This window comes from Polynucleobacter sp. MG-5-Ahmo-C2, assembly GCF_018687735.1.
Classification (GTDB): Bacteria; Pseudomonadota; Gammaproteobacteria; order Burkholderiales; family Burkholderiaceae; genus Polynucleobacter.
On record NZ_CP061304.1, the window covers coordinates 852906 to 907941 of the forward strand.

65 protein-coding genes and 6 tRNA genes (2 of these 71 only partly in view) are annotated in these 55036 nt (G+C 44.5%); 34 read left to right on the plus strand and 37 right to left on the minus strand.

Going from position 1 to position 55036, the window contains the following annotated elements; translation table 11 throughout:
* From C2740_RS04390 to C2740_RS04400, 3 genes are all read right to left on the minus strand, one after another.
* On the minus strand, positions 1-1186 hold the 5' end (the start) of the coding sequence (locus C2740_RS04390; protein WP_215294174.1) for a bifunctional aconitate hydratase 2/2-methylisocitrate dehydratase. The gene continues 1400 nt to the left of window position 1, outside the view; the window shows 1186 of its 2586 coding nt (coding positions 1-1186); it begins with the start codon at positions 1184-1186; its stop codon lies beyond the left edge, outside the window.
* A 166-nt stretch (positions 1187-1352) separates the two neighbouring features.
* Positions 1353-1541, minus strand: coding sequence for a superinfection immunity protein (locus tag C2740_RS04395; RefSeq protein WP_215294175.1), 189 nt, complete (start codon positions 1539-1541; stop codon positions 1353-1355).
* Between the two features lie 5 nt (positions 1542-1546).
* Positions 1547-1993, minus strand: coding sequence for a DUF2147 domain-containing protein (locus C2740_RS04400; RefSeq protein ID WP_215294176.1), 447 nt, complete (start codon positions 1991-1993; stop codon positions 1547-1549).
* 84 nt (positions 1994-2077) lie between these two features.
* Here C2740_RS04400 and C2740_RS04405 point away from each other — a divergent pair, with 84 nt between their 5' ends.
* Genes C2740_RS04405 through ftsB form a run of 4 tightly spaced genes read left to right on the plus strand, consistent with a single transcriptional unit; the run spans position 2078 to position 6278 of the window.
* Positions 2078-3739, plus strand: a complete 1662-nt coding sequence (locus C2740_RS04405; protein ID WP_215294177.1) for a CTP synthase — start codon at positions 2078-2080, stop codon at positions 3737-3739.
* A 9-nt stretch (positions 3740-3748) separates the two neighbouring features.
* The gene (gene kdsA / locus C2740_RS04410) at positions 3749-4612 is read left to right on the plus strand and encodes a 3-deoxy-8-phosphooctulonate synthase (protein WP_215294178.1); all 864 of its coding nucleotides are present in this window, start codon (positions 3749-3751) and stop codon (positions 4610-4612) included.
* Between the two features lie 52 nt (positions 4613-4664).
* Positions 4665-5951 carry a phosphopyruvate hydratase gene (gene eno / locus C2740_RS04415; protein WP_215294179.1) on the plus strand — a complete coding sequence of 429 codons (1287 nt, stop codon included), beginning with the start codon at positions 4665-4667 and terminating at the stop codon, positions 5949-5951.
* Positions 5952-5972: 21 nt separating this feature from the next.
* Complete coding sequence (ftsB, locus tag C2740_RS04420) at positions 5973-6278, plus strand: cell division protein FtsB (RefSeq protein ID WP_215294180.1); 306 nt, start codon at positions 5973-5975, stop codon at positions 6276-6278.
* 3 nt (positions 6279-6281) lie between these two features.
* On the opposite strand, the gene C2740_RS04425 is transcribed toward ftsB, so the two are convergent.
* Positions 6282-7247, minus strand: a complete 966-nt coding sequence (locus tag C2740_RS04425; protein ID WP_215294181.1) for an Hsp33 family molecular chaperone HslO — start codon at positions 7245-7247, stop codon at positions 6282-6284.
* Positions 7248-7302: 55 nt separating this feature from the next.
* On the opposite strand from C2740_RS04425, the gene gltX reads away from it, so the two are divergent.
* From gltX to C2740_RS04445, 4 genes are all read left to right on the plus strand, one after another.
* Positions 7303-8709, plus strand: a complete 1407-nt coding sequence (gltX, locus tag C2740_RS04430; RefSeq protein WP_215294182.1) for a glutamate--tRNA ligase — start codon at positions 7303-7305, stop codon at positions 8707-8709.
* 78 nt (positions 8710-8787) lie between these two features.
* Positions 8788-8863: transfer RNA gene (locus C2740_RS04435), tRNA-Ala, on the plus strand.
* 34 nt (positions 8864-8897) lie between these two features.
* A tRNA-Glu gene (locus C2740_RS04440) sits at positions 8898-8973 on the plus strand.
* Positions 8974-9026: 53 nt separating this feature from the next.
* Positions 9027-9103: transfer RNA gene (locus C2740_RS04445), tRNA-Asp, on the plus strand.
* Between the two features lie 49 nt (positions 9104-9152).
* Here the strand turns inward: C2740_RS04445 and C2740_RS04450 are convergent.
* Entirely contained in the window at positions 9153-10004 is an 852-nt protein-coding gene (locus C2740_RS04450) for a carboxylesterase (protein WP_215294183.1), read from the minus strand.
* A 30-nt stretch (positions 10005-10034) separates the two neighbouring features.
* Here C2740_RS04450 and C2740_RS04455 point away from each other — a divergent pair, with 30 nt between their 5' ends.
* On the plus strand, positions 10035-10523 hold the full coding sequence (locus C2740_RS04455) for a DUF4118 domain-containing protein (RefSeq protein WP_215294184.1): 489 nt from the start codon (positions 10035-10037) through the stop codon (positions 10521-10523).
* A gap of 213 nt (positions 10524-10736) precedes the next feature.
* On the opposite strand, the gene C2740_RS04460 is transcribed toward C2740_RS04455, so the two are convergent.
* Positions 10737-11345, minus strand: a complete 609-nt coding sequence (locus C2740_RS04460; RefSeq protein ID WP_215294185.1) for a hypothetical protein — start codon at positions 11343-11345, stop codon at positions 10737-10739.
* Between the two features lie 150 nt (positions 11346-11495).
* Here C2740_RS04460 and hyi point away from each other — a divergent pair, with 150 nt between their 5' ends.
* The 5 genes from hyi (at position 11496) to C2740_RS04485 (ending at position 15459) form a co-directional block, all read left to right on the plus strand.
* Positions 11496-12275, plus strand: a complete 780-nt coding sequence (gene hyi / locus C2740_RS04465; protein ID WP_215294186.1) for a hydroxypyruvate isomerase — start codon at positions 11496-11498, stop codon at positions 12273-12275.
* Positions 12276-12303: 28 nt separating this feature from the next.
* The gene (gene glxR / locus C2740_RS04470) at positions 12304-13203 is read left to right on the plus strand and encodes a 2-hydroxy-3-oxopropionate reductase (RefSeq protein WP_215294187.1); all 900 of its coding nucleotides are present in this window, start codon (positions 12304-12306) and stop codon (positions 13201-13203) included.
* A gap of 9 nt (positions 13204-13212) precedes the next feature.
* Positions 13213-13800 (plus strand): YqiA/YcfP family alpha/beta fold hydrolase, encoded by a 588-nt coding sequence (locus C2740_RS04475; RefSeq protein WP_215294188.1) that lies wholly within the window; start codon positions 13213-13215, stop codon positions 13798-13800.
* 79 nt (positions 13801-13879) lie between these two features.
* Positions 13880-14449, plus strand: a complete 570-nt coding sequence (locus C2740_RS04480) for an HNH endonuclease (protein WP_215294189.1) — start codon at positions 13880-13882, stop codon at positions 14447-14449.
* A 44-nt stretch (positions 14450-14493) separates the two neighbouring features.
* Entirely contained in the window at positions 14494-15459 is a 966-nt protein-coding gene (locus C2740_RS04485; protein WP_215294190.1) for a DUF3108 domain-containing protein, read from the plus strand.
* Here the strand turns inward: C2740_RS04485 and C2740_RS04490 are convergent.
* From C2740_RS04490 to mltG, 6 genes are all read right to left on the minus strand, one after another.
* Positions 15456-15983, minus strand: a complete 528-nt coding sequence (locus tag C2740_RS04490) for an ion channel (protein ID WP_215294191.1) — start codon at positions 15981-15983, stop codon at positions 15456-15458. The genes C2740_RS04485 and C2740_RS04490 overlap by 4 nt on opposite strands.
* Positions 15984-16049: 66 nt before the next feature.
* Entirely contained in the window at positions 16050-16760 is a 711-nt protein-coding gene (locus C2740_RS04495; RefSeq protein ID WP_215294192.1) for an ankyrin repeat domain-containing protein, read from the minus strand.
* Entirely contained in the window at positions 16757-17548 is a 792-nt protein-coding gene (locus tag C2740_RS04500) for a TatD family hydrolase (RefSeq protein ID WP_215294193.1), read from the minus strand. The genes C2740_RS04495 and C2740_RS04500 overlap by 4 nt, the downstream gene beginning before the upstream one ends.
* A gap of 31 nt (positions 17549-17579) precedes the next feature.
* Entirely contained in the window at positions 17580-18653 is a 1074-nt protein-coding gene (locus tag C2740_RS04505) for a DNA polymerase III subunit delta' (protein WP_251369701.1), read from the minus strand.
* Between the two features lie 69 nt (positions 18654-18722).
* Complete coding sequence (gene tmk / locus C2740_RS04510) at positions 18723-19361, minus strand: dTMP kinase (protein WP_371818582.1); 639 nt, start codon at positions 19359-19361, stop codon at positions 18723-18725.
* A gap of 22 nt (positions 19362-19383) precedes the next feature.
* Positions 19384-20451 (minus strand): endolytic transglycosylase MltG, encoded by a 1068-nt coding sequence (mltG, locus tag C2740_RS04515; protein WP_215294195.1) that lies wholly within the window; start codon positions 20449-20451, stop codon positions 19384-19386.
* Positions 20452-20471: 20 nt separating this feature from the next.
* Here mltG and C2740_RS04520 point away from each other — a divergent pair, with 20 nt between their 5' ends.
* Positions 20472-21449, plus strand: a complete 978-nt coding sequence (locus tag C2740_RS04520) for a folate-binding protein YgfZ (protein ID WP_215294196.1) — start codon at positions 20472-20474, stop codon at positions 21447-21449.
* Between the two features lie 12 nt (positions 21450-21461).
* Positions 21462-22319: an NRDE family protein gene (locus tag C2740_RS04525; protein ID WP_215294197.1), complete on the plus strand. Its 858-nt coding sequence runs from the start codon at positions 21462-21464 to the stop codon at positions 22317-22319.
* 3 nt (positions 22320-22322) lie between these two features.
* Here the strand turns inward: C2740_RS04525 and C2740_RS04530 are convergent, their stop codons facing one another.
* Positions 22323-22814, minus strand: a complete 492-nt coding sequence (locus tag C2740_RS04530) for a PaaI family thioesterase (RefSeq protein WP_215294198.1) — start codon at positions 22812-22814, stop codon at positions 22323-22325.
* A 55-nt stretch (positions 22815-22869) separates the two neighbouring features.
* Between C2740_RS04530 and C2740_RS04535 the strand changes: the two genes are divergently transcribed.
* From C2740_RS04535 to C2740_RS04555, 5 genes are read left to right on the plus strand one after another with little or no spacing between them, the layout of a single operon-like run.
* Complete coding sequence (locus tag C2740_RS04535) at positions 22870-24336, plus strand: YdiU family protein (RefSeq protein WP_215294199.1); 1467 nt, start codon at positions 22870-22872, stop codon at positions 24334-24336.
* A gap of 34 nt (positions 24337-24370) precedes the next feature.
* On the plus strand, positions 24371-24781 hold the full coding sequence (gene msrB / locus C2740_RS04540; RefSeq protein WP_215294200.1) for a peptide-methionine (R)-S-oxide reductase MsrB: 411 nt from the start codon (positions 24371-24373) through the stop codon (positions 24779-24781).
* A gap of 38 nt (positions 24782-24819) precedes the next feature.
* Entirely contained in the window at positions 24820-25368 is a 549-nt protein-coding gene (locus C2740_RS04545; RefSeq protein ID WP_215294201.1) for a septation protein A, read from the plus strand.
* Complete coding sequence (locus C2740_RS04550; protein WP_215294202.1) at positions 25365-25649, plus strand: BolA family transcriptional regulator; 285 nt, start codon at positions 25365-25367, stop codon at positions 25647-25649. The genes C2740_RS04545 and C2740_RS04550 overlap by 4 nt, the downstream gene beginning before the upstream one ends.
* A 55-nt stretch (positions 25650-25704) precedes the next feature.
* Entirely contained in the window at positions 25705-26496 is a 792-nt protein-coding gene (locus C2740_RS04555) for a peptidylprolyl isomerase (RefSeq protein WP_215294203.1), read from the plus strand.
* 21 nt (positions 26497-26517) lie between these two features.
* Here the strand turns inward: C2740_RS04555 and C2740_RS04560 are convergent, their stop codons facing one another.
* The 4 genes from C2740_RS04560 to C2740_RS04575 form a co-directional block, all read right to left on the minus strand.
* Entirely contained in the window at positions 26518-27675 is a 1158-nt protein-coding gene (locus C2740_RS04560) for an MFS transporter (RefSeq protein WP_215294204.1), read from the minus strand.
* Between the two features lie 13 nt (positions 27676-27688).
* Complete coding sequence (gene aroC / locus C2740_RS04565; RefSeq protein WP_215294205.1) at positions 27689-28804, minus strand: chorismate synthase; 1116 nt, start codon at positions 28802-28804, stop codon at positions 27689-27691.
* A 53-nt stretch (positions 28805-28857) separates the two neighbouring features.
* Positions 28858-29313, minus strand: a complete 456-nt coding sequence (locus C2740_RS04570) for a CBS domain-containing protein (protein WP_215294206.1) — start codon at positions 29311-29313, stop codon at positions 28858-28860.
* A gap of 87 nt (positions 29314-29400) precedes the next feature.
* Positions 29401-30249 carry a YhjD/YihY/BrkB family envelope integrity protein gene (locus tag C2740_RS04575; RefSeq protein WP_215294207.1) on the minus strand — a complete coding sequence of 283 codons (849 nt, stop codon included), beginning with the start codon at positions 30247-30249 and terminating at the stop codon, positions 29401-29403.
* 22 nt (positions 30250-30271) lie between these two features.
* On the opposite strand from C2740_RS04575, the gene wrbA reads away from it, so the two are divergent.
* The 4 genes from wrbA to C2740_RS04595 all read left to right on the plus strand — a co-directional run bounded on the left by wrbA (position 30272) and on the right by C2740_RS04595 (position 32968).
* Positions 30272-30877: an NAD(P)H:quinone oxidoreductase gene (wrbA, locus tag C2740_RS04580; protein WP_215294208.1), complete on the plus strand. Its 606-nt coding sequence runs from the start codon at positions 30272-30274 to the stop codon at positions 30875-30877.
* A 5-nt stretch (positions 30878-30882) separates the two neighbouring features.
* A complete protein-coding gene (locus C2740_RS04585) occupies positions 30883-31272 on the plus strand; it encodes a DUF2069 domain-containing protein (protein ID WP_215294209.1) in 390 nt (129 codons plus the stop codon).
* Positions 31273-31274: 2 nt separating this feature from the next.
* Positions 31275-32690, plus strand: coding sequence for an FAD-binding oxidoreductase (locus C2740_RS04590; protein ID WP_215294210.1), 1416 nt, complete (start codon positions 31275-31277; stop codon positions 32688-32690).
* A gap of 92 nt (positions 32691-32782) precedes the next feature.
* Entirely contained in the window at positions 32783-32968 is a 186-nt protein-coding gene (locus tag C2740_RS04595; RefSeq protein WP_215294211.1) for a hypothetical protein, read from the plus strand.
* 49 nt (positions 32969-33017) lie between these two features.
* Here the strand turns inward: C2740_RS04595 and C2740_RS04600 are convergent, their stop codons facing one another.
* On the minus strand, positions 33018-34211 hold the full coding sequence (locus tag C2740_RS04600) for an MFS transporter (RefSeq protein ID WP_215294212.1): 1194 nt from the start codon (positions 34209-34211) through the stop codon (positions 33018-33020).
* A 130-nt stretch (positions 34212-34341) separates the two neighbouring features.
* On the opposite strand from C2740_RS04600, the gene C2740_RS04605 reads away from it, so the two are divergent.
* Together C2740_RS04605 and ppk2 (C2740_RS04610) are read left to right on the plus strand one after the other, a co-directional pair.
* The gene (locus C2740_RS04605) at positions 34342-34647 is read left to right on the plus strand and encodes a serine/threonine protein kinase (RefSeq protein WP_215294213.1); all 306 of its coding nucleotides are present in this window, start codon (positions 34342-34344) and stop codon (positions 34645-34647) included.
* Between the two features lie 3 nt (positions 34648-34650).
* Positions 34651-35433: a polyphosphate kinase 2 gene (gene ppk2 / locus C2740_RS04610; protein WP_215294214.1), complete on the plus strand. Its 783-nt coding sequence runs from the start codon at positions 34651-34653 to the stop codon at positions 35431-35433.
* Positions 35434-35463: 30 nt separating this feature from the next.
* On the opposite strand, the gene C2740_RS04615 is transcribed toward ppk2 (C2740_RS04610), so the two are convergent.
* The 12 genes from C2740_RS04615 to C2740_RS04670 all read right to left on the minus strand — a co-directional run bounded on the left by C2740_RS04615 (position 35464) and on the right by C2740_RS04670 (position 47062).
* Complete coding sequence (locus C2740_RS04615; RefSeq protein WP_215294215.1) at positions 35464-36465, minus strand: sulfurtransferase; 1002 nt, start codon at positions 36463-36465, stop codon at positions 35464-35466.
* Positions 36466-36532: 67 nt separating this feature from the next.
* Positions 36533-37426, minus strand: a complete 894-nt coding sequence (locus C2740_RS04620) for an alpha/beta fold hydrolase (protein ID WP_215294216.1) — start codon at positions 37424-37426, stop codon at positions 36533-36535.
* Between the two features lie 53 nt (positions 37427-37479).
* On the minus strand, positions 37480-37743 hold the full coding sequence (locus C2740_RS04625; protein ID WP_215294217.1) for an EF-hand domain-containing protein: 264 nt from the start codon (positions 37741-37743) through the stop codon (positions 37480-37482).
* Positions 37744-37752: 9 nt separating this feature from the next.
* Entirely contained in the window at positions 37753-38436 is a 684-nt protein-coding gene (locus tag C2740_RS04630; protein WP_215294218.1) for a DUF3313 domain-containing protein, read from the minus strand.
* A 69-nt stretch (positions 38437-38505) separates the two neighbouring features.
* Positions 38506-38907, minus strand: coding sequence for a hypothetical protein (locus tag C2740_RS04635; protein WP_215294219.1), 402 nt, complete (start codon positions 38905-38907; stop codon positions 38506-38508).
* A gap of 331 nt (positions 38908-39238) precedes the next feature.
* Positions 39239-40348 carry a formylglycine-generating enzyme family protein gene (locus C2740_RS04640; RefSeq protein ID WP_215294220.1) on the minus strand — a complete coding sequence of 370 codons (1110 nt, stop codon included), beginning with the start codon at positions 40346-40348 and terminating at the stop codon, positions 39239-39241.
* Between the two features lie 4 nt (positions 40349-40352).
* On the minus strand, positions 40353-41270 hold the full coding sequence (locus C2740_RS04645) for a transporter (RefSeq protein ID WP_215294221.1): 918 nt from the start codon (positions 41268-41270) through the stop codon (positions 40353-40355).
* 64 nt (positions 41271-41334) lie between these two features.
* Positions 41335-42816 carry an arylsulfatase gene (locus C2740_RS04650; RefSeq protein ID WP_215294222.1) on the minus strand — a complete coding sequence of 494 codons (1482 nt, stop codon included), beginning with the start codon at positions 42814-42816 and terminating at the stop codon, positions 41335-41337.
* Positions 42817-42878: 62 nt separating this feature from the next.
* Positions 42879-44342: an arylsulfatase gene (locus tag C2740_RS04655; protein ID WP_215294223.1), complete on the minus strand. Its 1464-nt coding sequence runs from the start codon at positions 44340-44342 to the stop codon at positions 42879-42881.
* Between the two features lie 407 nt (positions 44343-44749).
* Positions 44750-45973: a glycerophosphodiester phosphodiesterase family protein gene (locus C2740_RS04660; protein ID WP_215294224.1), complete on the minus strand. Its 1224-nt coding sequence runs from the start codon at positions 45971-45973 to the stop codon at positions 44750-44752.
* Between the two features lie 19 nt (positions 45974-45992).
* The gene (locus C2740_RS04665) at positions 45993-46784 is read right to left on the minus strand and encodes a class II glutamine amidotransferase (protein WP_215294225.1); all 792 of its coding nucleotides are present in this window, start codon (positions 46782-46784) and stop codon (positions 45993-45995) included.
* Between the two features lie 62 nt (positions 46785-46846).
* The gene (locus C2740_RS04670; RefSeq protein ID WP_215294226.1) at positions 46847-47062 is read right to left on the minus strand and encodes a hypothetical protein; all 216 of its coding nucleotides are present in this window, start codon (positions 47060-47062) and stop codon (positions 46847-46849) included.
* A 246-nt stretch (positions 47063-47308) separates the two neighbouring features.
* On the opposite strand from C2740_RS04670, the gene C2740_RS04675 reads away from it, so the two are divergent.
* Together C2740_RS04675 and C2740_RS04680 are read left to right on the plus strand one after the other, a co-directional pair.
* On the plus strand, positions 47309-47494 hold the full coding sequence (locus C2740_RS04675) for a hypothetical protein (protein WP_215294227.1): 186 nt from the start codon (positions 47309-47311) through the stop codon (positions 47492-47494).
* A 146-nt stretch (positions 47495-47640) separates the two neighbouring features.
* Positions 47641-47715 (plus strand) — tRNA-Cys (locus tag C2740_RS04680).
* Positions 47716-47720: 5 nt separating this feature from the next.
* Here the strand turns inward: C2740_RS04680 and C2740_RS04685 are convergent.
* Positions 47721-47897, minus strand: a complete 177-nt coding sequence (locus tag C2740_RS04685) for a hypothetical protein (protein ID WP_215294228.1) — start codon at positions 47895-47897, stop codon at positions 47721-47723.
* Between the two features lie 252 nt (positions 47898-48149).
* Here C2740_RS04685 and C2740_RS04690 point away from each other — a divergent pair, with 252 nt between their 5' ends.
* The 3 genes from C2740_RS04690 to C2740_RS04700 all read left to right on the plus strand — a co-directional run bounded on the left by C2740_RS04690 (position 48150) and on the right by C2740_RS04700 (position 49256).
* On the plus strand, positions 48150-48311 hold the full coding sequence (locus C2740_RS04690; RefSeq protein WP_215294229.1) for a hypothetical protein: 162 nt from the start codon (positions 48150-48152) through the stop codon (positions 48309-48311).
* Between the two features lie 127 nt (positions 48312-48438).
* Positions 48439-48633: a hypothetical protein gene (locus C2740_RS04695; RefSeq protein ID WP_215294230.1), complete on the plus strand. Its 195-nt coding sequence runs from the start codon at positions 48439-48441 to the stop codon at positions 48631-48633.
* A gap of 176 nt (positions 48634-48809) precedes the next feature.
* Positions 48810-49256: a hypothetical protein gene (locus C2740_RS04700; RefSeq protein ID WP_215294231.1), complete on the plus strand. Its 447-nt coding sequence runs from the start codon at positions 48810-48812 to the stop codon at positions 49254-49256.
* A 121-nt stretch (positions 49257-49377) separates the two neighbouring features.
* Here C2740_RS04700 and C2740_RS04705 read toward each other — a convergent pair.
* Together C2740_RS04705 and C2740_RS04710 are read right to left on the minus strand one after the other, a co-directional pair.
* Positions 49378-49454, minus strand: a tRNA-Arg gene (locus tag C2740_RS04705).
* 36 nt (positions 49455-49490) lie between these two features.
* Positions 49491-49567 (minus strand) — tRNA-Pro (locus tag C2740_RS04710).
* Between the two features lie 60 nt (positions 49568-49627).
* Here C2740_RS04710 and C2740_RS04715 point away from each other — a divergent pair.
* Together C2740_RS04715 and C2740_RS04720 are read left to right on the plus strand one after the other, a co-directional pair.
* Positions 49628-49996, plus strand: coding sequence for a hypothetical protein (locus tag C2740_RS04715; protein ID WP_215294232.1), 369 nt, complete (start codon positions 49628-49630; stop codon positions 49994-49996).
* Between the two features lie 33 nt (positions 49997-50029).
* A complete protein-coding gene (locus C2740_RS04720; RefSeq protein ID WP_251369702.1) occupies positions 50030-52177 on the plus strand; it encodes a TonB-dependent receptor in 2148 nt (715 codons plus the stop codon).
* Between the two features lie 6 nt (positions 52178-52183).
* On the opposite strand, the gene C2740_RS04725 is transcribed toward C2740_RS04720, so the two are convergent.
* The 4 genes in view from C2740_RS04725 to ppk2 (C2740_RS04740) are tightly spaced (at most 47 nt apart) and all read right to left on the minus strand, a layout consistent with a single transcriptional unit that may run on beyond the window.
* Positions 52184-52708 (minus strand): chromate transporter, encoded by a 525-nt coding sequence (locus tag C2740_RS04725; RefSeq protein WP_215294233.1) that lies wholly within the window; start codon positions 52706-52708, stop codon positions 52184-52186.
* Positions 52709-52711: 3 nt separating this feature from the next.
* Positions 52712-53275, minus strand: a complete 564-nt coding sequence (locus C2740_RS04730; RefSeq protein ID WP_215294234.1) for a chromate transporter — start codon at positions 53273-53275, stop codon at positions 52712-52714.
* Positions 53272-54099 carry a hypothetical protein gene (locus C2740_RS04735; protein WP_215294235.1) on the minus strand — a complete coding sequence of 276 codons (828 nt, stop codon included), beginning with the start codon at positions 54097-54099 and terminating at the stop codon, positions 53272-53274. The genes C2740_RS04730 and C2740_RS04735 overlap by 4 nt, the downstream gene beginning before the upstream one ends.
* A 47-nt stretch (positions 54100-54146) precedes the next feature.
* On the minus strand, positions 54147-55036 hold the 3' portion of the coding sequence (gene ppk2 / locus C2740_RS04740; protein WP_215294236.1) for a polyphosphate kinase 2. It continues 16 nt past the right edge of the window; the window shows 890 of its 906 coding nt (coding positions 17-906); its start codon lies beyond the right edge, outside the window; it ends in the stop codon at positions 54147-54149.

A 55036-nucleotide genomic window follows, 5' to 3' on the forward strand; every position in this document is an offset into this window, starting at 1 on the left:
CCTCTGGCAATCCACAGGCACGACCAACCATCTTCTGCGCCAAGCTAAAACCTTTTTTGTTATCAGGTGGACTCACCGGCAGGCGGAATTCGGTAGAGGCAGGTAAGCCCAGTGCTAAACGGGCTTTAGCGGTCAAGCCACGTCCCACGATCAAGGGGATGCGACCGCCAGCGCGTACTTCATCCAAAATAACAGGGGACTTGAGTGCGAAGGAGGTAATTTCTTTGCCATCTTTCAGAGCTTTACCTTCGTATGGACGCAATTCAATAACGTCACCCATATTCATTTTGGACACATCTAATTCGATTGGTAGTGCACCAGAATCTTCCATGGTGTTAAAGAAGATAGGCGCAATATTGCCACCAAGACAGACGCCGCCGAAGCGCTTGTTTGGAACAAATGGAATATCTTGACCAGTCCACCACAAGACAGAATTGGTTGCGGACTTGCGTGAGGAACCCGTACCAACTACATCGCCTACATAAGCAATTTGATTGCCTTTTTTCTGCAGTTCAGCAATTTGCTTCATTGGGCCACGAACACCAGACTCATCTGGTTCGATACCAGGGCGTGGGTTTTTCAGCATAATCGTTGCATGCAAAGGAATGTCGGGACGGCTCCAAGCGTCGGGTGCTGGAGAGAGGTCATCAGTATTCGTCTCGCCAGTGACTTTAAATACCGTGAGCTTCATGCTTTGAGGAACTGCGGGGCGGCTAGTAAACCATTCTGCATCTGCCCAACTTTTCATCACAGCCTTTGCATTTGCATTACCTTTTTCAGCAAGCTCATGCACGTCATTGAAGTAATCAAACATCAAGAGTGTTTTCTTGAGCGCATCAGCGGCAACGGCGCCACATTCTGCGTCCGTCAAAAGCTCAACCAATGGTTTGATGTTGTATCCGCCAAGCATGGTTCCCAACAATTCAGTTGCCTGAACTCGTGAAATCAATGGTGATTTTTCAGTGCCTTTTGCTACTGCGTCTAAAAATTCTGCTTTCACCTTTGCCGCATCATCTACGCCGGCAGGTACGCGATTCGTAATTAGCTCTACAAGCTCAGCTTCTTTCCCTGTAGGTGGATTCTTTAGCAACTTCACCAATTCTGCAGTTTGATCTTTGCTTAATGGGAGGGCTGGAATACCGAGTGCTGCGCGTTCAGCAACTTGGGCGTTGTAGGCTTCTAACATTGTGTTTCCTATGCGGTAAATGTGATCTATAGAAAGACTAAACGGGAATTTTCACCCGAATTTCGACATTATAGTTACTAATTTAAGTCTTATATAAGAGTTTAAACCCTATAAATCCACCTAAGAGGGCTTTGGAGTGTCAATTAAAGGGGGTTTCAGGCAAAGATTAGATAACCTTCTCATCCTTGAGAGCCCAAACCAAGGCTACCACCCATCCAATCAGGGACCAGCCCAGAAAGAGATTTAGTGCAAAAATCGCACCAGTATTAGCCCTCTTTCTATGGAAAGCGATGGCAAAAGGCAGGAAGTAAAAGAGCGATAAAACAGTAATAAGAATGGCAAACAGAAGGCGCATGGCGTTTATTTCTCACGTATCCAGGTTTGTGTTCTTCCCAGCAAAGGGATTCCAATATAGGCCCTTAAATCCAATTTACCACCCTGGTCCTTGAGTTTCATCTCTGCTCGATAGATTTCACCATCATCAGGGTCCAAGATTTGACCGCCTGAATAAGAGTCCCCAGTCCTTTTGAGGCCAGTTAGGATTTCCATGCCCAGAACAGGTTTGCCTTTGCGGTTATCGGTACATTTTTCACAGTTTGGCAGTGCGCTCAGATCAAGTATTTTTGTAATTACCCCAGAAAAAACACCATTTTTCTCAGTAATTTGCACAATTGCAGCCGGTAGGTTGGTGTCGTCGTCAAAAGTCTTCCAGGTGCCCACAATGGAGTCCGATGTTTGGGCTGACAGTTGGGTGGCTTCAAAGGCCAGAATGCAGCCAAGGACGATGAAAAGCAGTGGTTTTTTCATAGATTTCTGGATTATTACCTTTTTACAATTCAGTCATTAGACATTGCTATCGTTATAATTACTTTTTCCAACAGAGCTTAAGCGATGACCAAATACGTTTTTGTCACTGGTGGTGTGGTTTCTTCTTTAGGGAAAGGAATCGCAGCTGCCTCGCTTGCCGCGATTCTTGAATCCCGCGGCCTGAAAGTCACCCTCCTAAAATTAGACCCTTATATTAACGTTGACCCGGGCACCATGAGTCCACTGCAGCACGGTGAAGTTTTTGTCACTGAAGATGGGGCTGAAACAGATTTAGATTTAGGGCACTATGAGCGCTTCGTATCCGCAAAGATGCGCAAGAGCAATAACTTCACCACTGGCCAAATTTATGAGTCCGTCATTAGCAAAGAGCGTCGCGGTGAATACTTAGGAAAAACCGTTCAGGTTATTCCCCATATTACAAATGAGATTCAAGCTTTTGTAGAACGGGGAGCTAATGCAAGTCATGATGGTAAGGCTGATATCGCTATTTGTGAGATCGGCGGTACGGTGGGTGATATCGAATCCCTACCATTTTTAGAGGCGGCACGGCAGATGAGCCTTCGCCTCCCCATGCATAGCTGCGCATTTGTGCATCTAACCTTAGTTCCTTATATTCAAAGTGCTGGCGAGTTGAAAACGAAACCCACCCAACACTCTGTGCAAAAGTTGCGTGAGATAGGCATCATGCCAACTGTCTTGTTATGCCGTGCTGATCGACCAATTCCGGAAGACGAGCGCGCTAAGATCTCTTTGTTTTCTAACGTCCGTGATGAAGCAGTCATTTCTGTATGGGATGTTGATACGATTTATAAGATTCCAGAAATGCTTCATGCGCAAGGCATGGATGACTTGATTTGTCGAGAGTTACAAATCGATGCCAAACCAGCGGATCTTTCTGTATGGGCGCATTTGGTTTATGAGATGGCCAATCCTCAACACGAAGTTACCATTGGTATGGTTGGCAAGTATGTTGAATTGACTGAGTCTTATAAGTCACTAATTGAAGCGCTACGTCATGCTGGTATTCATACGCATACCAAGGTGAATATCAACTATATCGATTCAGAAGTGATCGAAAAAGACGGCGTTGATTGCTTGAGGAAGCTTGACGCCATATTGGTTCCCGGCGGCTTTGGTAAGCGCGGTACAGAAGGCAAGATCTCTGCGATCCGTTATGCCCGTGAAAACAATATTCCTTATCTTGGTATCTGCCTTGGCATGCAGTTGGCTGTGATTGAGTTTGCGCGCCATGTCGCCAATATCGCAAAGGCAAACAGTACTGAATTTGATCCGCAAGCTGAAAATCCTGTAGTTGCTCTCATTACTGAGTGGATGGACAGGGAGGGAAATGTTGAAAAACGTAGCAATGCTTCTGACCTTGGTGGCACGATGCGCCTAGGATCACAACGTTGCCCCGTTAAAGCAGGCACTTTGGCCCATCGGATTTATGGCGCAGAAGTAAATGAACGCCATCGCCATCGCTATGAAGTGAATAACACTTATGTTCCAAGACTGGAGGAGTCTGGCTTAATTATTTCTGCCAGAACCCCAAATGAGTCATTGCCTGAAATGATGGAGTTGCCAGAGTCGATGCATCCATGGTTCTTTGGTGTGCAGTTTCATCCGGAATTCACCTCAACACCACGAGATGGGCACCCCTTGTTCTCTGCATTCATTAGTGCCGCACTGATCCATCAAAATACTGCATTAAAACAAGTTGCTTAAGAGGATGCTATGAGTCCATTCAAACTATGCGGTTTTAATGTTGGTTTAGATCAGCGTTTTTTCTTAATCGCGGGTACCTGCGTCATTGAGTCCGAACAGTCGGCCATTGATGTTGCTGGGCATTTGAAAGAAATCACCAGCGCTTTGAACATCCCGTTTATCTATAAATCTTCCTTTGATAAGGCTAACCGTTCTTCTGGAACTTCGTTTCGTGGTTTAGGTATGGAGAAGGGCCTAGAAATATTGGCTAAGGTTAAAAAAGAAGTGGGTGTTCCGATTTTGACTGATGTTCACGATATTAACGAGATCGAAGTAGTGTCTAAGGTTGTTGATGTGATTCAGACCCCTGCCTTTTTATGCAGACAGACCGATTTCATTCGTGCTTGCGCTCAAAGTGGTAAGCCAGTCAATTTTAAAAAGGGGCAGTTCCTATCCCCACATGAAATGCTCAATGTTATTGAGAAGGCGCGAGCAGCAGCCAAAGAAGTAAATGTTCCGGATCAATTTATGGTTTGTGAGCGTGGTGCCTCATTCGGCTATAACAATCTAGTTTCTGATATGCGCAGCTTGGCCATATTGCGCGAGGCGAATGCACCCGTTGTTTTTGATGCTACCCATTCTGTTCAACTACCGGGTGGCCAAGGGACAGCAAGCGGTGGGCAACGTGAGTTTGTGCCAGTATTGGCGCGTGCCGCGGTTGCTGTTGGTATTAGTGGTCTTTTTATGGAAACTCACCCAGATCCATCTAAAGCCTTATCTGACGGCCCTAATGCAGTTCCGTTACATCGCATGAGGGAGTTGCTAGAGTCATTGCTTGCGATTGATACAGTAGTCAAATCTAACGGTCCATTTTTAGAAAATAGCTTTCAGTAATTTTTAAAGAAGTTATTAATCCCAATTTCATATTGTTTTAAGGAGAAGGTGCATGAGCGCCATTGTTGACATCATCGGTAGAGAAGTTTTAGATTCACGCGGCAACCCAACAGTAGAGTGCGATGTATTACTGGAGTCTGGCGTCATGGGGCGTGCTGCCGTTCCATCTGGAGCTTCCACGGGTTCACGTGAAGCAATCGAATTGCGTGATGGTGATCAGTCTCGTTATTTGGGTAAAGGCGTTTTGAATGCTGTTCAAAACATTAATGTTGAAATTGCAGAAACTATTCTCGGTTTAGATGCAACAGAGCAAGCTTTCTTGGACCGCACCCTGATCGAATTAGATGGCACTCATAACAAAGCGCGTCTTGGCGCAAACGCAACCTTAGCTGTTTCTATGGCTGTTGCAAGAGCGGCCGCTGAAGAAGCTGGCTTACCTTTGTACCGTTATTTTGGTGGCTCAGGTGGCATGCAATTACCGGTGCCCATGATGAATATCGTCAATGGTGGCGCACATGCCAATAACAGTTTAGACATTCAAGAATTCATGATCATGCCGGTTGGTGCGGAAAATTTCCGTGACGCCTTGCGTTGTGGAGCTGAAATTTTCCATGAACTTAAGAAAATCATTGGCGCTCAAGGCATGCCGACTACTGTAGGTGACGAAGGTGGCTTTGCCCCGAACTTCAAAAGTAACCATGAGTGCTTGCAAACCATCATGAAAGCAATTGAGGGTGCTGGCTACCAAGCGGGTGATGATGTTTTATTGGCCCTAGATTGCGCTGCTAGTGAGTTTTACAAAGACGGCAAATACCATCTTTCAGGCGAAGGCTTACAGCTCACCTCTAGTGAGTTCTCTGATTATCTTGGTAACTTGGCAGATCAATTTCCGATCGTATCGATTGAAGACGGTATGCATGAGGGCGACTGGGATGGTTGGGCTGATATCACCAAGAAGCTTGGTAAGAAGATTCAATTGGTGGGCGATGATCTCTTCGTTACCAATACTCGCATCCTGAAAGAAGGCATTGAGAAAGGTATTGCCAACTCCATCTTGATTAAGATTAACCAGATTGGCACCTTGACAGAAACGTTTGCCGCGATTGAGATGGCCAAACGCGCTAATTACACTGCGGTCATTTCTCATCGCTCTGGTGAAACTGAAGATAGCACTATTGCTGATATCGCTGTTGGCACAAATGCTGGCCAGATTAAGACAGGCTCCTTATCTCGCTCTGATCGCATTGCCAAATACAACCAACTCTTGCGAATCGAGGAAGACTTGGGTGATGTCGCAACCTATCCAGGCAAATCTGTTTTCTATAACTTGAAACGCTAAGTCACAAAAGATATACTTAATATGCGGATTGTCATCTACTCGATGCTGGTATTGCTCATCGCAATTCAGTACCCCCTGTGGCTAGGAAAGGGTGGATGGCTAAAGGTTTACGAGATGGAGAGACAGGTAGAGCTTCAGGAGGCTAAAAATAGTCTCATGGCTCTTCGTAATGCAAAGTTAGCGGGCGACGTTAAGGATTTAAAGGATGGTACGCGCGCTATTGAGGAGCGCGCTAGAGCTGAGCATGGTTTGATTAAAGAGGGTGAGTTTTTTGTGCAAATCTTGCCTGCAGATAAAGCGAACACACCCGCTGCTATGAAACAATAAATTCTAATGGCCGCTAGATGGCGGTCTTGTGGCATCGCTGAGTAAATCCGTTTTGAATACTTGCAAACAGTCCACGGCATCGAACCGATAGGGCTTGGCGCAAAACTCACAAATTGTCTCTACTATCCCTTGCTCTTCCAGTATCCCTTGTACCTCTTCCTCCCCAAGCATTCTCAAGACATCGGCAACTTTGTTGCGCGAGCAACGACAAGAAAAGCGAATCTTTCTTGGGGGGAAGCTGCGAACGCCATTCTCAGTGGATTCCTCTAAAAACAAGCGCCTCAAGATAGTTTCAGGTGGAAGCGTTATCAACTCCTCGTCGGTGATCGTTTCACCCAAAGTCTGTATACGAGTCCAGCCCTCGGCAGCTGTTTGTGGATCAAGGTGTGTATGGCCACCAGAATCTGGCATGCGTTGCAACAAGAGTCCGCCTATATTTGAATCATTTGAAGTTAGCCAAATTCTGGTTTCTAGCTGTTCAGAATTTTGCATGTATAGACCGATAGCCTCTGCCGCGCTAGCTACTGGCGTGAGCTGACCACCGCGATGCTGTTGGAGCGCAACAATGCCTTGGTAGGGTGGTTGGCCGGGCTCTCGCTCCGAAGGGTCTAGGGTAATCACAAGCCTGCCAGAGTTCCTTGCATCGAGCAGATCTCCAAGAGTCGCATTTGGAGATATTTCTGAGGGATCGACTGATAGCTTGACGGTGGCTCTCATCGATAGATCGGACTTACATTCGACAACGAGTAGCTGAATCGGGCCTTTACTTTGTGCCTGAATAATCAATGTGCCATCAAACTTGAGGCTAGCGCTCAGAAGGGTGGCTGCACCAACAAAATCACCTAGAATGCGTCGTACTACCGGCGGATCATTACGACGCTCTAAAACAGCCTGCCACGCAGTGCTGATGGACACAATTTCCCCGCGAACTGGGGCCCCATCACAGACAAATACAAGTAATTCATTCATGAGGCAAAGTATCCACGTTTTTTAATTTTGCCGCCAATTTGACTGACCTGAGATAATGCGCTTTATGCATATTCGTACACGTTTCGCCCCCAGTCCAACGGGCTTTATTCATTTGGGCAATCTACGCAGCGCTCTCTACCCTTGGGCATTTGCACGTCACAATAAAGGTGATTTCATTCTTCGGATTGAAGATACCGATTTGGAGCGCTCTACTCAGGAAGCGGTAGATGTGATCATTGAAGGGATGTCCTGGTTAGGGCTTGATTTAGATGAGGGTCCAATCTATCAGATGCAGCGGATTGATCGCTATCGTGCAGTCGTCAAACAAATGCTGGATGCAGGACTGGCCTATCCCTGCTATATGTCGGAAGAGGAGTTAAATAAACTCCGTGACCAACAAATGGCCAATAAAGAAAAGCCGCGTTACAACGGTTTGTGGAGACCGGAACCCGGAAAAACTTTGCCGACGATTCCTGAAGCTGTGCAGCCAGTCATTCGCTTTAAGAATCCTATTGGCGGATCTGTCATCTGGGATGATGCCGTGAAGGGCAAGATTGAAATTAGCAATGATGAGCTTGATGATCTTGTAATTGCTCGCCCAGACGGCACACCAACGTACAACTTTTGCGTCGTAGTAGATGACTTGGATATGAAGATTACTCATGTCATTCGTGGTGATGATCATGTAAATAACACCCCTCGTCAGATTAATATCATGACGGCCTTAGGTGGCATTCCTCCGATCTATGCTCATCTACCCACGGTTCTAAATGATTCTGGTGAGAAGATGAGCAAGCGTAATGGCGCCATGAGTGTGCGCGATTATCAAAAGGCAGGGTATTTGCCGGAGGCAATTCTGAATTATCTGGCGCGCTTAGGTTGGTCACACGGTGATGCAGAAATATTTACAAAAGAACAATTTGTAGATTGGTTTGATTTAGAGAGCTTGGGTCGCTCACCAGCACAACACAATCCTGAAAAATTACTCTGGTTAAATCATCAATATATTCAGAATGCAGATCCCACTCAATTGGCTGAAGTGACTAAACCCTTTGCACATCAGCTTGGTATCGATACTGAAAATGGACCAAACTTTATTCAAGTTGTTGGACTATTAAAAGATCGTGCTAATACCTTGATTGAGATTGCGGAAGGGGCTAAGCTGTTTTACTTGCCAGCACCGATGCATAGTGCAGAACAGATAGCCGCAAATATTCCGGAATCGATTGTCCCTGCACTAAAAGATTTAATTGAAGCAATCAAGAATGCGGAACCTACAAAAGAAGCTTACGGAGCGGCATTTAAGCAAGTTCTAGCCGTGCATCAACTTAAGATGCCAGCCTTAGCTATGCCCGTTCGTTATGCCTTATTTGCTACAACTCAGACTCCAGCAATAGATTCTGTATTGGTGGTATTGGGTAAGGATGAAGCTCTCAAGAGGCTCTCCAAGGTGGTCCAGTAGGCAATTTGCGCAATCGCACAAAAATAGGATAAAATCTTGGATTGTTTTGAGTGTCTTGCGGTTTTATTGTGGGATTTCGGGGGTATAGCTCAGCTGGGAGAGCGCTTGCATGGCATGCAAGAGGTCAGCGGTTCGATCCCGCTTATCTCCACCAAGCATTCAAATTGCTGTATTTTGAAGTAGTCCAGGTCCCCATCGTCTAGAGGCCTAGGACATCACCCTTTCACGGTGAGTACGGGGGTTCGAATCCCCCTGGGGACGCCAGAAATTTTGGTGGCAGTAAAATGTAGTTTGTGATGTTTCACTCGATGTATTTTGGAGCGGTAGTTCAGTTGGTTAGAATATCGGCCTGTCACGCCGAGGGTCGCGGGTTCGAGTCCCGTCCGTTCCGCCAAGACAATTAAAAGCCCCCTGAGTCAGGGGGCTTTTTTATTTCTAAGGCATTACAGTGTGCGCGTGCGAAGTGCCTTGGGGCTCATGTCTAAATAGTAATTATCTATACCAAGATTTCCACCCTTAACTCTAGCTAAGAATCGTAAAGTCTCGTTCAATACGATTTCTCTCTCGTTATCAATGGTGACTATGTGATAGCTATTGCCCAGCCAAATTGTTCTACGAAGATCTGATTTGACTTTAGATAATATCTTTTCTGCAGACCATACCGAACATGTGTCATCCTCAACGGACTGTATTAATAGGAGTCTAGAGTTAATTAAATTCAGATTTTTTGTGGTGTAAGCCATGAGCTTATTGGCTTCATACAAATGCCTTGCGGTGATCAGTGGTGCGCCTACCTCAGATAATTCATGGGACTTAAATTTGTCACGAATGCGGCGTCGTAGCTCGAGATTTTTGATGCCAAAAGGCTCTCTCTCCGAATACTCCCAATTTCGGATTCCCAGGCTGTATGCAATATTGAGTAGAAATCGATACCACGGCACAGACCAACCGTCATAACGCAATACCGGTGAATAGAGCGCAATTGAAGAAATATCAGACCTTTGTGTGGCAATCGCAAGTGCGAAGGTAGCGCCCATACTGATGCCTGCTAAATTGATGGTTTTATATTGAAGCTTGTGATCGTCTATGCAATTGTGAACTTGGCTAAGCCACTCTTCGTAGTTATCTGCAGGACTTCCATAAAGGTAACCCTTGATTTCAGGAACCACGGTATTAAATCCGTTAGTACTTAGAAAGCTGGGAAGTTGGCCTAATTCAAGTCCACCACCATTCAAACCTGGAAGTAAAATGGTGATGCTGTCGCTTGTGGCGCCTATTTCATTTCTATGGGGCATGTCTTACACTGTCGTCAATATAGTTATGCCATGAAGCATACACCGTCCAAGGAATCCATGAAACACAATCTTAATGCTTATCGGTGGTGTCCCAATAAGGGGCAGGGCTACTTAAATGCGTGCGTCGGTGTATTTTTTGCTTTTTGCATTCGCTTAAGCCTTCAGCCACATATCGAGGAGGCGCTACCTTTGTTTTTCTTTCAGATCAATACGATTGTGATTGCCTTCTTTTTTGGGGTTGGTCCAGCATTACTCACTTTGGTGTTAAGCATCCCATTAATTTCCTATTTTTTTATGGCACCTTATATGAGCTTTAGTGTTGTTGATTCCAGGGATATAACAACACTAATTGTTTATATAACCTACACATTACTTGTAAGCTTTTTGGTTGAGTGGTTGCGTCGCGAACAGTACAACGCAAAGATGGCTATTTTAGTAAGCGAATCTCGTTTCAAGCTGATGGTCGAAGGTGACACCAAAATACGAGAGCTGCTTAAAAATTCCCCCCCACAAACCTGAATAACTAAGGCCTTTTAAACCTTCCGATTCTGCCCCTTATTGCTGATAGCTGAGAGCCGGTTAAGTTCAGCAGAGGGGGTCACCATAAATTGAGATTGAGTGATCTCATCTGAACCTCACCTTGTGGTGTTAGCACAATGTGAGGTGTAAGGAGTCAAAATAATGCTAATAAGCAGTTGTTAATCAAATAGCTTGTGCAGCATTCACTACAGCTTACTTTTTTGGAGTTGTTATAGAGGCCGCCATTGCATCGTAATAAATGACCTTAACTTGTTCGCCAACATTAACATCAGCCAAGAGAGCTGGGTTTTTAACGGTTACAGTGGTAACTTTGCCGCTAGGACCCTTAACAGAGACAAGTTTCTTATCGCGGTCTACGGCAACGATATCGGCAATGATGGTTGTTTGATTGGCAATGGTTTCAGAAGGCTTTTCATTTGCCTTTGATTTGGTGACCGTATTAGTTTCTACCTTGCTACGAATGCCATCACTCTTGGTTTTAATCAGTTCAATTGCAACGGCCAATTCATAAGTCACGTTAACTCGATCACCTTTCTTAATTTGATCGAAATTGGTGATTTCTGGACCTGCGACAAATTTAGATTCACCTTCTTTATTTTTGAAGGTAATGGTACGAGTCTTTTTATCAATCTTGACTACGTTACCTTCATATAGCTGGTAGCGGTTGTCCACTACAGCCGCATCGATCACCATTGGCTTGGCGGAACCGGTATCAGCAGGTTTCGTTTGCGCCACTACTGAAAATGAAGTGGCCAATATAGTTGCTATAGCTAGCGAAATGGTGGTGGATTTAAGATTCATTATTTTCCTTATGAATAATTAACGCTGATTAAGATATTAGCTCACTTTTATCATTTTTTAGTCTTTAGAGTGCTAATGCGGTATTCGGACCAATGCCCTCATCTTTGTTAAGATTATTGTCTTATTCCGGAAACTCAAGAAGGGCCTTAAATGCCTCAATTTGCTGCAAATTTGACAATGTTATTTACAGAAGCGCCTTTCTTGGAGCGCTTTGAGCGCGCCTCTCAAGCGGGATTTAAGGCGGTTGAATTTCTGTTCCCATATCCATATTCAGCTGCTGAAATTAAACAGAAGTTAGATCAGCACAACTTAAGGCTAGTCCTTCATAATTTGCCGGCTGGTGATTGGGATGCCGGGGAGCGTGGAATAGCTTGTCATCCAGACCGAGCTGAAGAGTTCCGTTTGGGGGTTGCAAAAGCGATCGAATATGCCAAGGTTCTAGGCGTTGCGCAATTGAATTGTTTGGCAGGCAAAGTTCCTGCAGGTGCAGATCAAAAATTATTTCATGACACTTTTGTGGCTAATTTGAAATATGCGTCCGCTGAGTTAAAAAAATCCAATTTAAAGCTACTTATTGAGCCAATTAATACATTTGATATTCCTGGATTCTTTTTAAATACAACACAGCAGGCGCTAGATATTATTAAAGAGGTTTCCTCTGATAATCTCTTTGTGCAATACGATATCTACCATGCCCAGCGTATGGAGGGTGAATTGTCCAATACTATCGAAAAGAATCTCAAGCAGATCGCCCATATTCAGCTAGCTGATAATCCCGGCCGCAATGAGCCTGGCACTGGTGAAATTAACTATGCCTATCTTTTCAAATTCCTTGACAAGATTGGCTACTCAGGTTGGATTGGTTGTGAATATAAACCTGCGACTACGACAGAAGCAGGTTTAGCTTGGATTCAGAAATTAAATTCATAAAATTAAAGCAAATATAAAAGGAGATGAAATGAGTGCGAAATTAAAATTAGGTTTTGTTGGTCTCGGTATTATGGGCGCCCCTATGGCGGGCCAACTTATTAAAGCAGGACATGAGGTTTTTATTCATACTAGAAGTAAGGTTCCACAGGAGCTAGCCTCATCTTCAGCTATTCAGTGTTCTAGTCCCAGCGAGGTCGCTGAAAAGGCAGACATTATTTTTACGATGGTGCCAGATACGCCCGACGTTGAAAAAGTCTTGTTCGGTGAGAAGGGCGTCGCATCTGGCTTATCGAAGGGCAAGGTTGTTGTTGATATGAGCTCAATCTCACCCATTGCCACCAAAGAATATGCCAAGAAAATAAATGCTTTGGGTTGCGACTACTTGGATGCCCCAGTTTCTGGCGGAGAGGTTGGAGCTAAAAATGCCACGCTATCGATCATGGTCGGTGGTGATGAAGGAGTATTTAATAAGGTGAAGCCCGTTTTAGATTTGATGGGTAAGAATATCAATTTAGTGGGTGGTAATGGGGATGGTCAAACTGCCAAAGTCGCAAACCAAATCATCGTAGCCTTAAATATTGAAGCTGTTGCTGAGGCGCTTTTATTTGCAGCCAAAGCAGGCGCTGATCCCGCCAAAGTCCGTCAAGCATTAATGGGCGGCTTTGCGAGCTCAAAAATTCTTGAGGTGCATGGTGAACGCATGGTGAAGCGCACATTTGACCCGGGCTTTAGGATTGAGTTGCATCAGAAAGATTTAAACCTCGCACTCAATAGCGCTCGTGCTTTAGGCGTTTCACTGCCGAACACCGCCACTGCTCAAGAGCTTTTCAACTCTTGCTCGGCTCATGGTGGCAAAGCCTGGGATCATTCGGCGATGGTGAAGGCTTTAGAAAAATTAGCCAACTTTGAAATTGGTCAAAAAGCCTAAGATCTAAATATGGCATCAACCCTCTTGGTGTATTTGCATGGCTTTCGCTCTTCCCCTAGATCCAGTAAGGCTGTGATGACCGGTGAGGCCATCAAGGCCTTATCGACAGTCAATAACCCTATTGAATGGTATTGCCCGCAGTTATTGGCTTCACCGCAGAACAGTATGGATATGGTTACAGAGCATATTCATCTGTCTAAGGCCGATCATATTGTTGTCATCGGTTCATCGCTGGGCGGATTTTATGCAAACTATTTGGCAGAAAAGTATGGCTGCAAAGCGGTTGTCTTAAATCCGGCCGTTCGTGCTGCCAGGGAGCTTGCCCCCCATGTGGGAATGATGACGTCCTATGACAATGACGAGCCATTTGATTTTCGCCCTGAATATATTGATGAGCTAAAAGCCTTACAAGTTGAAAGGATTTCTAATCCTAGCCGTTACTTTTTGATTGCAGCAAAAGGAGATGAATTGCTTGATTGGCAAGAAATGACGGAGTTCTATCAAGGCGCCAAGCAGCTTGTCCTTGAGGGCAGTGATCATGGCATTGCCGACTATGCAGACCATCTCCCAGCAGTTTTGGAGTTTATATCTCCCTAGATGATTGATTGACACATATTTCTTCTGTAAGATAAGTTAAACGATTGATGGCATCGCCTAGGTCGAGAAAGGAGAGTTTGTGCTGAGCATCTTGAAATTAGACGCTGGTGGAATTCCCCAGGGTTGGGTTAACGCTGAAGAAGCAACCAAACACTACGCTGATAATAGTGTCTTATGGACACTGGGCGACCCCATCATGAAAATGCGGGGCGGCATTTCTAGGGCTAGCGGCTTGCAGTCCGTCATTGAACTTCATTCGATTATTGCTATCAAAGGTAGTGCGAAGATTAATTTATTCGATGTTGTCCCGGTGATCACAAAACATAAACTCTTTAAACGTGACCGCGGTCTTTGCGCTTATTGTGGAGATGTAATTCATGAGAATCAGGCTGAGGCAGAGCACATTATTCCCAATAGTCGTGGCGGAAAATATTCCTGGATGAATTTAGTGATTTCTTGCAGGCCCTGCAATCAACACAAGGGTAATCGCACTCCCGAACAAGCTGGCATGGCTCTGTTGTACACCCCTTATCTGCCAAGTTTGTACGAAGATATGATTCTTAAAGGGCGCAATATTCTAGCTGACCAGATGGATTTCCTGGCGGCTAATTTGCCCAAGAATAGTCGTTTACTTGAGAGTGCTCTCTGAGCTCAGAGTCAGAGCAAGTTACGCAGTCTTACTCTAGTAGTTTGATGCACTCAAAATCGTTGCGGATGATTGTGGTAGCGCTGGTTTTATCGCTGCTTGGGCATCTCATTTTATTTGTTGGCCTACCTTTTCTTTCCCTTGGCTCTGCTCCAGAAATTGCAGATGACCTCATTATTAGAACTGAGTTGAAACTTGAGCCGCCTAAGAAAATTCAAATGGCGAAGACTCCCAAAAAGAAATTAAACAAAGAAGATTCTAGTGCGAAGTTAGAAGATCCAAAAAGCCTGGTAGCGGGAGCACAGGGTGGGGCCTTTAATCAATCGGGAGTGGCCTTCAAACTACCAGAGTCGGGAATCATTTATTACGACTCTTACGTCGATGGCCAAAAGTATCAGACTGGAGAAATCGACTGGATTGTTGATGGAAATAGCTATCGCCTATATGTCAATATCCCCTATGCTTTCGTCGGCCCATTTGTATTTGAATCGAGGGGAACCATTGATGCATACGGTATGGCCCCCTCTATTTATTGGTCGCAGCGTGGCACAAGGCCACCACGTTATTCTCGATTTGATCGACATTCAACTGGAGGAGGACAGATGTTCTTCTCAGAAAAGCCAGAGTTCACGCCAGCCATTCCCCCTGGAACTCAAGACCGATTCAGCCTCATGTTCCAGATTGCTTCATTGCTAAACGGGGATAGCAAAATTGATGAGGCTGGAAGTATTCGTGCATTGCCGGTAGTTGATTACAACACGGTTGAAATGTGGCAATTTAAAAGTTATGGTGAGGCTATCTCCGAGGATATTCCGACCCTGGGAAGGTCTGTTAACCGTCATTACGCTTTGATGCAGCGTGAAAATGACCCCTATAAGCGCCAGGTGGACATTTGGTTAGCTAAAGATCTCGAGTGGCTGCCGGGCAGAATTCGCTCCCAGGAGGCTAGTGGCAGGGTTCTTGAGCTTGTTTTTAAGCAAAAGAGCCCCATACCGCCGACAGCATTGCCCTAAAAACCCGATCCTGATTTGGGGTTTTGATTTGAGTGTCCGAGCAGAGCCACCATCATTGAATATAGGGCCGCTCCAGACATGGATACTGCAAAGATTCCTGTAAACGAGATAATAATGGGCAAAATTCTCCAGTGCTCGGTCAGGGTGTAATCGCCATATCCTACAGTTGTATACATTTCGCCTGCGAAGTAAAAGGTCTGTGGATTTGTTGGAAATACCTTAAGGGCCACGCAAATATAGGCCCAAGCGATGATTTCTACGAAATGGGTTGCAATAATGAGCAAAATCGCGATAAAGTAAGAAACAAAATTGGCGCCATAGATCCGTTTATTTTCTAGCTGCTGATCAAGCCAATGAAAAGCGCCAGCAATCGACAAAACGATCATGCCGTGAACCGTAAGCATGAAGCAAGCCAGAAGCAACACAAACCAAATTTGCCCATTGCCCATATCCATATTAATTTCGCTGAAGAGTGTTGCAAAGCTGGGAAGGTCTGCATTACGGAAAAGGTCTATTAGGAACATGGAAATTCTGAGTGAAGATTACAAAAATATCTTATTTGACATAATAATGATTATACGCAAATATACCTATGGGGATTTCGCTGGTGAGGACTTCATGGCCCGTTGATATGGCGTCTTGTAAAGCTTAAGCCATCGAGATCTTAAGCCATCTCCTATCCAAGGTTTATCGTAAATATCTGCAATATCAATAGCGCTTAATCCCAGCGCATTACGAAGTTGTAAGTCTGCTCCTTGATCTAAGAGCAGCTTAACCAGTTGCTCATTCCCAGACTGCACTGCCATCATCAGAGGCGTTGTATTGTTTAAGCTTAAGGAGTCTACCGTAGCGCCATTAGCTATCAAAAACTGGGCAACTTCCAGGTGTCCTTTGGTGCAGGCGTAATGCAGCGGAGTCCAGCCTATGTGGTCAACCATCGCTTTTTTCTTGAGCACAAGAGTTTTCACCAGAGGCAAATTACCTTGAATAGATGCAATCATCAACGGAGTTTCACCGCTTTTATTGGATAAATCTACGTCAATTTTTGGGTCATTTATCAGTAAATCAATCACATTCGCCGAATTGTCTTTGATAGCCAAAATCAGCATAGGATTGCCATTTGCATCTACGGAATTGGGGTTTGCACCCTTAGAGAGTAAGTTTTTAACCTCAGCAACATCATCAAATTTTGCCGCTTTTGCAAAATCAGCTATTTGACTAGTGGTCTGTGCTTGAGCATGTTGGTTTAAGGCGCCCACGCAAGCAAAAATAAAAAGTAATTGGTTAAACTTTATTCTCATGAATAAGTTCTATCTATATGAAAACATTGGTAAAAATTAGATGAAGTTTGATTTGCAAGCTCCTCAAGCTCTAGCCCTTTGAGGTCGGCAATGAATTCGCCAACTTTCGCTACCCAGGCTGGTTCATTAATCTTGCCGCGGTAGGGAATGGGCGCCAAATAGGGAGAATCTGTTTCAATGAGCATCCTCTCTAATGGTACAGCCTTGCAGGTTGCCTGCAGGTCTTTAGCGCTTTTAAAGGTCACAATCCCTGAAAAGGAGATGTAAAAACCTAAGTCCATAGCTGCTTGCGCTACCTCTAGGCTTTCAGTAAAGCAATGCATTACACCGCCAATTTTTTCAGCGCCCTCTTCTTTTAGTATCTTGATCGTATCCTCTGATGCAGAGCGAGTGTGGATGATCAGGGGCTTTTTAGAGGCTATGGCTGCTCTGATGTGGGTCCTAAATCGATCGCGCTGCCACTGCATTGATTCATAACTGCGATCACCCATACGGTAGTAATCAAGACCAGTTTCGCCAATGGCAACAATTTTGGGGTGCTTTAGCGCAGTCTCGACCAGGAAATCATAACTGGGCTCAGGCGTGTCTTCGTAGTCTGGATGAACCCCTACAGAAGCGTACAAATGAGGGTGCTCCTCGGCCAGCTTGAGGACATTGGGAAAGTCAGGCAAGTCTACGGAAACGCACAAGGCATTGCTAACCTTTGCGGACTCCATGTTTGCCAATACCTCTGGCAAGCGAGACTGAAATTCTGGGAAATCGAGATGGCAATGGGAGTCTATGAACATGACTGGCTATTTTAGACTGCCTAAGCCTAATTTAAGTCTCAAATACCTGTTGGTATTGGGAAAGTAAGGCCTCTAATTGAACGCGGTTCGCCAAGGGGTGATTCTCATGGCGACGGGCTTGAACCAGGGATTTCCAAAATTGATGAAGTTTTGGGATCTTTGCTGTTTGAGATAGACCCCTCAAGGTGGAGAGATGCTTGGGGTAATAACGAGGGTTGCCGCCTTGTGAAACGGCTTGCAAATCTGAAGTCCAACGTTGCATTGCCGCTAATAAATAACTGTATTGAGCTTTGTGGATCTTTTCTGCAGCATCTAACCAATTTATCCGCAAACCCTGGGACATTGATTGGAGCAAATAGCGCGAAGCCTGAATAGAAATCGTTAACTCATCTTTCTCATCCTGATTATTTCTGGCAACCAGGAAATCCAGGACAGAGTATGGCGCCCCACCCTGTTCATCGTAAATGGTTTCTATATCAGCGTCATTGACTTTAAGACCGCCAACTTTCGGCAATTCTGTACGTAACCAGGCCAAACCTTGCTCCCGATCAGGTCGTGGTGCAGTAAGCAAGCGACAACGAGAGCGAATGGTTGGCAAAACACGATCCACGCGATCAGCCAACAAGATAAAGATGGTATTTGCTGGCGGCTCTTCCAAGGTTTTCAGCAAAGTGTTCGCTGAATCTGAGCGTAACATTTCTAAAGGGTAAATCAATATCACGCGATTACCACCTCGGTGCGAGCCAATAGAGAGGCTTTCAATGGCGCTGCGAGTCTCTTCAATAGAAATATTTTTCTTTTCCTTTTTTTCGCTAGACTCACCATCGGAATCGTCACGAGAGGATTTACCTTTTTTTGGCGCCTCATCGCTGTCATAGTTTGCATGCGGCAAGAGTTTTCGATGGGTTTCAGGCAAAAGGGCAATAAAATCGGGATGGTTGCCAGTGTTAAACCAATGGCAGGCCTCACATTGATTACAAGGGCATGAGGCTTCGAGAGCGCCTTCGCACAAAAGAGACTTTGCAAGCTCAATGGCAAATGCGAACTTACCAATACCCGATTGACCATGTAACAGAATCGCATTTGGGCAATTGGCAAAATCCATGCTATCCCATAATGGTTGCAACCATGGGGCCACACACCTTTCATGCACTAGAGACATCGAGTCATTCATTTAGATGTTGAAACCCAAATTCTTTAAGCCATTCCAAATGGCATCCGGGGTTTGAGTGGCATCTACTAGGTGAAAACGCTTGGGATCTTCCTTGGCCCGACGGAGGTATTCTTGGCGAACCTTTTCAAAGAAGTTCAAATCCATTTTTTCAAACTTATCTGGAGCACGCACTTTAGACCTGCGGGCTTCAGCAACCTCGCCTGGTAAATCAAAAAGGATCGTTAAATTAGGCTGCAACAAAGACCCATTTGCTCGGCCTTGAACCCAATGCTCAAGTTCATTTAATTTATGTAGGCTTAAGCCCCGGCCCCCACCCTGATAGGCAAAGCTGGCATCAGTAAAGCGATCAGAGATCACAATTTTCCCAAGCTCCAAGGCAGGCTCTATTACCTGAGCGATATGTTCGCGACGCGCAGCAAACATTAATAAGGCTTCCGTTTCAAGATTCATCGGCGCATCTAATAAAAGCGCCCTGAGTTGTTCGCCTAAGGCTGTTCCACCAGGTTCGCGTGTCATCACTACTTCACGATCGGGGTAGCGTGCTTGCATCAGCTTTTGAAATGACTCAATATGCGTGCTTTTACCGGCGCCATCAATACCTTCAAAGCTGATGAAATATCCTGGATACATTGATGTCATATGGGTAAGAAATTCAATCTTATTAATGGGATGTTGCTTTTGATTTACGCTGATACTTATCTACTGCTGCCTCATGTTCATTTAAGCTCTGCGAAAAATGACTGGATCCATCCCCTTTGGCCACAAAAAATAGAGCATTGCTTAAAGCTGGATGTGCTGCTGCCTGTATAGAATCTTTGCTAGGCATGGCAATGGGTGTCGGTGGCAATCCCTTACGCATATAAGTATTGTAGGCACTATCCCTGCGAAGGTCTGCTTTACGCAAATCACCGTCGAATTTTGGCCCAATACCGTAGATCACTGTCGGATCAGTTTGAAGTATCATGCCCTTATTTAATCTATTGGTAAAGACAGCCGCAATCAAACCTCGATCGCTAGAGCGCCCTGTTTCCTTTTCTACAATCGAAGCCAGTATCAAGAGCTCATATGGTGTTTTTATGGGTGAACGGCTTTCTTTCTGAGACCAAGTTTGGCTCAATTGCTTTTGCATAGCCTGGGAAGCTTGGCGATAAATGCTGATATCAGGCTCATCTGGATCGAAGACATAAGTATCCGGTAGAAAAATACCCTCTAAGCCCGGGTAATTGAGATTAAGAGTTTGCATTAGTTCATTGGCACTCATCCCCTTGGTTTGATGAATCAATGCGGGGTGTGAATCAATCAAATTTCTTAATTGCCAAATCGTCATACCAGGAATGATGGCAATACTCTCCTTGACCCTATCGCCTCTGGAAAATTGAAGAAGAATCGCTCCTAAGCTGGCGTTATTTGGTAAAAGGTAGGTGCCTGGTTTTAACTTGGATGCAACAAATAAGGCTCTAGCAGCAATCTGAAATGGTATTGAGGGCGTTGATATCCCCTGTTCTTGTAGTTGCTGAGAGATGCTAGCGAGTCCAGATTGCGGTTTGATTTTGATTTTATATGCCGGCAAATCACCAACATTTGGCTTGGACGGCACTACAGGCCAAAAAAATAAGGCACCGTAGACAAGCCCAATCATCGTAAGAATTCCATATAGCAAAGCCCTAAAGCCTTGACTATGTGTTTTTTGATTAGGAAAACGACCTCTTCCCTGAATTTTTCTGCTCATCAGGCTATGATAAAAGGGTCATGATGAATAAGCCCAAAAACCCACCAAATCAAGCAACTTTGCCCCAGTGGGGACTAATTTTTATTGAAGGTGAAGATGCTGCTAGTTTTTTACAGGGCCAGCTCAGTAATTCAGTTTTGGGCTTGAATCGCAGCTTTCCACCGCAACTCGCACAGGCTTATGGCTCAGTAAGGTTGACCGGTTACTGCAGCCCTAAAGGGAGATTGTTGGCAAGTGCCTGGCTGGGGCTTTTTCCAAGCGATGAGCATTCCGCAGATCGTTTTGCGCTATTCATTTCAAGAGATATTGCGGCAACAACAGCTAAGCGTTTGTCCATGTTTGTTCTGCGCTCGAAAGTTAAAGTAGTTGATGCTTCATCCGAATGGGATATTTTTGGATATTGTGCTAACCCTGAAGATCTTCAACATCTGACTGCAGAGCTTGGTCAGATTGGAATGCGTTTGCCTGATGTCTTCACTCAAGACCAAATCTATGCGCGTGCCTTGATCGCACAAAAAAATAAAGATCTAGATAAATCCCTAAATAATGATTCTACGCAATGGGATCATCTTGAAGTAATGAGCGCCATTCCAAGAATCGTTCAAGCAACGCAGGAACAGTTTGTACCGCAAATGATCAATTTCGAATCGGTTGCAGGTGTCGATTTCAAAAAAGGTTGCTACCCTGGACAAGAAATCGTAGCTCGCAGTCAATATCGTGGCGCCATTAAAAGACGTCTGCAATTGGCTCATACTGCAAAAAATTCCTTAGGCGAGCAATCGATCGCCCCAGGCGTAGAGCTTTTTCACAGCGGTGACCCAGACCAACCAACCGGCATGGTAGTTTTATCCTCTTACGCTCCTCAGGACCTTAATAGAATCGATTTTCAGATTGAATGCAAACTAGAGGCGCTCGAAAGTGGGGAAATTCATCTAGGAAGCACAGCAGGACCTGTGTTAAAAATAGATACATTGCCTTATCCATTGATCGAAATCTAAACTTTTACCGATATGTGCCTCATTCTCTTCGCCTGGAAATCACATCCCGACTATCCATTGGTAGTTGCGGCTAATCGTGATGAGTTTTATGAGCGCGATACCGAAGGAATCTCTTGGTGGCCAGAACACCCTCATATATTGGCTGGCAGGGATCGTGCAGATGTATTGGGAAGTCCAGGCACATGGTTAGGTTTTAGTAAAGCCGGTAAATTTGCAGCCCTCACCAATGTGAGAGCGCCAAGTGAAAAAAATCCTGATTCAAGAACGCGTGGCGAACTTTCTTTGATGTATCTTGCCGGAAAAGATGGCCCTGCTGGCTTTATTCAAGAGAATGTGAAGCGCTTTCAAAACTACAACGGCTTCAATCTCTTGATGGCTGACCTGAGTAATCCTGAGAATGCTGAGATGCATTGGGTGAGCAACCGGATGATGATGGGGCAAAATATTCGCCCACGCAAGGTCTTTCCTCATCAACCTTTGGAAGCTGGTGTTTATGGGCTTTCTAACGCTATGCTAGATACCCCATGGCCCAAGGTAAATCATCGTGTAGCTGCATTCGCACAAACGCTGGCTATGGATAGCGGAAGACTTAAGAATGCAGATCAATATCTAAAACTGTTGTCTGACACTCACTGCGCAAGTGATCATGAGTTACCGAATACAGGGGTGAGTCGCGAGTGGGAAAAAGCCCTTTCACCCGCTTTTATTAAAACGGATACTTATGGCACCCGCTCAAGTACTGTCTTAAGGGTTCGCAAAGATGGTCAGTTTGAAATGGTGGAGCGTCGATTCGATGCTACTGGCACAGTTGGTCACGACGTCATTACAGGCGCTTTGAGTGTTGCGCCAGGCTCCAACCTTTCGGTTTAATACTTAATCGTTTATCTCACCACGCAGGTCGTCGTTTACAACTCGACTCCCATCAGCATTGCGAGTGGCTAGGCGCTTTAGGTATTTAAATGTCCCCGTAGCCATGCAACAAATTTCACCCTGATCGTTATAAAGCTTTGCCTCACAGAAAGCCATCGTCGCTGTACTACGCACGGTATCAGCCTTAACACGCAGTATTCCGTTAGCAGCCTGCATAAAATTATTTTTCAATTCAATCGTGACGACACTGCGATCAGCTGGATCACCTGATCTGGCTGCCACAGCCATGGCAACATCCATGAGCGTTAGAAGAACGCCACCATGAGCAACCGCCCAGGTATTGGTATGTTCGGGCTTTAGGGCGAGGAGAATCTCGCCTTTGCCCATTTCAGCGCTGAGGCACCGAACCCCTAGCAATTTTAAAAATGGGACATTTAATTCCTCGCCTAAATTGGCAAGCTGGGTTTGTGGGTTGGTTTGGACTTGTTTGTTCATAGTGGGATTTTAGTAGCTCAAACGCCGTTTGGGAATTGCACCTAGAATAGTTCTTATGGCCTTTACTTTAAGCGGCGATGACGCCATTCAAACTCTACAACCAAGTCCAATACCAGAGCCTTACTGGGTGGCTTTTTCCGCCTCAGCGGCAAAATTAGTCAATATAGCGCTGAAGGATGATGGTTACCCACAAGATGATGCGTGGCTAGACGCATTGGCGGGCAATGCATTAGAGACCCAATCTTTGAAGTTTTCTAACCCGATTGCCACTGTTTATAGCGGACATCAATTTGGCGTCTGGGCTGGACAACTTGGTGATGGGCGCGCCATTCTTTTGGGCGATATCAACGGTCAAGAGTTGCAATTAAAGGGGGCAGGTAAAACGCGTTATTCCCGCATGGGCGACGGCAGAGCCGTCCTTCGCTCCTCCATTCGAGAATTTCTATGTAGTGAAGCGATGCACGCCTTGGGCATCCCAACAAGTAGAGCCCTTGCGGTAGTCGGATCCGACTTACCGGTACGACGGGAAACGATGGAAACAGCTGCAGTGTGCGCCCGTTTGGCGCCAAGCTTTATCCGCATCGGTCATTTTGAACACTTTGCATCAACCCAAAATATTGTTCAATTAAAAGAATTGGCCGATCTTTTGATAGACCAGCACTACCCCGATTGTCGTGACAGCAAAAATCCTTATTTGAACTTGTTCCAAAAAATCTGCGAACGGAACGCTAAGTTGGTTGCCCGGTGGCAAGCTGTCGGCTTTTGTCATGGTGTCCTCAATAGCGACAACATTAGTGTCTTGGGACTCACCATCGACTATGGCCCTTTCGGCTTCTTAGATCAGTTTCAAGTCGACCACATTTGCAATCATAGTGATCAAGGTGGGCGCTATGCCTACCATCGCCAACCTCAAATCATGCATTGGAATATGGCTTGTTTAGCCAGTGCCTTTATTCCGCTACTGGAATTAGCTCATTCTGAAGCGGAGTCCCAGGAGCTTTTGAGCAATGCCCTCAGTGAATTTCCAGTGATCTATGGGCAGTCTTGGCAGGCGTTATTTAGGCAGAAACTGGGTCTGGAGTCGACACGCGATAATGATATCGAGTTGATTGAAAGACTGCTCAAGGCCATGCATGACTCAAGGGTGGATTTTACGAATCTATTTCGAAAGCTTGCTAACATTAATACCAACGCCCCTGTGAGCGAAATCAAATTGCGTCATGACTTCATTGATCGAGACTCGATTGATCAATGGTTTAACGATTACATTGCACGCTTGAAGGTGGAATCGACTGTTGACGCTGATCGTAAATCTAAAATGAATGGTATCAACCCGAAATACCTATTGCGCAATCATCTTGCTCAGGTAGCTATTGAAAAAGCCCAGCAAAAAGATTTTTCTGAAGTGGCTAGGTTGCTGCAAATTTTGGAGAATCCTTTTGATGAGCAAGAGGAATATGAGGAATATGCAGTTCCACCATCCCCAGATTTAGCAGCCATTGAAGTGAGCTGCTCTTCTTAAAGCTATATTGCGCATTCAACTTATCGGAGTTTTTATGAAAAAGACAGATCCAGAATACAAAGAAATGCTTAGCGATATTGAATATCGAGTAACAAGAGAAGCCGCCACCGAAAGACCTTTCTCTGGCAAATATTGGGATCATTGGGATAAAGGTAGATATACCTGTATTTGTTGTGCAACCCCCCTTTTTCTATCTGAAACGAAATTCGATGCTGGCTGTGGATGGCCCAGCTACAACAAACCAGAAGAGGAATCTGCTATTAAGGAAATTAAAGATACCAGCCACGGGATGATTCGTACCGAAGTGCGTTGCGCCCATTGCGATGCCCATCTTGGCCATGTCTTTGAAGACGGACCCCACCCTACCGGTTTACGCTATTGCATTAACTCTGCATCCCTTGGTTTTGAACCAAGCGCTAATGCAAAACAGACAAACGAGTCTTAAATACGGTCTAAAAACCAAATAGCTGGATAATCTCTTTTATGAAATTTTTATTCGACCTATTCCCCATCATTCTGTTCTTTATTGCCTTCAAATTTGGCGATATCTACACCGCAACAATTGTTGCTATGGTTGCGACCATTGGACAAATTTTGTGGGTTTACTATCGCCACCGCAAGATTGATGCCATGCAATGGATCAGCCTGGCAATGATTTTGGTATTTGGCAGTCTGACCATCTTTTTGCATGACAAGACCTTTATTCAGCTAAAGCCAACTGCCCTTTATTGGTTATTTGCGGCGGCCCTATTTATTAGCGCTCAATTCTTTGCAAAAAATTGGATACAGGTCCTCATGGGCAAGCAGGTAACACTCAAGGCAGAAAGTGCACATTCTGTTTGGCACCGCCTGAATATGGCTTGGGCTGCATTCTTCTTTCTGATGGGTGTGCTGAATCTCTATATCGCCTTTGAATATTCTGAAGAAACTTGGGTCAATTTCAAATTATTTGGTAGCACAGGCTTACTAGTAGTCTTTGTCATTATTCAAGGTGTTTGGTTATCTCGCCATATGGAGCATCCATCTGAATGAGTATGAATAAGGCACGCATTGCGTTGTTTGAGCAAGATTTACATCAATCCTTTGCAATTCTGCATCTTGCGATTGAAGATGAAAGCCATTTGCATGCTGGGCATGCTGGTGCTGCCAGTGGCGGAGGTCACTTTAAGCTCACGATTGTGGCTCCAGAATTTAAGGGCTTAGGTCTATTGGCAAGACATCGCGCTGTCTACGCTGCCTTAAATCGGCACATACCACAAGAAATTCATGCTTTAACTATTAACGCCTTATCCCCGGAAGAGTCCAGTAACTAGCACTGCTTTACAGTAGCATTTATCCTTTGAACATTTATTAAATTATTTGCACACCATGTTGAAATTCCAGTCCTTACTCACTATCAGCTTTTTAGCAAGCCTACTCTCGACTAATGCGATCGCCCAGAACGCTGTCATTGTGAATGGCAAATCGATTCCAAAATCCCAATTGGACAAATTGGTTCAAAAAACAGGAAGACCTGACAGCCCCCAAGTGCGCGATCAAGCGCGTGAGATGCTAGTAACCCGTGAGTTGATATTGCAAGAGGCTGACAAGCGCGGAGTGATTCAAAAAGAATCAGTACGCGATCAATTGGAGCAAGCTCGTGTTGGTGTTTTAGTAGCGGCTGTTTTTGAGGACTACGTCGAAAAGGAAGGCGTTGCCGAATCAGACCTAAAGGCTGCCTATGAAAGCGTTAAGGATCAATATACCGGCAAGGAATACCACGTGGAGCACATACTGGTTGAGAAAGAATCAGATGCCAATGCGATCATTGCTCAGCTTAAGGCCGGTGCGAATTTTGAAGAATTAGCCAAGGCGAAATCCAAAGATCCCGGATCGGCTAAAAATGGTGGTGATCTTGGCTGGGTCTCTGATAAATCTTTGGTCCCTGAGTTCTCAAAGGCTATGGTTCAGCTCAAAAATGGCCAAACTAGCGATAAGCCCGTGAAATCTCAATTTGGATATCACATCATCAAAATGGTGGATGCTCGTGATGTGAAGGTGCCCAGTTTTGAAGAATTGAAAGATCAACTGAAGCAAATGATTGCATCGGACCAAAACTGGCAAAAAACCAAGTTCACTGAAATGATGCAAAAACTTCGTGCTAAGGCAAAGATTCAATAAGGCAAAAAAGCTTTAGTTACTTTATTTGCTTGGCTTGCTGCGTGGCCTGAGTTTCTGAATTGCCATGCCTGCCAAGCCACAGGCAAAAGCAGACATCACAAACACATCACGCGGTTGGGATGCTTCCCAAATCCAGCCCGCGCACAACCCGCCCAATGTTCCGCCTAGACCATAAGATACGGTAGCCATCAAAGCCTGACCTCTAGCTTGCAAGGGTCCCGTAAACCAGCGTTGTAGTAATTTAGTGGCAGCACTGTGGTGGGCTGCAAAAGTACCGGCATGCATTATTTGCGCAAAAATAAGTACCGATGTGATGGGAAGAAATGCAATCAGAATAAAGCGCACTACCCCAATACCAAACGCTGCTTGAAGTACAACTTCAGCATCTAAACGACTGAGCACTTTACTTTGGAGGTAAAAGAAAATCACCTCAGCAAATACTCCTAAGGCCCAGAACAATCCAATTTGGAATTTATCGTAACCAAGATCAGCTAGATAAAGTGAATAAAAAACATAGAGTGCCGCATGTGCAAAAACCATAAAAAAGCCAGATAGCAAAAACCAGCGGACATCTGGATTAAAAAGTATTGTTAGTAATTCACCCTTCACCATTTTGCGACGTTCCACTTTGGGTTCATGCAACAGGAAAGTCACTAGGGCTAGGGCTAACAACACAATAGTGCCAACAATAGGATAAAGCTCTATCGACTTACGCTGAAAGAGTTCGCCAGCCGCCAGTACCATGAAGATGAAACCTAGAGATCCCCATAAGCGCAAACGTCCGTAGCGTTTGTCGAAAGAATTGTCTTTGAACAGAGCATGAACAGTAGCTGACTCTCCCAGCGGCATGAGGCTACTAAGGATGGTGTGAAGTACAAACATCCAGATGAAGAAGCTGACATAGCTATGCAGAAAGTAAATAGATAAAAAAACAATTGCCGCACAACAGGCGCAGACACGAATAATGCCAATGCGATTTGACAGAAAATCAGAGAGCCAACCCCATGAGAATGGACCAACAATACGGGTAATTTGGAGCATCGACATTAAGACGGATATTTCGATGACGCTAAATCCTCGATCCAAAAAGAACAGGCTGGCATACGGGGAAACCAAGCCAACATAAGCAAAATACAAAAAGAAAAAGGACCCGAAGGCCCAACGAAGTGAAGGCGTCATGTCAAAACAGTCATCAGTCTGTTTGCGATCCCGGCCGAGCTGCGGGAATAGGTTTGGTAATCACTTGAACGTCAGAACACTGAGCGCGATGACGTAATGCATGATCCATGATGACTAGGGCCAGCATTGCCTCAGCGATTGGCGTGGCACGAATACCAACGCAAGGATCATGGCGGCCTTTGGTCTGAACGGTGATCGGCTTGCCATCCAAGTCAATGGATTGCTTTGGACTCATGATGCTAGATGTGGGCTTAATTGCAATAGAAACCCGCAAATCTTGGCCACTACTAATGCCGCCCAAGGTGCCGCCTGCATTATTGCTAGCGAAGCCATCGGCATACATTTCATCTCCATGGGCACTCCCACGTTGGGCAACGGATTTAAAGCCTGCCCCAATTTCAACACCCTTGACGGCATTGATACCCATCATGGCATGCGCAATATCTGCATCCAATTTATCAAAAAGAGGTTCACCTAAGCCAATCGGCACATTACGCGCGCGCACCTCAATGCGTGCTCCGCAGGAGTCCCCTGCTTTACGCAGTTCATCCATATAGGTTTCAAGCTGAGGAATGATCTCAGCATTGGCAGCGAAAAATGGATTCTTCTCAACTTGAGATAAATCTTTAAGTGGAATTTCAACTTCGCCCAGTTGACTCATATAGCCATAGAATTCGGTGCCATATTGTTCATGCAACCATTTTTTGGCGATAGCTGCCGCCGCAACAACGGGTGCAGTTAAACGTGCAGAAGATCTGCCACCACCACGCGGATCACGAAAGCCATATTTATAGTGATAAGCATAGTCAGCATGACCAGGACGGAATGTTTGTAAGATATCCCCGTAATCTTGGCTGCGTTGATCTGTATTGCGTATCAAAAGCCCAATAGGCGCACCCGTTGTCTTGCCTTCGAAAACGCCAGACAGTATCTCTACCTTATCTTCTTCTTTGCGTTGGGTGACATGACGTGAGGTCCCTGGCTTACGACGATCAAGGTCTAACTGGAGATCAGCCTCCGATAAACTCATGCCCGGAGGGCAGCCATCAACTACTGCCCCAATAGCGGGACCGTGAGATTCACCAAAAGTGGTAACGGTAAAGAGGAGGCCTAATGTGTTTCCTGACATAGCTACATTATGTCATTTGTCAGGAATGTGGACTCAACACAAGCCCTTAAAGACTAGTTAGCAGCCTTTTCTGTGTCTTCTGGCCAGTCTCGAATGTATGCCTTTAGCATGGTGTTTTCAAAGTCTTGAGCTTCAACTACCGACCTGGCAACATCGTAAAAAGAGATGACGCCCATCAGCATTTTTTGGTCAACCACAGGTAAATAACGTGCGTGGTCAACTAACATCATGCGACGCACTTCATCTATTTCGGTTTCCATATTGCATGTCAAGGGCTTTTGATTCATGACATGGCGCACTTGAAGATCATCAATTTTTCCATGGTGTTTTGCTAAAGCGGCAATCACTTCGCGGAAAGTCAAAATACCCACAAGCTTGTCGTACTCCATCACTACCAAGGAGCCAATATCATGTTCGCTCATCACCAATACAGCAGTCTGCAGTGCAGTCTCGGGAGCCACAGTAAATAATGTGCTGCCCTTTACGCGCAATATGTCACGAACTTTCATCTGGTCTCCAAAAACAGTGCAATGTGTTTGCTGATAGCTTCAATATATCCCCAAGACCTCTTTCAATCAAGGTCTAGAGAACATCTTTTAGTAACGAATAACCCTAATGACCCCACTACGAATATCGGGTAAATTTGCCACTAATACTGCTCCAGCAAGCGTTATCCACCAAGTCATATAGATCCACAATAGTCCCAATGGGAAGATGGCGAAGGCTCCATAAACTGTCTTATAGAAGGCGGTATGACTTAGGAAAATAGCATAGCCAAACTTCATCACTTCAAAACTGAGGGCGGCGAACAATGCTCCTGAAAAAGCATCTGACCAGAGTATCTTGCTGTATGGCAAGGCTTTGTACACCACGGTATAAACAACAATTGCTAAAAAAATCGGAGCAATTGCAGCCATCAGGCGAAAACCAAATGAGATTGCCTTAATCCAACCTTCTGAGGCGCTAAATAATATTCCGCTCAAATAAATACCCAAGCCTAATAGTACTGGCCCTAAAAAAGTAGCCGCAGCGTAGATGACGACCTTATTAAAAATGGGGCGGCGCTCTTGTACTTTAAAAATTTGATTAAATGCAGCTTCAATCACAGCCAAAGTCATGATGGTGGTGATAACCAAACCAATCAAACCAACAAAAGTTAATCCCCGTGCCTTAGAGGAAAATTGGTCTAGGTAGATAAAGACCTGCTGGTTTAAGCCACCGGGCATATAGGTATCCAGCAACCAGGTTCTAAATGCATTTTTAATCTGAATGACGCTTGGAAGATAACCAATCAAGATGGTCGCAATGGTGAGCATTGGCACCAAAGATAAGGTGGTTGTAAATGCCAGACTAGCGGCAATTTGGTTTAGATTAAGGTCGCGATTGCGCTCCCAGAGCTGTTTACCCAGAGCAAGCCATAATTGGGGGTTACGAATAAGGCGCATCGCCGTATCATAAGAGAAGAATATGAGCCAACCCGAAATTTTAGTTTTGTACTACTCCCGTTATGGTGCAACCAAGGATTTAGCACGCCTGATAGCTGAGGGCATCGAAAGCGTTCCTGGAGTGAGCGCCCGACTGAGGACGGTTCCAGCAGTCTCTGCAGTTTGTGAAGCCATAGAAGCTCCCGTGCCAAATGAAGGCGCACCTTACGTTGAATATTCAGACCTAGAAGAATGTATTGGATTGGCATTAGGCTCCCCCACACGATTTGGTAATATGGCCGCCCCCATGAAATATTTTTGGGATGGCAGCTCCTCCGAATGGCTTAACGGCGCTCTGATTGGCAAACCCGCTTGTGTCTTTACCAGCACAGGCAGCATGCATGGTGGGCAAGAAAGTACCTTACTCACCATGATGATTCCTCTTCTGCATCACGGCATGATGATTGTTGGTTTACCCTACAGTGAGCCTGATTTAATGTCTTCCAATACCGGAGGCAGTCCTTATGGAGTTACTCATCTAGCACACGCAGATGGTAGAGCCCCCATTAGCCCAGAAGAGCAGCGTTTAGCAAAGGCGCAAGGTAAGCGTTTGGCAGAAACCGCACTAAAACTCATGCAGAACAAATAACGCAGATGCTAAAGAAGCTCCTCGAAAAGAATCCCTACCAACTGCTGGCAACTGCAGCCTTTGTGGATTTATTTATTCTGTGTATTTGTTGGGAGTGGTTTATCTCTCCCCTTCGCCCTGGCGGTTCTTGGCTCATATTGAAAGGCGTTCCATTGCTCTTTGCTATTCCTGGCCTATGGAAAGGCAAGGTCTACACCATGCAATGGGCTTCCATGTTAATTCTGCTCTACATCACTGAAGGTTTGGTGCGTATTCTCGAAACGGGTACAAACTTTTGGATGGCTGTTTTAGAGACGGTCTTAGCCACAACCGGCTTTGTTTGTTTGCTGATTTACATAAAACCGATTAAGCAAAAGGCAAAAAGTTTGGCCATGAAAAAAGCGCAGGCTGATTAAAAATGCAAAGCTTGTTAGATCAATTTGCTGCGGCATTGGGCAAGCAATATGTTCTTACTGATCAGCGGGATAAAGCGCCTTACCTCACCGATTGGCGTAAGCGTTACACCGGCAAGGCCCTAGCAGTTCTTTTGCCGAAAACGACCGATGAAGTCTCTCATATTGTGAAGCTGTGTGCTGCTAGCAATGTTGCGATTGTTCCTCAGGGTGGTCATACTGGATTTTGTGGTGGCGCCACCCCCGACAGCAGCGGTCAGCAAATCATTCTCAACCTCAAGCGGATGAATCAAATTCGGGAGATTGATGTTGCCAACCAAACTATTACCCTTGAAGCAGGTTGCATCTTGCAAACTATTCAGGAAAGCGCTGCAGCGCAAGATTTTCTATTTCCCCTGAGTCTTGGTGCAGAAGGCAGCTGCATGATTGGCGGTAATTTAGCGACCAATGCTGGCGGCACAAATGTTCTACGCTATGGCAATACAAGAGATCTATGTCTCGGGCTTGAGGTTGTTACCGCTCAAGGTGAAATCTGGAATGGCATGAAGGGGTTGCGCAAGGATAATACTGGCTACGATTTGCGCGATCTTTTCATTGGCTCCGAAGGCACGCTAGGAATTATTACTGCTGCCGTCATGAAGCTCTATCCATTGCCGATCTCTCAATGGACAACTCTGGTTGCCACAAAGGATATTGCATCCACCATTGCCCTTCTCAATCTCTTTCAGAAACGAGCCACCTCATTGCTCACCGGTTTCGAAATGATGACCCAAGAATCTCTAGCCTTAAATGAAAAGCACTTCCCGCAAATGGCTAACCCATTACCCGGTCACCCACCCTTGACTGTACTTATTGAACTTTCTGATCATGAGAGTGAGGAGCATGTACGAAAGCTCTTAGAAACAGTTCTAGAGGAAGCCTTTTCAGCGAACCTCATTAACGATGCCATCATCGCCAGTAATTTGAGTCAGGCAAACGCTTTTTGGCAGATGCGCGAGCACATCACTCTGGCGCAAGCTGAAGAAGGTGCCAACCTGAAACACGACATTACTATTCCCCTGTCATTATTAGATACCTTTATTCAGGAAACTGATGCACTCATTAGGGCAAGCTACCCCGGTGTACGGATCATCAATTTTGGCCATTTAGGCGATGGCAATCTTCACTACAACATCGCCCCACCCCCCGGCTCTGACCCTAACTCCTTTAATTTGGCTAATGAGAAAGCCATTCATGAGCTGGTTTACGCACAAGTTGAGCGTTGCCAGGGTTCAATATCGGCGGAACATGGGGTTGGACAGCTCAAACTGGATGGTCTAAGGGCACATAAAGGCGCTGTGGCACACGACCTGATGAAGACCCTGAAAAGGGCTCTAGACCCGCAAAATATCCTGAATCCTCATAAAGTGGTCTCAATTTAGGGTCTATTACTCAAAATATTTGTTCATTATTCGACTATCTATGTCATCTCTACTGAATTCTGGTGCGTTGTATGACCATGGAGGTGACAAATATGTCAACAAGACTCAAACGTTGGGCCCGCACTATTCAACAAATCGACTTGTCCAATAGGACGCCTGAAGTGGCTATCGGCTACTTGGATAGCAAGTATCGTGATATCGCATGGCGTTACATCCGCATCTTAGGCTTTGAACGCACTATCAGCTTCATGGCTAGCAACAATTTCCACCCAGAGTAAGGGTGAAGATTAAACCCTAAATACTTGAATTATTTAGGGTTTTTTGCTTTTATAGAGTTTCACTTGCCACTATTTTGGGTTTGAAGACCCAAAATACCAAGAGCAATACCGCTAGACCAGAACATAGCCCTGAAAACAGGAATGCCGATGTCGGGCCGGTAGATTCATATAGCCAGCCAAATATTAGCGATGCTGGCAAAAGCATGATTCCCGAGCATAAGTTAAACCACCCAAAAGCAGTGCCCGTTAAGCCCTTGGGCGCCAAATCCGCTACTAGAGCTTTTTCTACACCCTCAGTGGCGGCTTTAAACAGGCCGTATAGGGCAAATATTCCAAAGAGCCATGCGATGGTGAGGTCTGAATAACTCATTGCGGTGTAAATCAGGGCATAAGCTCCCCAAGCAATTGCAATAAAGTACTTGCGACTAAACCGATCTGATAAAGCCGATAATGGTGTCCCAAAGACCGTTGTAATCAAGGAAATGCAGGCCCACAAGAGAGGTATTTGTTCTTGAGGAACACCCAGCTCTCTTGCCCTTAGCAACAGAAACATGTCCGAAGAATTGCTTAGTGCAAACAACCCCACAGCAACTAGATAACGCTTAAATTCAACTGGCATCCCGTTTAGTGACCAGGTGAACCTCGTAGGTCCTGATGTGAGTTTTTCTCGTGGCGGGTCTTTAAGACAAAGCGCCAGACCAACGGTAATTGCCCCGGGTATAACAGCCCAAAGAAATATCTCTTTTAAAGGGACATTGATGGCTAGTAAATATGCAGCCAGTAAAGGACCTATTACTGCACCTGCGTTATCCATGGATCGATGCAGGCCATAAGTAATGCCACGATGGGATGCGGGCACACTTTCAGCCAATAAGGCATCACGCGGAGAGCTTCTTAAGCCTTTGCCGAGTCGGTCTGTAAAGCGAATCAGCAATACCCCGAGCCATGAACTAGCAAAGGCAATGAGTGGCCTACCCATACCTGCAAGCAAATAACCAAACACAATCCATACCTTGGTATTTTTAGTTCTATCAACGATGACGCCGGAAACAAGCTTGAATAAGCTGGATGTAGCTTCAGCAACGCCCTCAATAATGCCAATCGCCTTTGGTCCCGCCATTAAGACTGATGCTAAATAGAGTGGCATTAACGGATACAGCATCTCACTTGCTGAATCGTTTACAAGACTAATAAACCCGATTAACCAAACAGTTTTAGGGAGGGAAGAGAGAGTCTTAAACATGCTCTTTGAATGTAGCATTAATTTAAGTGTGGGCATAAAAAGGTTTAATTGTCATAATTGCTTGAATCTATGGCCAATAATCCGTACGATGGAGTATGAATTAGCCATTTTTTAGAGCATAGGAAAAATCATGAGTCAGAAAAAATTAGTAAAACAGTTAATGAAAAAACTGGATAAGTTGGAATTAGATCGCGAGAAACTAATAGACAAGCTAGCCAAGGCTCTTGATAAGCTTGAGAAAAAAGAGGCAGCCGTCAAAAAGCCTGCTGCTAAAAAGACTCCAGTCAAGAAGGCGCCCACAAAGAAAGTTGCTGCTAAAAAGACTCCTGCCAAGAAGGCGCCCACAAAGAAAGTTGCTGCTAAGAAGGCTCCAGCCAAAAAGGCAGCAACTAAAAAAGTTGCCGCTACCCCACCCGCTTCCAGTAACCAAGCCTAATTAGTGGGCAAGGATTTAAAAGAAGGTAATCACGAGGCGGATTACGAAGCCCAGCTTCGCCTGCTACAAATTGAATTAGTAAAGCTACAGCGTCAGATCATTTCTGATGGCTTACGCTTGCTCGTCATTCTGGAGGGGCGTGATACTGCCGGTAAAGACGGCACTATTAAATGCATTACAGAAAATCTCAGCCCTCGTGATACCCATGTTGTAGCACTAAGCAAGCCCTCCTCTCGCGAGGAAGGTGAATGGTATTTTCAGAGATACGTTGCTGAACTACCGTCTGCTGGTGAGTTCACCATCTTCAATCGCAGTTGGTACAACCGAGCTGGCGTTGAAAAGGTAATGGGTTTTTGTACAGATACACAATACAAACAGTTCATGGGCTCAGTCAATCAATTTGAGGGCTTGCTGGTAGATTCAGGCATTCAGATCATGAAGTACTACCTAGATATTGATAAAAAAGAGCAGGCCGCGCGCTTGGAGAGTAGAAAAATAGATCCATTAAAGCAGTGGAAAATAAGCCCTATTGATGAACAGGCACAACACCATTGGGATGCCTATAGCGTTGCTCGCGATCTGATGTTGCTGCAGACTAGCTCTGAAAAAGCGCCATGGACCGTTGTCAATGCTAATAGCAAAAAGCATACCCACTTAAATCTTATTCGAGATCTTTTATCTAGAGTCAGTTACCCAGACAAAGATGAAAAGATTTTGACAGTTGATCCTGAGATTGTGATGCCCTGCCCGCCTCTGGGAAAAAACCCACCCAAGCTAGCGTCATAGAATTATGAAGCAGGGCCCACTCAATATTACCTAGTTGCTTTTAGCCTTGAGGGCCTCTTCTAACTGGTTGATTTTATTTTGCATCGCACTTAACTTAGCGTTTAAAGCCCCAACGTTAAGGAAGGTCTCATCAGCAACTGGCGCCTTTAAGTTATTGCCCCACCCAAGCCATGCCGAGTCATAAACCTTTACTTTTTTGAAGCCCAGGTTTTTTAAGACAACTGCAGTTTCTGCAGCGCGCACTCCGCTTTGACAATAAACGACGGTTTCTTTATCTGGATCCAAGTTGGCATAAAGTTTTTTCAGATCAGCATCACTCTTCAGAGTCATACCAGAGTTGTCTGCCACTTGCTTCTTGCCTAATTTAATTGCTGTAGCCGGATCCTGCCAGTTATCTTCAAAAGGAATATTGACTGAATTTGGAATATGGCCACCTCGAATAGCGCGAATATCTTTACCGGAATACTCATCAGGAGTCCTTACATCCAAAATCTGGACAGATTTAGACTGTGCGAGTTTAAGCATTTCCGCATTGGAAACTACTAGCTGGGCTTGGGGCACGAGGGTTACAGAAACGGGGGCTGATGTTTGGCGCTCTTTTTGAATTGGTAAGCCTGCTGATTTCCAGCCATCAAAGCCATCGTGATATACCTGGGCTTGCTTACCGCCAAAATAATTGATGGTGTAAAGACCGAAATAAGCATACGGGTTACCACGTGTACCATAGACGATAAGGTCGCGATTGATATCTAGGCCGGCATCATTAAAGATCTTTTGGATTTTGTCGGTCGCAATATAGTCTTCTTTATTAGGATCTCTCAGCGTATTTCCAGCGTCGCCAATATTAATTGCACCAGGGATATGTCCTTCTAAGAAACTTTTTTCATCTCGCACATCCCAAACAATAGCCCCGCGAGCAATCCCTTGCTGTACTTGCTCAGTATTGATAATGGCATCATTCTTTTGAGCGTATGCGGTAATGGAAAGTAAGGCGGTAACTGTTAAAAGAGCTTTTTTGATAGATTGATTCATGTGAGATGCTTTCAACTAGATGGGAACAATAAGGAATGAGCTTAACACCAAGCAATTTGACAGAGCTTTATGCAAAAAAGGCTTTGGCTTCAGTAATGAGCTGCTCTGGGCATTCTTCCGGGATGTAATGACCGCAGGGAATGGACTTCCCCGTAACCACGTCAGCAACGACCCGCCAATCCTCGATAGGTTTAAAGCACTGATTCACTAGGCCGTGCTCGCCCCACAACACCCTTAATGGCATCTTGAGTTTTTTGCCGGCCGCCCTATCACTGCGATCATGAGCTAAATCAATGCTCGCAGCAGCTCGATAGTCTTCGCACATAGAGTGCATACTTTCCGGATTGCTTGCCCCAGCCAGGTACTCAGCCCAGCGCTCTGGAGTGAATATTTCTGTGCCAGCATGCCGGCCCATATGATTCTTGAGCCAAAACTCAGGATTAGCACCGATGAGAGTTTCGGGTATAGGTTCGCGCTGTATTAAGAAGAACCAATGCCAATACCCTTTGGCAAATTCCATTGTTGTGTTCTCGTACATCGTTAGGGTTGGAGAAATATCCAGCACCATCAAACGTAATACGCTTTCCGGAAAATCCATTGCTAATCGATGCGAGACTCTGCCACCACGATCATGTCCCAATAAGAAAAACTGCTCATGTCCTAAAGCCTTCATCAATGCATGTTGATCCGCTGCCATTGATCGTTTTGAATAAGTAGAGTGATCAGCCTTACCGTGTGGTTTAGACGATTGGCCATAGCCACGAAGATCAGAAGCCACAACTGTAAAACTATCGGCCAATACGGGAGCAACTATCTCCCAAATCGCCTTGGTCTGAGGAAAACCATGAAGCAGAAGAATGGGCGGGCCATTACCGCCAACTTGGCAGGCAATTTCTATAGGGCCATCTTCAGATGGAACAGTAATGTTCTTTTGTTCAAAACCTGGAAATACTACAGACATAGGAAGCCCAATAAAAAGCCTCCTAAGAGACTCTGTATATAAATAAATCGAAATTAATTATCAGCAATAGCCTGAATTTCTGCAATAGTTACATAGCCATTGCCATCAGAATCAATGTAACTGAAGTGATCATAAATACGCGGCATACAGTCTTTAGCTTCTTCTCTGGTGAGCTTGCCATCGTGATTGGTATCGCACTTTGCGAAGCGCTCTGATATCTCTCGATTTTTGGAAGCGTTATCCGCTATTGCGCTAAGTGGTAGGGTAAGGAAAGTACAAGTAGCAAATAAAGAGATCTGTTTTAGGCATATTCTCATTCTGATCTCTTATTTAGTGGTTGGGCTAGGGTTTGCAGAAGCTTCCATCGCCACTTTAACCACGGCTTTAGCCATCGCAATAAATGAATCTACTGATCCACCAGCAGTCCTAAAGGACTCTCCTTGGATGGTGACTAAGCCCTCCCCCAACAACTTGTTAGACTGGCTATCGGTAATTTTGCTTTCCACTAGAAGTGCTGGTGTTTTGGCATTGACACCACCAGCATATGCCGCAGCATTCAGGGCTAGACCAATGGGTGTGAAATTCCAAGGCTGCAAACTATCAGCCGAACTTTCTGCACCAGTAATGCCAACGGATAAGCGGGCTACACCAGGGCCGGGCATAGTAACGATCTTTATATTGCCACGAGTATTCACGGCCTCAATCATGGAAGCTTGTAATGCTGTTTTGGCCTTAGCAATAGATTCAGCACTGACATCTTTTGTTGCCCCTTGATTCAGATAAATAGGATCTAAGATAACAGCGGTATAGGAGTCTGGATTAACGCCGGAGATTCTATACCTCCAAATGCGAGCATCAGGAACGCTAGTGGCCATTGGCACCAAGATTGAATAGTCAGGCAAATAGCCGGATTTAGGCATTGATTCAGTAGCAAGTTTTGGAGCATTACTGCAGGCGGCTAGTAAAACAACCACTGAGATGGATGCAGCAAAAATATGTAGATTCTTCATTGAATTCCTATAGGGGTGCCACAAATCGATTAGAGACAGATGATGCAAAGGCATCATCACTAAGAATACTCAATCCAATGGCGGACATGGCAACATTCCACCAGTCTTTTTATGAATCGTAGGTTTGCAGTCAGACTGGGCTGCTGGGGAAGTCTGAGATGCTGATACAGGGCTTGCAGATGCTGGCATACCTGCTCCAGCGTTGATAAGTGGAGAATTTGAAGATACGGGGCTTTGCGCTGGATTTGAGGCAACTGTTGGCTTAGCTTGTCTTGGTATCTCAAGGCCTGCTGCAACGTAGAAGGATCTATCTGAACCTGGACAAGGCATTAAGGCGCCGGTCTTAGCGTTATAGACATCCTTGCATTGAGGATTGGCTTCGAGTCGTGATTCTAGTTTCGCAGTGCTACAGGCAGATAAAGCAAGGCTAGCAACAATAGTGAAATTTAATAAATAGATCGTTCTTCTCATCAGACCATTCTAAGCCAAAGCAAATCAGAGACAAATATCAATCAATTTTTAATTCAAGCGGGGAAATAGAGGGGAAATATTGGCCTGCCCAGCACGATTCGAACGTGCGACCTACGCCTTAGAAGCTCTAAAAATGAGGTTAATCAATAGCTTAGACAATGACATAAGCCTTACAAGATCAGGTGTTCGATCGGCACCGAGATCTGTGGAATCATGTGGAACTGACTCGTTGGTGTGTGGCATCGGCAGAAGTAGAGTCGGTCGAACCGACAGTAAATCATCGCGGGTTGATGGTCAGATTTCTAATTTGTCGGGTATACCGACAAAAATACTACTGAGAGTCTTTTGCCAATCTAAATCCAAGGTGTGACATTGGGCTATATGGATCTGCGCCACGTCTTGCACTTGGACGATAAGACTGGCAGTAATCTTCATTGCATAAAAATGATCCGCCTCGGATCACCCTCTTGGGTGCATTTGCAGGTACACCGTAATCATCTGGATCATATGAACTAAGAGGACCTTTTGGGTTATTGGCTACAGCATTGCCATACTCCTTAGCTTGCATCGCAAAATAATCTGAGCGATACCAATCGGCAACCCACTGCCAAGCATTGCCAGTCATATCAAATAGACCATAACCATTTTGTGGAAAGGTTCCTACTGAACTGGTACCGATTGCGCCTCCAGCTTTAGGACTTACCACTGGGAATGCTTGCTTTTTTACATCCCAAATATTCGCTGGCAACTTACCTTCTTGCTCTAGTTGATCACCCCACACATAGGTTGCTTGGTTCAAACCACCGCGAGCTGCAAACTCCCACTCTGCTTCAGTAGGTAATCTTTTGCCGGCCCATTTTGCATAAGCTAAAGCATCTTCGTAACTCACTTGAACCACTGGATGATTACCTTTACCATCAATATTGCTTTTTGGGCCATTTGGATGCCGCCAATTTGCACCAGGCACATAGGCCCACCATTGAGAGTAGTCATTAAGATTTACTTTGGCTTTTGTACCTACAAAAACCATGGCTCCAGGCACAAATACTGAAGCAGGCGGCTTAGGGGTTCCTGGTGGAAGTTGTACACGAATGGTTTCCCAATCAGGAACTTGCTCTGCAGTGGTTTTGTAATTAGTTTCTTTTACAAATTTTGCAAATTGATCATTAGTGACATGAGTGGTATCCATCCAAAATCCAGAGACCTTCACTTTATGCGTAGGCTTCTCATTGGCTTGCGCTTTTTGATGATCGCTACCCATCAAAAATTCACCACCAGGAATCCAAGCCATTCCTTTAGGACCGTTAATTCCATCACCAAGGCGAATTTCTGGAATAACTTGCTGAGGCTTTGAAAAAAAATTGCTCCAAGCTAAAAAGATACCTAAACTCAAAGTAACAAGAACTGCAACCAATAACACGCGACTCTGTATATTCTTCATCTTGCTACTTTCCTAGTGGAATGCTGATGGTGGCAATAGTTGCATACCCCTCCACTCGATTTTGTGCCCAAAATTCTTTATAGGCTCGTAAATTGATATAAGCCTGATTTTTGCCAAGATTAAATAGGTATCCAATTTGTGGGCCGACCGCTGCTATGCGAGATTTGAAAGCACCGACCCTATCTCCGCTTCCTGAGTCAGCCGTGATCTGGTAATAGCCATATCCCGCAATACCCACCTGCCAGTTTTGCGACACAAATTGGGAAACAGACCAGTCTAGGTGTGAATCAATACCATTTTTATAATTGGTTTGAGTATTCATCCAGTTATAAGTAGCGCCCAGTACTCCAGAAAATTCTAGCCCTGTAGTGTTATTAAGGTAGGTGTAGCCACCACCAGCATCCATTGCAGCGTGGCCAATGCCAATAGCAGCAAGACTCGTTGGGCTATACGTACCAACTGGAATATCGCCAGTCACATATGTCTTGAAATTATTATTTCCTTGATTCCAAGTCAAACTAGCTAATGGATAGATATCGGTACTTCCATTGCTAGTATTGGAGCGATTCAATTGGGTGCTTGGATTTACAACGCTTACTGAAGCAGTAGTGGTATTGGTGCCTGGACCCCAACCTACACCAAGATAGGGTTGTCCACCCAGAATCTTTTCTTCCGCTACATATCCCAATTGCATTAAAACCAAAGATTCTCTTGCGCTCAAACCAGCATTAATACTTGTGCCATGTTGAAAGCTTTTTGATTTATCAGCGTTACCGCTATAAACATATGGCATTGCTACCAAGGACCATCCCGTTGCCATAGGAACTGCGGCCATGCTGGCGTATTGGCCGGACATCCAAAAGGGAACGCCGCCTTCATCCGCCAATACTGATTGTGACGAAAAGAAGCTGATTGAAATCAAAAGAAGTTTAGAAAAAATTCCTAAACTTCTTTTGCAAAGCTGGCTATGCACTCAACATTCCTTCTTAACGCGCATTAAAGTTGGTTAAGTTAGCAGGTGGTGGGTTGGGGAACTTCTTAACCGAGGCAAGATACTCTTGAATTGCTTTGAATGCGTTAACTGAAATTGATTCGTAATTTACTAATTGTAAATCTTCATGCGGATCCATTTCGATGTTGTAAACCTTTGGGTAGTACATTGGAACTGAATTAGCAGCTATGCCGCCAAGCATTTGCTGACCAGTGCCCGTGCGATTCATATCTCTAAAATACATTCTCCACTGCTTCCAGCGAACTGCCACTAAATCCGCGCCAATAAATGACATTAAATGTTCGCGATCACCTATTTTGTTCTTACCAGTAAGCGTATCTAATTGATTGACTCCATCAATGGCTCGATCTGTTGGTAGCTTAGCACCTAAGATAGCGGCAAAGGTAGGCATAAAGTCCATGATCGAAAACATGGCATATGAAGAGGTATTTGGAGCGATATGACCGGGCCAGCGAATAAAGCAAAAAGTTCGGACAGCGCCTTCAGTGGCCTCGCCTAGGTCCCCTCGAAATGGGCCATTTGATCCCATATCAGGAGCACCAAGACCCAATCGATCATAAGTCATCATGTATTGGCCAGTGCTACCATTATCTGAGGCGAAAACCAAAATAGTATTGTCCTCAATATTCATTTCTTTGAGGGCATCCATAATTTGTCCGACGTGATAATCCCCTTCCATTAATTTGTCGCCGTACTGACCAATGCGGGACTTTCCAGCAAACTGCTTTGAAGAAAGATTGGGTGAGTGACCCATTGAGAACGGCAGATAAAGAAAGAATGGTTTACCAGCGGCATTCTCCTGCTTCATGAATGCAATAGATTTTTCAGTCAACACATTATCAATTTCTGCTCTGACCTCCATCGTAAATGGCTTTACACGCTCAAGCGGTCCATTTCCCTTTTGCTGAGTAAGCCAAGGCCCCTTTTCATATAAAACTTTATCAGGTACAGTTGGATAGGAATGCGTTTGTATAGCTTGTGCAACGTAGGTGGCAGAGTCCCAAGAGACATCAGGCGGTAAACCGTAATATTGATCAAATCCGTGAGCACCAGGCAAACTCTGAGGTGATGATCCCAAATGCCATTTACCAAAAATTGCGGTTGCATAGCCTGCATCTTTAAACAATTGACCCATTGTGTAAGCTTTGCCTGGCAAAGTACTAGGAGTGCCGGCCTCTGCAACAAGTGACAAACCATTTCGAATAGAATATTGCCCGGTCATTAATGCAGCACGAGATGGTGTGCATGCTGGCTCTACCAAATACTGGGTGAGCTTTAGCCCATTCTTGGCTAATTCATCAGTGCGTGGCGTAGGAGCACCTCGTAATTCACCGCCACCGTAAGGTCCCATATCACCATAGCCAACGTTATCTGCAAGAATAAAAACAACGTTCGGTTTCTTTCGAACAGGAGCAGTTTGTGCAAATACGGTTGGTACTGCCACTGAAATAGACACGAACCCGATCAGTAATCTTCGTAAAAACATTTCAATTCCTAAGCTGTTATTAATCCAACTACCTATTTATTTGCGTAACCTTTGAAATCTTCGCCAACCTTGATATTGGGATATTTTTTAATACTTGCTTCATAGCCTTCAATCCACTTAAAGCTTGGGGCATAAACCCAACCCAAGGTTAGATCGGTGTACATCAGATTATTGTCTTCATGGGGATCGCTACTCAAGTCATAAATCATTGGAATCTGGGGTTTTACATAAGGCTTTCCAATGGACTCGGGAGATTCTGCGTACCTAAAGATCGTTTTATAGATCTTCCATTTAATTGACATCAACTCCCCATCAATGCCAAAGAATGGATATAAGTCTCGGCCAGTCGTTTTACTCTTCCCAAGCATGAAATTCGAGGCATCAACCCCATCGATCGGACGATCTTTAGGAACCAAATTGGATGAGCCAACCATTCCAGCAATTGTTGGCATCCAATCCACTGCAGCAAACATTTCTTCAGTAACCATGCCTGAAGGTACTTTTCCTGGCCAACGAATCATCGCAGGCACACGCATACTTCCCTCAAATGGCGTGTTGAAAAAATTGCCACGGAACGGCCCATTGGTTGCGCCACCAATCTGAGGACTCGCACCACCTCCAGCGTTGTCGCTACTGAAGATAAAAATAGTATTGTCTTCAACGCCCGCATCCTTAACAGCTTGCATCACCTGCCCAACGCGATAGTCCATTTCAGCAACGAGGTCTGCAAAGAGTCCACCACGTTGTGTAGACTTACCAGCAAAGTTCGGATTAGCTATTGGTGGCTCATGCATTTCTGAATAACCCACATACACAAAGAATGGTTTATTTTCTGCAGCATTTTTCTTGATGTATTCAACCGTCTTGGGAATAATGTACTTCTCGTCAATCACTGGACGAATCTTTAGATCAAGTGGCATGACGGGTTTAGATTTTTGCCCTTTCTTGCCCTCCCAGAGCATTGGAACAGGAACTCCACTCTCTTTAAATAGAGGCCACTGTGTATAGCCAGCTTGATCCCATGTATCGGGGGTACCCCACCATTCATCAAAACCCTGATCATTAGGCATACGGCCTTGCGTGTTACCTAAGTGCCACTTGCCGTATAGAGCAGTGGCATAACCAGAATCGGAAAGTAGCTTAGCGATAGTGTATTCCCATGGAGCCATTCCTGCCTTTCCTTGACCGGGCCAAGGAACTGAAGTGGTTCCTGATCGTACCGGGTGACGCCCGGTCATGATTGCAGAACGAGATGGCGTGCACTGAGCTTCAACGTTGTAGTTATTAAAGCGAATGCCTTGACTTGCTAACTTATCAATATTTGGAGTTGGCACTGTACCGCCATAAACACCAAACGATCCCCACCCCGTGTTGTCAACCAGGAAGTAAACGATGTTTGGTTTCTTTTCTTTTGAGCCAGAATCAGATTGAGCAAATACTGGCCCAGCAATTATTGAGATTGAAAAAAATCCAATCAAAAATCTTTTAAAGAACATTGAAGATCCCATTCATTTAATCACATATATTAATTAGATTAATTATCGTTATACAGGAATCGGTTTACTGTTCATGTGAGGCGTAGTTACCCTAATGAAAAAGCAGCAAGAAACTGGGATTAAAGTGCTTTCCAAGTCAAAATTTGTCGGTTTACAAGACAAATTTACTGATCAACCTACGCCGGCCAAGCTCAGCAATGATTAGCCACAATCGAGCCAATAGATAAGCCTGAAACACTATTAATTAGGAGAATTTGGCCTGCCCAGCACGATTCGAACGTGCGACCTACGCCTTAGAAGAATTCGTGGCTGCTGGAAAGTCTATATATTTCAATGACTTACACGCATAAATCGGGACTGTGTAATAAACTGTGCAATGCCTTAATAGAGATTATTCATTTACGTACTTACTTAAGTCCCATACAGTTTGCATAGTAGGTAACAGTTGCAGGCCAGTCTGAAAATATCCCCTTAATACCAACTTGCTTAGCTAGTACATCTAAAACCTCGTAAATTTGGCCATCGGTGTAAATGGCAGATTTAATTGACTGGTGGTACCAGCCTCCCCCTTTATTCATCGGTCCATCACGCTCTAGAGACCATGTAATGATGTTTAATTTAGCCTCTTTTGCTGCCCTAGCGTAAGCCGATGGAGTAATCCCTCCATTACTACCTGTGGTCAGCAGCACCCATATTGGAGGAGCAATATATCGCACTCCTTTCGCATAGAGCTCTTGCATGGTTGGCTTTAAATTTTCAGGCTGTGCAGCATTAAATCCTTTCTGCTCATATCTACCATCCAAATAAATTGCTTGCTTTCCAAACTCGGGTTCATTCTGAATCCAATAAATCACATCATTCAAATTAAATGATTGTGGAAAAACATCTTTAGGAGAAACACCAGCCTGCTTATATTCATTAATCAGCGCTTGTGCATATTGGTCTTGGGTAAATCCTAAATAAGGCATTGGCACAACCGCCTCTTTAAGCTCAGGAGTAAATTTACCCCCAAAACTCTTGAATAAAGCAATAGATTCTTGATGCGTTAATAAAGTGCCACCCGCCTCGGAATATAGCTCAGTTCTCCAAGGTGGAGTACCCGCCATGTATGACTGAATGTCTTTGGCATTTTTATTAAATCCGGCCATCTTGCCACGTAGGGATTTAAATTCTTCTGAGGTGATATCGGTTGTGCGGCACTCCGCTAACGCAGACTCTGTGCCATTTGCTGGGGTAAAGGGCTTGGTGCACTTTTCTTGTAAATTTGTTAGCAATATATTCGTTGTTGCTTGTAAATCATTTTGTGCATGGCGACAAACCAATTGTTTATCTTGAGTAAACGTGACATCACATTCAAAAATACCAGCCCCCATGAGTGCGGCAGCTTTATTGGACTGCACGGTATGCTCAGGAAACTCTAAGGGTGCGCCACGGTGTGCTATGGAAAATGATGTGCGTTGGGGAGTATTACCGGAACAGCTTTGTAGCTTCCTTTTTAATGACCCCTCTTTCATTGCATCAATTAAATAAAAGGGTCTTACTCCGTATTGGGTATTTTGACCAAATACTGGAAGACTCATGAACAGGAAGGGTGCAAGAATCAAAGAAAGAAATTTTGATTGAAATTGCATGTTTATCTTATTAAACACATTAGAAAAGCGGACTAATTGAAACCGCCTTGTTTTTCCATAAAATAATTTTAGACTCCCCTACCGCAGTCCAATGATCTGAATCATCGTCAAATGGCTCAGAGGCAATCGTGTTAATAATCTTCGATTGAGCTTGTTTTTTATGTAAGTCAGGCGTCCCATAAAAAAGGGATGGTGACTGCTGATCACTTGAATATCTGAAAGCCCAAATAGATTTACCATCACTTAGGGCTGCTGAAAATCTAAACGGTTCAGTTGCCCCATTAGCCTCTAAAAGAGAGATGACCTTTTCGATTGCCTTTTTGATACCGCGTATGGGGTCTTTCTCCAATCCACAAGAAAGCGCTAGCAAGAAAAAAGCCTCACTATCTGTGGTGCCTAGTCGGTGATGATAATAATCCTTTGAAATCAAAGACTCAATATCTCGGCGCAGAAATTGCCAATGTCCAATTTGGCCATTATGCATAAAGCTCCATTTGCCATATGTGTAAGGGTGACAATTAGCTCGGGAGATACTGGTACCTGTAGTAGCCCGTACGTGAGCTAAAAATAGACCACTTTTGACATGCTGACTCAGCTGTCTTAAATTCTCATCATTCCATGCAGGTAAAACATCCTTAAATAGTCCCGGAGTTTTTTTACCCCCATACCAAGCTACCCCAAAACCATCACCATTGGTGGTAAAGCTAGATTTTGTAGCTTTAAGGCTTTGGGAGATCAGTGAATTCTTTTGCAAAAAAAGAAGATTTTCTAGATAAATCTTTTCTCCAGCGTAGGCCATCCATCGACACATGTATTAATTCCTCATATGAATGATCCTAGTCTAATACATACCAGGCAAAGGGGAGATTGATATTACTCGTTAATAATGACGGCGGATTTGGACATGATGATTTGCTCTAGTTCATGACTTGTAAGATAGCAAATAGTTGTCTTAGATTTGGCAACTTCATATTGCTCATCTTCAATTGCCCTAATTGGATACCTCCCCACCTTTAATGGAGTAAGCCCAATCACATCATCATCAAGAACTGTTTTAGCTAAAAAGCTGTCGATTACTTTTAATTGCATATTGCGATTTTACAAAAAGAATATGACAACTCTTTTAGACAAAATAATTATGAAGACTTCAGAATTTCTACATGGTGAATTATTGCTCACCTCCGCACCCAATAAAGACCTCTAGCACTACAAAAAATATCTCGTTTTTTGTCATAAAAGTGCCATTGAAAATTCATGTGAGAGCTGTTAAATGATTTCCCAAGGAGATTTTCTTGGGAATGTAGCACTTTAAATCATTCACAAAGGAGATTAGCCATGCAAGAGCAGGAAGGCAATACTGAACCATCTGAACTTACTCGCATTAGCAGAAAACTAGAACCCGAAGATCGTTTAAAAGATCGCATGATCATTAGACATCTCAGACAAAGTCAAAATAATTTCTTATTTAATTTTGATGAGCCTGTAAATATTAAAAAACAAGTTGGGGTGAGCCATGAATAAAGATATTCTGTTTCATACTCCAGGACTAGGCACCTATTTGACCTTATCTGGTATTGCCATAACTGCTACTGTGCTAATAATGTGCTTGACAACCTAACAACGCAGTTCATGTTGAAAAGCCATCCGAGAGATGGCTTTTTCTTTGTGGCGGAATGGCAGAGTGGTAATGCATGAGATTGCAAATCTCAACACCCTAGTTCGATTCTAGGTTTCCGCCTCCAAGCTCTTAATTCTCTTTATGTTTCTTACCCAACTTCTCGGGTTTGCCATTTCCATAAAGACACCACTGTTTGATTTCCTCAGTGAGGACTTCAAGATCTTTCATCTTAAAATTCTTAAAGTCTTCAAGCCCAATAGATCCAGTCACTCTTAGTTTTTCTATAGCCTCTTTTAATGCGCTCATCGTTATGTCTTTTTTGTTGAATTAAGTGGTTATTTTAATTTATGACTCATTTTTATCACCGATTGATCTAACTTTGATCCTTTCTGGGGTGATTTTGGAGTTTTATGACCAATTGACGACAAATAGTTATTTTAGTCATTAACTTACGATCTTTTAATCTAAAAAGTTATTTTGCTGTCATGCAATATTCATTAAGAAGGCTCATAGTGTGTAGGTAGTAACCCTAGTATTTTTTAACTAAAGGAGCCTTCAATGACACAATTATTGAGTCTCTTAGATCAAGTCTTTGGCAACCTGACTAAAGGCAACGATTTAGAGCAATACATCAACAGCCACAACCCCAATAGCCATCAGCAAGTAGAAGAGCTTACTCGTGACTACCTCTACAGCTTCAACACTTCTAGGGGGCTATAAATCATGGGAAAACTAAAACGACTGTTCATTAAAGCGGCTTTAGCGTGGGTTGAGACTCGCCAAGCCTACGTCAATCGCAGCTCCAAACATCGCCTGGGTTCATGAGCTTAATTTAGGAAAACACTAAATGAAGTTAACTGTCTTTCGTTACAAAGTCTGGGATCATCAAGATGACGATCATGTTCATGTTGCGCCTTACTATGCCATTCGAGAATATATCGAGCATTTAGAGGGCGCAACAGTGATTGAAGATGATCATTTAGAGGTGGATGAGTCTGATTTAGATACTCATGGACGGATTGCTGTAAGGGATGAAGGGTAGTGAATGAGCGTCGCTTAAATCGACGCTTGAGCACTACAAGGATAAATGATTTCCCAATCATGAAGCGTCTTTTAAATGGACAACTCTGTAATAACAGCTCATCAATTGGTCACCTCATTGCCATATTAAAGCTGTAATTTGTGCTTGTAGCATCCATTTCACAACTAAGGGGCAATATGAATCTCAAAGATCTAAACACAAACACCAAAAATATAACTTCCCTAACTGGACGCTATGCTGTTTTGCAGGAAATCTTTAGTGGGTTTCATTCCTATCTGGAAACTCAATTAGAAGCCGAGCAATTTAAAGATTGGAATATTGAAGTTTCCGACTTAACCGAGCTAAATGAATTTATTATCTTGATAGCTGGACAAGAAATCATCTTCAATTTCGACATAGAGGCTGGTGATACAGGGTCCTACTTGGGACTGGTAACAGCTTTTATAACAGATGATTATTTTGATGACCTTCCGAACGTAATAGCATCATTTACATTTGATGGTAGTGGTATTGCTAAAGATCTAACCGGCCTTGAAGATCCCACAAATCTTAAAGTGCCAGACCATTGCCTCAACATAGCCTTACAAATCTGTCTGGGTGCTTTTAACGAAATTGATGAATAGTATGAGCAGTTAAACTGGATTAGTCATCCTAAATCATAAATTAGACAACTAAGTGGATGCCGCCTGAGTTACTGAAGCTGACTGCAAAGCATTTCTTTAAAAGGATGGAGTAGAACTTTGGTGGCCTGCCCAGCACGATTCGAACGTGCGACCTACGCCTTAGAAGGGCGTTGCTCTATCCAGCTGAGCTATGGGCAGTTATATGCTGGGTGTAACTAGAACAATAAGGGAAAGTGGTCGGAGTACAAGGATTCGAACCTTGGACCCCCTGCTCCCAAAGCAGGTGCGCTACCAGGCTGCGCTACACTCCGACGGAACCGATATTCTACACTGACAGGGCAATTACAGGCAAATCCTGTAAGATTCGTTGCATGGTTGCCTATTTTTCCAGCAAATATGTAAAGTGTTTTCAAGCTACTTTTTCAGTAGCTTTGCTCCTCTTTTGTCTGCTAGGAACCCATTGGGTTGGCTTTGCTCACGGCATTTCTCATTCGGGCTTACAAAGCCTAAGTATTGAAAAATGCTCTGCTGCTGATTCAGATGGCAGCATTACTCATAGTTCCGATGCCTGCCATTTATATGATGCTCTGACATTGGCTGGATTTATTCCTGTTGCCAACTCTGAAGTAGTTGCCCCCTCTGTCAACACCTCAGCGATGATTCTCCCTGCAGAACTGATTCTCATTGAATCGACTTCTGCTGCATACCAATCACGCGCTCCCCCTTCTTTTATTCTCTAATCGCCATAGTAGCCTGGGCACTTCCCTGGGTTTTTGATTGAAGCAGCATCTTCTCTAGATTCTGCTGGGAATGAAAGATCATCAATGTATTCCAAGCGTCATTTGTTTTGTTATAAGGCACTTTTGTGCATTGTATTTTCTGGGCTATTACTAAGTTCAGTTGGCGCACAAACATCCAATTTGGAAATTACCGCCACTGGATCGCAAGAGGCAACCCAAAGCATCCTAACCCCAATTAAAGTTTTACAGGGTGATGAGCTATTAAACAAACTGGGATCCACTTTAGGAGCAACACTTGCAAATGAATTGGGCGTATCTGCCACAGGTTATGGCACTGGATCTTCTCGTCCCGTCATACGAGGGCTTGAGGGCTCAAGAGTACAAATTTTGCAAAATGGTCTTTCTGTTGGTGATGTATCCAATATTTCACAAGACCATGCTGTTGGCAATAATATGCAAAATGCGCACCAGGTTGAGATCTTAAGAGGTGCTGCCGCCCTACTGTATGGATCAGGCTCCAGCGGTGGATTAGTCAACGTGGTAAATGATCGTATTTTGACCAACCTTCCTGATAGACCAACAGGAGCAATCAACACCAGTTATGAAACTGTCAATAATGGCCGCGCTGGTTCACTCGAGGTAGATGGCGCTCATGGCTCGGTTGCTGTGCATGTCGACACCGCTATTAACAACGCCAATAATTACCGCATTCCTGGCAGTTCGACTCAATCACAAGGCGAACCCGTCGGAGCTTGGACTGTTCCTCCAGCAGGTAATGGTGGCAATAACTTCACGGGAAAACTGCCGAATAGCTACAGTAATCAAAATAATTTAGGCCTTGGGGTTTCTTATATTGGGGAGAATGGCTATACCGGTGTATCGGTCGAGCGCTTAAACAATAACTACGGCATACCAACGCCAGAGGGCGGCTCAATCAATCAATCACAGAATCGTTATGATTTACAACACCAAACACGTGATCCATTGGATGGGTTTTCATCATTGAAATTTAGCGCTGCTAATAGTAATTACAACCATACTGAATTTAACAACACCGGCGAAGCTACAGCACTCTGGAAAAATCTTGCCAATGAGGCGCGCTTTGAACTAGCGCATAACCCTCTTCTGGGCTGGAAAGGTAGCTTTGGCGCGCAAGTTACGACTGCTTCTCTGAATGCATCACAGATCGGCACGGGAAGTTATGCCATCGTTCCACCAACCAAAACTCTTTCAAATGCTTTATTTTGGATTGAGGAAGGCAAGTGGAATTCTCTTCAGGGTAACTTGGGGTTACGTTACAACAATGTCGCGCAAAATCCGAATACTTCAACGCCCCTAGTGTCGCAAGATACCGCTGCGGGAACGCAAACTCCAAGCATTACTTTGCTAAACCGCAACTTTAATTTGCTGTCGTATTCTGCGGGTGGATTGTGGAGCTTTATACAAGGCCATGGTATTGGAATTGCCTATACAGTATCGCAACGCGCGCCTAGTGCACAAGAACTCTATTCCTATGGCGCTCATGAATCCACTGCAACGTTTGATATCGGTAACCCAAATTTAAATAAAGAAATCTCAAATAATTTAGAGCTCAATCTGCAAAAAAATATTGGGTTGTTGCGTGGTAAGGCGAGCATCTACGCAAATCGTTTTAACAACTATATTTACGGCTATTACACCGGTAACTCCATTAGCAATGGTGGCCAAGATGGCAATGGTTTTAGTGTTGTCACCTCGCAGCAAGCCGCTGCCACGATTAAAGGGGTTGAAGGTGAATTAACTTATAACTGGCATGAGCAGGGTCTTGGGGGCAGAGTTTTTGGTGACGCTTCTCAGGGAAGTTTTGATGCGGGAGGTAATCTTCCCTTGCAACCTGCGCCAAGACTTGGAGCGGAACTTGCTCATCAACGTAATGGTTGGCTAACGAATGCCGCTTATATTTACAGTTATCAACAAAATCGTTTAGCAAGTTGGGAGCAAGGTCCAGCTCCAAGCTATAACTTACTGAATGCTGGGGTCTCTTATACAGAGAGAATTCAGCAAGTTAATTGGACCGTCTACCTCAATATGAAGAACTTACTTAATGAGCAGATTCGGTATGCCACGACACCGATGGCTGTCAGGCTCTACGCTCCACAACCCGGCAGAAGTTTGATGCTTGGGCTGCGGGGAACGTTCTAATGGGGTTTAAAAGAACCGAAGCAAAATATAAGAAAACAATCCTGAGCCCAAGATAACAAGCACTGGGTTAATTTTGGTTTTCAGTATGCAGATGAGCGTGATGACCGCTAATCCTAGAGTAATTGGGCTCACGATTGAGGCTTTCGCAACCGCATACACACCAGATGACATGAGGCCAATAGAGATAGGCTCTAGAGCATTCTGTATTGAGCGTCGCCAAGGACTCTCACCGAAATGATTCCAAAGACGTCCCGCATATAGGCATAAGATGCTGGAAGGTAAGAAGAAGGATAGCAACACCACCCCGGCACCAATTAAACCAGCCACCTGAAAGCCAATCACCAAGACCATCAACATATTGGGCCCAGGTGCTACTTGTCCAATACTGTATATATGAACAAATTGGGTATGGGAGACATTAAATTGTTGAGCTAGCAAGGTTTGCATTTCTGGCAGGACGGCTGTGCCTCCCCCTACTGCCATGATGGAGAGCGCCATAAAAGTGAATGCAAGATTGACGAGTACATTCATAAATCAGTGATCACGATTGGGGCGATAAAGGTAAATGGCGACCGGTGCCATGATCAGGAAGACTAGAGGTAGCGATAGCTTCACAATACTCATGAGGCAAAAAGTAACTGCAATGATGGCAATCGACTTCAATTGCTTCCAATGTTGATCACCAATCCGGTAGGTAATGGCCGCTAACAAACCACATGCGCCAGCCGCAATACCCGCTAACACAAGATTTGCCATTGGATGATCTGTATTGGCAGCATAAAGAGCACCCAATATCAATACAAAAATAGAACCCGGAAAAATGAGGCCAAGCGTAGCACTAATAACGCCTGCAAGACCACGTAAATGGTCGCCAGAAAGTACGGCGAGGTTTACAGAATTCAATCCCGGCATAGTCTGGCTAATGGCCAGAAAAGCCATAAACTCATCAGAACTTAACCACTTGCGCTTTTCAACCAACAGAATACGTTCGTAAGCAATGATTCCGCCGCCAAAGCTAATCGCGCCTATTAACAAAAATTGGATAAATAAATCACCTAAGGATGGTCGCAGCGATTGCTGATCTGGCGCAACAATCATTCAGGCTTACCGTAGATTAAAGCTGTTTTGGTACTGCCAATTTCAAGCCAATCAGCGAGTTCAATTTGCAGCTTTTTAAAGAATTTGTCTGCCCTCTTGTGGGATTTTTCGTCCGAACGATTGTCGTCGTTAACACGATATGAAAAGGCTAATTCACCAACAATCGGTTCACCTACGCTTTTCATCCAAATTGCAATATCGCAGTGTGCTTGAACGCCATTACCAAACACCAAATTACCGATAGGCAAGCAAGCCTCTAAGATCTTATTAGTATCACCACCAACGATTCTTAATGGCGCTTCTTGATCAGCGTTCAGTTTAGCCAAACCTGGAAAATATTTGCTAACACCACTCAGGGATCGATCAAACAAGTCATCAAGAGGAACTGCATCCAATATAGAATTGTTGGAATAGATTTGACGTCTTGAGCCTAACTCATCACCCCGCAAGATCTCTTCTTTGAGGCGCAGCCGGTGTTTGATGTTCTTCGCTGGGGCGGGATCAAATTTAGCCGACTCTTTTAAATCATGGGTTCTGCATTTCAGGGTTACCTCACACCAGTCATCAACCCAAACATTCTGTCGAGATTCGCGAACACGCAAAATGACATTATTTTGACGAAAGTCTTCACCGGGGGTGTCATAAAAATAAATGTTGCGTAATCCGGTAGTCGCATTATCCAAGTGGAAAAATCCAACATCACTTTTTTTGCAAAAAGCCAGAATTTGATCGCTTAATAAAGTAATCCGGCTTCTGCGATCTAAGCCACTTGGCTTAATTAATAACTTGAATTCACGATTCGTGATGGATGAATGCAGCTTCATGAAATAACCCCTCTTTCTAAAGAGAGGTTATCACTATCTCAGAAAAACTAATAGATTTCTGGAACGTACATCTCGGGGGGTACGGGTCCACGCAAGTAGTCTGGATTGTGTACCCGAGCTGGGAGGGTAATTTCAGGATGGGGAATCTCTTGATAAGGGATTTGACTCAGAAAATGGCTGATGCAATTTAAACGCGCTTTTTTCTTATCATTTGCAGCTACAACCCACCATGGAGCTTCGGGAATATGGGTATGCTCCAACATGGTTTCTTTAGCTTTGGTATAGGCCTCCCACAAACGGCGAGCTTCTAAGTCCATTGGACTCAATTTCCACTGCTTTAGTGGGTCATGAATACGCATCATGAAACGGTTGTACTGTTCATCATCAGAAATCGAGAACCAATACTTAATCAGGATGATTCCTGAATTAATCATCATCCGCTCTAAATCTGGGACAGTTCTCAGAAACTCTTGGTACTCATCATCCGTACAAAAGCCCATCACTTTTTCAACGCCGGCACGGTTATACCAACTGCGATCAAAAAGAACGATTTCGCCACCCGCTGGCAATTGAGAAATGTAGCGCTGAAAATACCACTGCGTTTTTTCGCGTTCGTTTGGCGCTGGCAAGGCAACGACCTTACATACACGTGGGTTCAAACGTTGCGTAATACGTTTAATGGCACCGCCCTTACCTGCAGAATCTCGACCTTCAAAAAGAACAGCAACCTTGACTTTATTGGCAACAACCCAGTCTTGCAGCTTAACGAGCTCACCCTGCAGGCGAAAGAGCTCTTTAAAGTAAACGCTACGAGGGACCGAAGACACCTCTTCACCTTCAGAAGCAAGGCGATCATCGTCTAACTCCATTTCGAGTTCTTCATCCATGCTATCCAGAATTTCTTCTTGAGCACGTTGGTACCACTCGGCCATCTCTT

What these genes read in the sequence shown, in the direction of transcription:
- C2740_RS04395 (WP_215294175.1), bottom strand. Translation starts at nt 1,541, where the DNA reads ATGCGCCTTCTGTTTGCCATTCTTATTACTGTTTTATCGCTCTTTTAC.
- C2740_RS04400 (WP_215294176.1), bottom strand. Translation starts at nt 1,993, where the DNA reads ATGAAAAAACCACTGCTTTTCATCGTCCTTGGCTGCATTCTGGCCTTT.
- C2740_RS04405 (WP_215294177.1), top strand. Translation starts at nt 2,078, where the DNA reads ATGACCAAATACGTTTTTGTCACTGGTGGTGTGGTTTCTTCTTTAGGG.
- kdsA (WP_215294178.1), top strand. Translation starts at nt 3,749, where the DNA reads ATGAGTCCATTCAAACTATGCGGTTTTAATGTTGGTTTAGATCAGCGT.
- eno (WP_215294179.1), top strand. Translation starts at nt 4,665, where the DNA reads ATGAGCGCCATTGTTGACATCATCGGTAGAGAAGTTTTAGATTCACGC.
- ftsB (WP_215294180.1), top strand. Translation starts at nt 5,973, where the DNA reads ATGCGGATTGTCATCTACTCGATGCTGGTATTGCTCATCGCAATTCAG.
- C2740_RS04425 (WP_215294181.1), bottom strand. Translation starts at nt 7,247, where the DNA reads ATGAATGAATTACTTGTATTTGTCTGTGATGGGGCCCCAGTTCGCGGG.
- gltX (WP_215294182.1), top strand. Translation starts at nt 7,303, where the DNA reads ATGCGCTTTATGCATATTCGTACACGTTTCGCCCCCAGTCCAACGGGC.
- C2740_RS04450 (WP_215294183.1), bottom strand. Translation starts at nt 10,004, where the DNA reads ATGCCCCATAGAAATGAAATAGGCGCCACAAGCGACAGCATCACCATT.
- C2740_RS04455 (WP_215294184.1), top strand. Translation starts at nt 10,035, where the DNA reads ATGAAGCATACACCGTCCAAGGAATCCATGAAACACAATCTTAATGCT.
- C2740_RS04460 (WP_215294185.1), bottom strand. Translation starts at nt 11,345, where the DNA reads ATGAATCTTAAATCCACCACCATTTCGCTAGCTATAGCAACTATATTG.
- hyi (WP_215294186.1), top strand. Translation starts at nt 11,496, where the DNA reads ATGCCTCAATTTGCTGCAAATTTGACAATGTTATTTACAGAAGCGCCT.
- glxR (WP_215294187.1), top strand. Translation starts at nt 12,304, where the DNA reads ATGAGTGCGAAATTAAAATTAGGTTTTGTTGGTCTCGGTATTATGGGC.
- C2740_RS04475 (WP_215294188.1), top strand. Translation starts at nt 13,213, where the DNA reads ATGGCATCAACCCTCTTGGTGTATTTGCATGGCTTTCGCTCTTCCCCT.
- C2740_RS04485 (WP_215294190.1), top strand. Translation starts at nt 14,494, where the DNA reads ATGCACTCAAAATCGTTGCGGATGATTGTGGTAGCGCTGGTTTTATCG.
- C2740_RS04490 (WP_215294191.1), bottom strand. Translation starts at nt 15,983, where the DNA reads ATGTTCCTAATAGACCTTTTCCGTAATGCAGACCTTCCCAGCTTTGCA.
- C2740_RS04495 (WP_215294192.1), bottom strand. Translation starts at nt 16,760, where the DNA reads ATGAGAATAAAGTTTAACCAATTACTTTTTATTTTTGCTTGCGTGGGC.
- C2740_RS04500 (WP_215294193.1), bottom strand. Translation starts at nt 17,548, where the DNA reads ATGTTCATAGACTCCCATTGCCATCTCGATTTCCCAGAATTTCAGTCT.
- C2740_RS04505 (WP_251369701.1), bottom strand. Translation starts at nt 18,653, where the DNA reads ATGGATTTTGCCAATTGCCCAAATGCGATTCTGTTACATGGTCAATCG.
- tmk (WP_371818582.1), bottom strand. Translation starts at nt 19,361, where the DNA reads ATGACATCAATGTATCCAGGATATTTCATCAGCTTTGAAGGTATTGAT.
- mltG (WP_215294195.1), bottom strand. Translation starts at nt 20,451, where the DNA reads ATGAGCAGAAAAATTCAGGGAAGAGGTCGTTTTCCTAATCAAAAAACA.
- C2740_RS04520 (WP_215294196.1), top strand. Translation starts at nt 20,472, where the DNA reads ATGATGAATAAGCCCAAAAACCCACCAAATCAAGCAACTTTGCCCCAG.
- C2740_RS04525 (WP_215294197.1), top strand. Translation starts at nt 21,462, where the DNA reads ATGTGCCTCATTCTCTTCGCCTGGAAATCACATCCCGACTATCCATTG.
- C2740_RS04530 (WP_215294198.1), bottom strand. Translation starts at nt 22,814, where the DNA reads ATGAACAAACAAGTCCAAACCAACCCACAAACCCAGCTTGCCAATTTA.
- C2740_RS04535 (WP_215294199.1), top strand. Translation starts at nt 22,870, where the DNA reads ATGGCCTTTACTTTAAGCGGCGATGACGCCATTCAAACTCTACAACCA.
- msrB (WP_215294200.1), top strand. Translation starts at nt 24,371, where the DNA reads ATGAAAAAGACAGATCCAGAATACAAAGAAATGCTTAGCGATATTGAA.
- C2740_RS04545 (WP_215294201.1), top strand. Translation starts at nt 24,820, where the DNA reads ATGAAATTTTTATTCGACCTATTCCCCATCATTCTGTTCTTTATTGCC.
- C2740_RS04550 (WP_215294202.1), top strand. Translation starts at nt 25,365, where the DNA reads ATGAGTATGAATAAGGCACGCATTGCGTTGTTTGAGCAAGATTTACAT.
- C2740_RS04555 (WP_215294203.1), top strand. Translation starts at nt 25,705, where the DNA reads ATGTTGAAATTCCAGTCCTTACTCACTATCAGCTTTTTAGCAAGCCTA.
- C2740_RS04560 (WP_215294204.1), bottom strand. Translation starts at nt 27,675, where the DNA reads ATGACGCCTTCACTTCGTTGGGCCTTCGGGTCCTTTTTCTTTTTGTAT.
- aroC (WP_215294205.1), bottom strand. Translation starts at nt 28,804, where the DNA reads ATGTCAGGAAACACATTAGGCCTCCTCTTTACCGTTACCACTTTTGGT.
- C2740_RS04570 (WP_215294206.1), bottom strand. Translation starts at nt 29,313, where the DNA reads ATGAAAGTTCGTGACATATTGCGCGTAAAGGGCAGCACATTATTTACT.
- C2740_RS04575 (WP_215294207.1), bottom strand. Translation starts at nt 30,249, where the DNA reads ATGCGCCTTATTCGTAACCCCCAATTATGGCTTGCTCTGGGTAAACAG.
- wrbA (WP_215294208.1), top strand. Translation starts at nt 30,272, where the DNA reads ATGAGCCAACCCGAAATTTTAGTTTTGTACTACTCCCGTTATGGTGCA.
- C2740_RS04585 (WP_215294209.1), top strand. Translation starts at nt 30,883, where the DNA reads ATGCTAAAGAAGCTCCTCGAAAAGAATCCCTACCAACTGCTGGCAACT.
- C2740_RS04590 (WP_215294210.1), top strand. Translation starts at nt 31,275, where the DNA reads ATGCAAAGCTTGTTAGATCAATTTGCTGCGGCATTGGGCAAGCAATAT.
- C2740_RS04595 (WP_215294211.1), top strand. Translation starts at nt 32,783, where the DNA reads ATGTCAACAAGACTCAAACGTTGGGCCCGCACTATTCAACAAATCGAC.
- C2740_RS04600 (WP_215294212.1), bottom strand. Translation starts at nt 34,211, where the DNA reads ATGTTTAAGACTCTCTCTTCCCTCCCTAAAACTGTTTGGTTAATCGGG.
- C2740_RS04605 (WP_215294213.1), top strand. Translation starts at nt 34,342, where the DNA reads ATGAGTCAGAAAAAATTAGTAAAACAGTTAATGAAAAAACTGGATAAG.
- C2740_RS04615 (WP_215294215.1), bottom strand. Translation starts at nt 36,465, where the DNA reads ATGAATCAATCTATCAAAAAAGCTCTTTTAACAGTTACCGCCTTACTT.
- C2740_RS04620 (WP_215294216.1), bottom strand. Translation starts at nt 37,426, where the DNA reads ATGTCTGTAGTATTTCCAGGTTTTGAACAAAAGAACATTACTGTTCCA.
- C2740_RS04625 (WP_215294217.1), bottom strand. Translation starts at nt 37,743, where the DNA reads ATGAGAATATGCCTAAAACAGATCTCTTTATTTGCTACTTGTACTTTC.
- C2740_RS04630 (WP_215294218.1), bottom strand. Translation starts at nt 38,436, where the DNA reads ATGAAGAATCTACATATTTTTGCTGCATCCATCTCAGTGGTTGTTTTA.
- C2740_RS04635 (WP_215294219.1), bottom strand. Translation starts at nt 38,907, where the DNA reads ATGAGAAGAACGATCTATTTATTAAATTTCACTATTGTTGCTAGCCTT.
- C2740_RS04640 (WP_215294220.1), bottom strand. Translation starts at nt 40,348, where the DNA reads ATGAAGAATATACAGAGTCGCGTGTTATTGGTTGCAGTTCTTGTTACT.
- C2740_RS04655 (WP_215294223.1), bottom strand. Translation starts at nt 44,342, where the DNA reads ATGTTCTTTAAAAGATTTTTGATTGGATTTTTTTCAATCTCAATAATT.
- C2740_RS04660 (WP_215294224.1), bottom strand. Translation starts at nt 45,973, where the DNA reads ATGCAATTTCAATCAAAATTTCTTTCTTTGATTCTTGCACCCTTCCTG.
- C2740_RS04665 (WP_215294225.1), bottom strand. Translation starts at nt 46,784, where the DNA reads ATGTGTCGATGGATGGCCTACGCTGGAGAAAAGATTTATCTAGAAAAT.
- C2740_RS04670 (WP_215294226.1), bottom strand. Translation starts at nt 47,062, where the DNA reads ATGCAATTAAAAGTAATCGACAGCTTTTTAGCTAAAACAGTTCTTGAT.
- C2740_RS04675 (WP_215294227.1), top strand. Translation starts at nt 47,309, where the DNA reads ATGCAAGAGCAGGAAGGCAATACTGAACCATCTGAACTTACTCGCATT.
- C2740_RS04685 (WP_215294228.1), bottom strand. Translation starts at nt 47,897, where the DNA reads ATGAGCGCATTAAAAGAGGCTATAGAAAAACTAAGAGTGACTGGATCT.
- C2740_RS04690 (WP_215294229.1), top strand. Translation starts at nt 48,150, where the DNA reads ATGACACAATTATTGAGTCTCTTAGATCAAGTCTTTGGCAACCTGACT.
- C2740_RS04695 (WP_215294230.1), top strand. Translation starts at nt 48,439, where the DNA reads ATGAAGTTAACTGTCTTTCGTTACAAAGTCTGGGATCATCAAGATGAC.
- C2740_RS04700 (WP_215294231.1), top strand. Translation starts at nt 48,810, where the DNA reads ATGAATCTCAAAGATCTAAACACAAACACCAAAAATATAACTTCCCTA.
- C2740_RS04715 (WP_215294232.1), top strand. Translation starts at nt 49,628, where the DNA reads ATGGTTGCCTATTTTTCCAGCAAATATGTAAAGTGTTTTCAAGCTACT.
- C2740_RS04725 (WP_215294233.1), bottom strand. Translation starts at nt 52,708, where the DNA reads ATGAATGTACTCGTCAATCTTGCATTCACTTTTATGGCGCTCTCCATC.
- C2740_RS04730 (WP_215294234.1), bottom strand. Translation starts at nt 53,275, where the DNA reads ATGATTGTTGCGCCAGATCAGCAATCGCTGCGACCATCCTTAGGTGAT.
- C2740_RS04735 (WP_215294235.1), bottom strand. Translation starts at nt 54,099, where the DNA reads ATGAAGCTGCATTCATCCATCACGAATCGTGAATTCAAGTTATTAATT.